Here is a 56,821-nt window from a genome sequence, read left to right on the forward strand (position 1 = left end):
CCGGACTCGTCGGGGTGCTCGTCTCGGTCGCGATCGGCGGCCTGTTCGGCTACAGCGGCCAGCGCACCCTGATCGAGGGCGAGACCTTCGTCAACACCCTCGTCGGGTACGACACGTTCAACCCCGGCACCGACTTCCAGTCCAGCTGGCTCGCGCCGTACTCCGTCCACCTGGACAAGTTCGACGTCCGCTACGACCGCGAGTCGGTCAAGCAGTTCGGACAGCCGCTCGACTTCACCGCGCACGTGACCACGAGGGATTCCCCCTCGGATCCCGAGCGGCAGCAGGACCTCAAGGTCAACGACCCGATCTCGATCGGGGCCACCGACGTGTACCTGGTCGGCAACGGCTACGCGCCGGTGGTGACGGTCCGCGGCGGCGACGGGAAGGTCGCGTTCCAGGGTCCCGTCCCGGCCATCCCGACCGACTCCGTCTACACCTCGACGATCGTCATCAAGGTCCCCGACGCCAAGCCCACCCAGCTCGGGTTCGTGGGATTCTTCCTCCCCACGGCTGAGAAGGGCGCCAACAACGTCGCCTTCAGCGCAGACCCCGATCCGCTCAACGTCCAGCTCAACCTCAACTCCTATGCGGGAGACCTCGGGCTGGACAAGGGGAAGCCCCAGAACGTCTACGCGCTCGACGTCGCCAAGCTGACCCAGGTCAATGGGCGCGACAAGCCTGCCGGGGGCATCGTGCTCGGCGCCGGGCAGTCCTACACCATGCCGAACGGCCAGGGGTCGATCACCTTCGACGGCCTCAAGCGCTACGTGGCCCTCGACATCCACCACAACCCGGGACAGGAATGGGCCCTCGGCTTCGCCCTGTTCTCCCTCGCCGGCCTCATCTGCTCCCTCTTCCTGACCCGGCGCCGCCTGTGGGTGCGCGTGGGCCAGCACGAGGACGGGCGCACCATGGTCGAGTACGGCCTCCTCACCCGTGGTGAAGACCACGGCGGCCTCGCGGCCGAGGGGCGGGCCGTGCGCGCCGCACTCGCCAAGGCCTGGGACGTTCCCGGCGACGGCCCCGGGGCGCAGACTAAGAACGCGAAATCCACATCGGCCACCACAGACACATCGGCCAGTACAACAACCACCTCGGCCAGTACTCAGAAGGACGCCTGATGCCGCAGATCAATTTCACTCTCGGTGCGTACAGCGAGCTGTTCATGCTGCTTGCCGCCGGAACGTACGTCGTCGCGTTCCTCGCCTTCGCGTGGGACATGGCCACGAGCGGCAAGGTCGGCCAGCGTGACGCCGCCCTGCTGGCCGGGCAGAAGGCGGAGGCTGCCGCGCAGGCCGAGGCCAAGCAGTCGGTGCTGGCCGGCGCCGGGGGCGGCAGCGGCAGCGCGGCCACCCCGGCGTCGCCGAAGAATGCGGGCGCCGGGACGGTTGAGGTGGCTGACTCCGACCTCAAGTACCGCTCCCGCCGCAAGGGCGCCCGCGTCGGCGTCGCGCTGAGCATCCTCGGCCTCGTCATCCACGCCGCGGGCGTGCTGAGTCGAGGCATCGCGGCCGGCCGCGTGCCGTGGGGCAACATGTACGAGTTCTGCACCACCGGCGCCTTCCTCGTCGTCGCGGTCTTCCTCGTGGTGCTCATCCGCCGGGACCTGCGCTTCCTCGGCACGTTCGTGCTCGGCCTCGCCGTGGTCATGATGGTGGCCGCGGCGGTCGCGTTCTACATCCCGGTGGGGCACCTCGTCCCCGCCCTGCAGAGCTACTGGCTCGTCATCCACGTCTCGATCGCCGTGCTCTCCTCGGCGCTGTTCACGCTGACGTTCTCGATGGCCGTCCTGCAGCTCCTGCAGAGCCGGCGCGAGGCGAAGATCGCCGCCGGCGGCCTCGACACCGGGTCGTTCATGCGCCTGGTGCCCAGCTCGCTGACCCTCGAGGCGCTGTCCTACCGGATCAACACCATCGCCTTCGTGGGCTGGACGCTGACCGTGATGTTCGGCTCGATCTGGGCCGAGAAGGCCTGGGGCCGCTTCTGGGGCTGGGACACCAAGGAGGTCTGGAGCTTCGTCATCTGGGTCGTGTACGCGGCCTATCTCCACGCCCGCGCGACCCGCGGCTGGACGGGTGCCCGCGCGGCCTGGCTGTCGATCGTCGGCTACCTGTGCGTGATCTTCAACTTCACCGTGGTCAACATCTACTTCTCGGGCCTGCACTCCTACGGCGGCGTCAGCGCCGGCTGAGCGGCGCGGAAGAGCTCCGCTCCAAGGCCGCGGGCTCAGAGCCCGCGGAGGAAGTCAGGGTCGTCGTCCGGTGCCATCGGGCGGCGGCCCTTTCCGTTGCTGCCGCGCGGCGGCGTGGTGCCCCGCGGGCGCCCGAACACGAACCACAGGACGGTGCCCACGGCGGGCAGGACCGAGATGAGGAACCAGAGCGTCTTCGAGATGCCGCCCCGGACGGCGCGGCGGTCACTCAACGCGCAGTCCACCATGCCGTAGAGCCATGCGACCAGGACGATGAGCCAGGGCAGGACGCGGATCATAGGACCATTTTAGTAAACTCGTCCAGTGGCATCCCTCAAGTACTTCCTCCTCCGCGCCGTCCTCTTCGTTGTGCCGTTCGCCGTCTTCATGGTGCTGCGCATCGGGGTAGTCCTCTCGGCCATCTATGCCGTGCTCATCGCCTTCGCCATCAACTTCCTGTTCCTGACTCGGCAGCGCAATGCGGCCGCGAGCGAAGTCCGCGACGTCTTCGGCGGCCGCAAGCAGGTGCGTTCCAAGCGCGAGCTTGCCGACGCCGAGGTGGAGGACGCGCTCGACGAGGCGCAGCGGGCCGACGAGGAAGCCGAGTACGAGGGCGACGAGAACCCAAGCGCCGAGGGTGAGGAGAACCCAAGCGCCGAAGGCTGGAAGGCCGAAGGCGACAGGGCCGAGGGCGACACGGACGTCCAGGGCCACGGGGCCCTGCGCGAGCCTGCGTCCCAGGGCCGCAGGACTGAGGACCGCAAGACCGAGGGCCGCAAGGCCGAGGACCTGAAAACCGAGGACCTGAAGGCCCAGGACTCCGGCGAGCAGGGGACTGCCTCCTAATCCCACGCTAGAACGGTGGCGGTGGGTCGCTCTCGGGGTAGGTGATGTAGCGCCGGCCGGCTGGGGAGGTCCATTCGATCGTCCCTGGAGGTGCCGCGGAGCGCTGCGCGGGCGATGTCGGTGAGCCGTGCGAGGGGGCCGCTGGGCCAGCCTGCGGGCGCCCGATCTGCCGAGCCCTCCAGTGGCCCTCGCTCTTGAGCCGATGGTGCTCCCGACACAGGAGGGCGAGGTTCCCTGTGCTGGTCTCGCCGCCGCTCGCCCAAGCCGTGGTGTGGTCGGCTTCCGTCGCTGTCGACGGCCTGTCGCATCCGGGGAACCGGCACACCACGTTCCGGGCGCTGAGCTGCCGGCGCATCGCAGCGCTCGGTCTGTAGCGTGTGCGGCCGAGCGCAAGGGGCGCGCCGGTCCCGGGGTCGACCCACAGTCGGGTCCACGTGGCCGCCTGCGAGGCCAGGAGGCGGGCTGCGTCCGGATCGAGGGGCCCGTAGCCGAGGATCTCTCCGGGAGCGCTCCCGGAGCCCTCAAGGGTGCCCAGCGGGACCGTGGCGATGATCTGGGCGCGGGGCCCCGCCGCGGGCCGCCCGTCAGCGGTGAGGGCAGCGGTGAGGAGGTCCGCGAACACGTCGGCCCGGAGCTGGGGGAGCGTGCGGCCCTCCGAGGCGCTCTGCAGGGAACGCGCCATGCTCTCCAGGCGGGTGTCGATCGCAGCGGCGTCCTCGAGCGGCAGATAGGCCGTGAGCCAGCACATCGCGTCGCCGGCGGGCTCGATGTCCACGCGGCGGTGCTCACGGGCCTTGGCCCTGCGGAGGGCAAGCGGCTCGACGGCGTGCCGCTCGGCCACCCGCCGGAGCTGCCGCCCAAGAGCTCCCGGGCTCAGCAGTCGATCGGCGTCGAGGCTGCCGTCGGGGCCGGTGGGGACTGCGACGGCGACAGCCTCCGCGACGAAGGCCGCCAGGCGTTCCGGCGGAATCGGCGTTGCGGCGTCAAGGACCGTCCGGACGCGGCGCTGCGGGAGGAGCCCTGCGTGCATGGCATCGACCAGGGGGCGCCAGGCGGGCCGGGAGAGTTCGAGAGCCTCGGTGACCATGCCCTTTGCCGTGCGTGCTGAGAGGTTCAGGGCGGCCGCGACCTCGGACGCGGCAAGAGAGGCGGCGCCGAGGCGGCGGAAGGGATCGTCCGACGAGCCGCCGACCGCCCGCGCGAGCGAGGCGAGCGTCAGGAGGCGTTCGGCGGCTCGTGAGGCGTTCTCGCGGTCGAGTCGCTCCAGACGGGCGATCAGGACCTGCGCGGCCTCTGCCCCGATATCCGCCACGATCGCGGCGGGGGAGGGGAGGCCGACGTCGGGGAGGGCGTGCTGGGCCGTGGGCCCGCGGTGCCCGGCCTCCGGCTGCTCGCCCGCCGCCGCGCCGGCTTCGGCCTCGGCTTCGGCATCGGCGGCAATGATGTCCAGCAGTTCGGGATCGGGCCCGGGTCGCCGAAGTGGCCGCGTCGAAGGATCGTCGCGACGTTCCCAGGCGCTGAGCAGCCACGGCGAGGGCTTTACCGGGCCTCCCGCGGCGGCGTCGGCCTCGTCAGCCTCGCGAATCGCCTGGAGCTCGAGGGCTGCCCACCACGCGCCGCCCCCTTCGGCGGAGCCGGCGGACTCCTCGAACTCACGTCCGATGCTCATGGAACGATGCTAGGACGCACCTACGACACTTCTCGCTGGCCGTCGGTGCCCCCCCACAGGGCGCCTAGAACAGGGTCCTCAGCACCACGGCCACCGTGAACAGCCCGGCGTAGCCGAGGTTGATGAAGCCCGTCTGCTGGAGGACCGGGATGAGCCGGGGCCCCTTCTTCCCGCCGAGCATGAGCCACGACGGAGTGAGGCACGCCGGAACCAGCAGCAGCATGACCAGCATCCACGGGTTCCACGGCACCAGCAGGAGAGGCCCGAGGACCGCGATGCCGAGCATCCACACGTAGGCCCTGCGGGCCCTGTAGTCGCCCAGCCGCACGGCCAGGGTCCGCTTGCCCGCCAGCTCGTCCGTCGGGATGTCGCGCACGTTGTTGGCCATCAGGAGCCCGTCGGCGATCAGCCCTGTGCCGACGGCCCCGATCCACGAGGCCGCGCTGAGGGTGCCCGCCTGGGTGTACGTGGTGCCGAGCGTGGCCACGAGGCCGAAGAACACGAACACGAACACGTCGCCCAGCCCGAGGTAGCCGTACGGGTTCTTGCCCCCGGTGTAGCCCCAGGCCGCCGCGACGCATCCGACGCCGACGAGCAGCAGCCACCACGTCTGCGAGACCACCACGAGGGCGAGCCCGCACAGCATGGCCGCCCCGAACGCGATGAAGGCGGCGCGCTTGACCTGGGCGGGCGCGGCGGCCTTGGAGCCCGTGAGCCGGAAAGGTCCCACGCGGTCGTCGTCGGTGCCGCGGATCCCGTCGGAGTAGTCGTTGGCGTAGTTCACGCCGACCTGGAGCAGCACCGCGACGAGCGCGGCCAGCACGGCATTGACCGGCTTGAACGCTCCGAGCCCGTAGGCGGCCGCGGTGCCGATCACCACGGGCGCGACGGCCATGGGCAGGGTGCGCGGCCGGGAGCCGGAGATCCATTGGGCGGGTGTTGCCACGTGCTGATTCCTCTGAAGCTGGTCGGTGGGTGGAGGCTGATGGATGACGCCGGCTGCCGGCGCCCCGGGCTAGCGCCTGCGGTGCCTGGCGGCCAGGAGCTCGGTGAGGGCCCTGCGGTCGGGCTTGCCGTTGGGCAGGAGCGGGAGCGCCTCAAGCGCCAGCCAGGACTTGGGCGCGAGCCTGCCGAGCCGCTCTGCGGCCGCGGCCCGGACGTCCTCCGGCACCGTGCCTTCGCCCGGCTCTTCCCGATCCTCCGGACCGTTCCGATCCTCCGGCACCGCGAGCACGACGGCCGCCACCAGCGCCTGCCCCCACTCCGGGTCGTCGACGCCGGCCACGAACGCCTCGCGCACTCCCGGCAGGCCCTCGACTGCTGCCGCCACCCGAGCGGCGGAGGCCTTGACGCCGCCGGTGATGACGACGTCGTCCGCCCGCCCCAGGATCCTCAGGCGGCCGTCGGGCCCGAACTCGCCCACGTCGGAGCTCAGGTACCACCGGCGGCCGTCACCGTCGGTGCGGAAATGCTCGGCCGTGCGCTCCGGATCGCCCACGTACCCGGCGGCCACGACCTCGCCGCCGAGCCACACCCGGCCGTCCACGAGTTCCACCTCGACGCCGTCCAGCGGCACGCCGTCGTACACGCAACCGCCGCAGGTCTCGGCCGAGCCGTAGGTCGTCACGACGTGCACCCCGGCCCCGCGGGCCCGTTCCAGGAGGTCGGGGGGCATGGCGGCGCCGCCCAGGAGCACGGCGTTGAAGCGGTTCAGGGCAGCGAGCACGCGGGGAGAGCCGTCGTCGAGCAGGCGGCGCAGCTGGGTCGGCACGAGGGAGGTGAGGCGGATCGGATCGGTGAGGGCCTCCGCCGCGTCGGCGAAGGCCTCCGGCGTGAACCCGGCCGTGAGGTCCATGGCCCACGGTCGCGTCCCCGCGAACAGGGACCGGACGAGGACCTGCACGCCTGCGACGTAGTCGAGGGGCAGCGCGAGCAGCCATTGCCCCTCGCCCCTGAGCCTCATCGCCGTGGCAGCCGAGGACGCCGCGAGGGCGTCGACGGTGAGGGCGGTGGCCTTCGGCTGCCCGGTCGAGCCCGACGTGCGCACCACCACCGCCGTGCCCTCGGGCAGCGCCGACCCGTCGGCGCGCGCGGCCTGGCCCGAGCCGCCGGGCCCGAACTCGACTGCTGGGCCCTCGCCCGCGAGCGCGGCGGCGAGGGCTGAGAGCACGGGGTCCAGGTTCACGGTGTGGGTGCGCCTCTCGTTGAAGGGTCAGGTCCGCCGGGTCGAGGAGTCACCTCCGCCGGGCTGAGGAGTCAGAAGTAGTACGGGAAGCTCGACCAGTCGGGGTCGCGCTTCTGCAGGAACGCGTCCCGCCCCTCCACGGCCTCGTCCGTCATGTACGCAAGCCGCGTGGCCTCGCCCGCGAACACCTGCTGGCCCGCGAGGCCGTCGTCGGCGAGGTTGAACGCGAACTTGAGCATCCGGACGGCCTGGGGCGACTGGCGCGCGATGTCCGCCGCGTACTCGAGCGCGACCTCCTCGAGGCGGGCGTGCTCCACCGCCTCGTTCACCGCGCCCATCGCGACCATGTCCTCCGCCGAGTACTCGCGGGCGAGGAAGAAGATCTCCCGGGCCCGCTTCTGCCCGATCTGGCGCGCCAGCAGCGCCGAGCCGTACCCGGCGTCGAACGAGCCGACGGTCGCGTCAGTCTGCTTGAACTTCCCGTGCTCGCGCGAGGCGATCGTGAGGTCGGAGACGACGTGGAGCGAGTGGCCGCCGCCGGCAGCCCAGCCGTTGACCACCGCGATGACCACCTTGGGCATGGTCCGCATGAGCCGCTGCACCTCGAGGATGTGGAGGCGTCCCGCGCGGGCCGGGTCGATCGTCTCGGCCGTCTCGCCGGAGGCGTACTGGTAGCCGGCGCGCCCGCGGATGCGCTGGTCGCCACCCGAGCAGAACGCATGGCCGCCGTCCTTGGGGGAGGGGCCGTTGCCGGTGAGGAGCACGGTGGCGACGTCGGGGGTCATGCGGGCGTGGTCCATGGCGCGGTAGAGCTCGTCCACCGTGCCGGGCCGGAACGCGTTGCGGACCTCGGGCCGGTTGAACGCGATCCGCACCGTGGGCAGGTCGCGGACGACGGCGCCCCTCGAGTCCCGCTCGACCTGCCGGTGGTAGGTCAGATCCTCGAAATCGAAACCCTCGACCGCGCGCCAGCGCGTGGGGTCGAAGACGTCAGAGACCTTCTCGGGCAGGGCGGGCTGCTCATTCGCGGAACTGGTGGTCACGTGAAGGGAGTCTAGTCGGCGCCGCGAGAAGGGGAGCCCCGAGGGGCGGGCAGGGGCTGCGCCGAGACGCCTCGGGGCCCCCGAGGTCTAGGCCGCGGGCGATCCCGCGGCCGGCCCCACCGAAGCCCGCTCGACGAGGTGGGCCCTCAGCGGCAGCTGTTCCGCAGGAACGCGGTGGCCGAGCCGACGCAGCAACGCCCGGGCTGCTTCCCGTCCCATGTCGTAGACCGGCTGTGACACGACGGTCAGAGGCGGCTCCACCAGCTCGGTCCACGGAAAGTCGTCGTAGGCGACCACCGAGATGTCCTGGGGCACCCGAAGCCCCCGGCGCTTGATCTGGCCGAGCACGCCCAGGGCAATCCGGCTGTCCGAGCAGACGACGGCGGTCGCCGGCCCAGGGCGGTCGAGCAGGTCCGCGCAGGCGGCGGCGAGCGCGTCATCGGATGCGGCATTGAGCTTCACCAGGCTCCGGTCCCACTCCGCCCCGGCCTCTCTGAACGCCCGCTCGATTCCGCCCACGCGGTCGGCGACAGGGGAGAGGCCGAGATCCGTACCCTGTTCGTACGGTTCCTCCACGCGGAGGCTCGAGACGTAGCCGATCCGACGGTGCCCAGCGTCCAGCAGCAGCCGCCCCACCTGGAGGGCCGCTTCCGCGAAGTCGACGCGGACGGTGTCGAGGGCCCATCCGCGGACGCCGCGGTCGAACAGGACGACAGTGCGGTTGTGGTCGTGCGCAGACTCCAGGTGGGCGGCCTCGGTGCTTGAGCAGGGTGCGACGATGAGGCCGGCCACCCGCTGCTGCAGCAGTTCTTGGACGGCGCCGACCTCGGCAGTCAGGTCTTCGTCCGTGTTCACGAGGACCACCGTGTACCCAGCCTCCCGCACCTCGTCGGAAATTCCGCGAAGCGCCAGCCCGAAGTGGGCGTTCTCGATGTCCCCGACCACGACCCCAATCGAGTTGGACCGCCCCGTGGTCATGCTCCGGGCGAGCTGGTTGGGCCTGTACCCGAGCTCCTCGGCCGCCGAGACCACGACGGAGAGCACCTGCTCGCTGACTGCCCCGTAGCCGCCGAGCGCCCTCGCAGCCTGCGCCTTGGACACTCCCGCGGCCCGCGCCACATCGGCGACCGTTGCCTCGCGGACCCCTTGCTCTCGTTTCGTCACATGCCCATCCCATCGGGAAAAAGAGATTGACGCCACACGGTGGCGTAAGTACAGTCACATCATCCCCGAAGTTGAGACCGGTCTCAACCTCCTTGACTGAGACCGGTCTCACTACCAGAACGGAAGTCCCCTCATGCGGAGCATCAAAGCAGCGGCACTGGCGGCAGCGGCCGCACTCGCCCTCTCCCTGTCGGCCTGCGGCGGCTCGAGCAGCGCGTCATCCACGGCTGCGGCGTCAAACCCCTACGGCCTCATCACCCCCGGGCAGTTCCGTGTCGCGAGCGTCGGCGACTCCAAGCCCTACACGTTCACTGACTCGTCCGGGAAGTTCACCGGCTTCGACGTCGAGCTCTTCACTGACGTCGCGCACCGGGCCGGCATCGACAATGTCGTCTTCACCGGCCAGGACTTCTCCGCGATCCTTCCCGCCGTCGCGAACGGGCAATTCGACGTCGGCGTCGCCGCCATCGGCATCACGGACAAGCGCAAGCAGACTGTCGACTTCTCTGACGGCTACCTCGCCGGATACCTCACCGTGCTCACGACGAAGGCGTCGGGAGTCACGAGTGCCGATGCCATCAAGGGCAAGCGTCTCGGTGTCGTGCAGGGCACCCTGCAGGAGACCTACGCCATGAAGAACTTCCCCGACTCGAACCTCGTCCGCTTCCCGGACAACAACGCCGCGGTCTCGGCCCTCAACTCGGGCACGATCGACGCCCACTTCCTCGACTACGAGGCTGCCAAGGACTACGTCTCGAAGTTCGGTCTCGTCGACGCGGCCGACATTCCGTCCTTCGACGCCCCTGCAGGCTTCGCCATTGCCAAGAACAAGCCTGCCCTCAAGGACGCGCTGAACAAGGCGCTCAAGGCTGCGATGGCCGACGGCACATGGAAGCGCCTCTACCAGAAGTGGTTCCCGGGTTCGCCCATGCCGAAGCAGTACCTGCCCGCTTCCGACCAGTAACCGAGCAGAAAGCACCACGATGGATCTGTTCGACACCCTCGCCAAGACCTTCTTCGACTTCCAGGCGATGGCCGATGTCCTGCCCCAGCTGCTGCAGGTCGGCCTCGTGAACACCCTCGTCATATCGATCGCGGCCACCGTTATTGGCTGCATCGCCGGGATGCTCGTCGCCCTCATGGGCATCTCGCCCTCGGCCTGGCTGCGATGGCCCGCCCGTGTCTACACCGACCTGTTCCGCGGACTCCCGGCCATCCTGACCATCCTCCTCATCGGCCAGGGCTTCGCGCGTCTGAGCCAGCAGATCTTCGGGCCCAGCCCCTACCCGCTCGGCATCATCGCGCTGAGCCTCATCTCGGGCGCGTATATCGGGGAGATCTTCCGGGCCGGCATCCAAGCTGTCGACAAGGGCCAGCTTGAGGCCTGCCGCGCCCTCGGGATGGGCTACGGGCCGGCCATGCGCCTGGTGGTCGTGCCCCAAGGTGTTCGACGCGTGCTCCCCGCGCTCGTCAACCAGTTCATCTCGATCGTCAAGGACTCCAGCCTCGTCTACTTCCTGGGGCTGCTTGTCTCCGAACGCGAGCTCTTCCGCGTCGGCCAGGACGCCGCGGTCCTGAGCGGGAACCTCTCCCCGCTGGTCCTCGCAGGGCTCTTCTACCTCATCGTCACCGTCCCGCTCACCCACCTGGTGAACTTCATCGACCAGCGTTTCCGCACCGGGCGGCGCAAAGCTGTCGCGCCCATCTCCGGACTCCGAGAAGTCGCCGAGCTCGAGACGGTCGGCGCTCCAGCAGAGGATGCACGCCCATGACCATCCCCGCGGCAGCCCGCCCATGGACCAGGGACACCACCATGAACACCGAAGCATCGCCATCGCCTGCCACACCATCGGCTCCCGTGGCCCCCGCCTACAGGGGCGCCGGGCTCGACCTCCGGGACCTCACCCTCGCCTATGGGGAGGTGGACGTGGTCCGCAGCATCAGCCTCCGAGTCGAGCCCGGAACGACGACCTGCGTGATCGGGCCATCGGGCTCGGGCAAGTCGACGCTCCTGCGCGGCATCAACCGGTTGCATGAGCCGAAGTCGGGGGATGTGCTCCTCGATGGAGCCTCGACCCTCGGCCAGCACCCGGACCAGTTGCGCCGGAAGATCGGCATGGTCTTCCAGCACTTCAACCTCTTTCCGGACCACAGCGCTCTCGAGAACGTGGCGCTCTCGCCGTGGAAGGTCAAGCGTCTTTCGAAGAAGGAGGCCATCGATCTGGCGAGGGCACGTCTGGACGAAGTGGGGCTGCGGGACCGGGCGGACCACAGGCCCAAAGACCTTTCCGGCGGACAGCAGCAGCGGGTCGCGATCGCCCGTGCGCTCGCGATGGAACCCCAGGTCATGCTCTTCGACGAGGCGACGTCCGCGCTTGACCCCGAACTCGTCAACGGGGTGCTCAATCTCATGGCAAGCCTTAGCAGGCGCGGCATGACGATGGTCGTCGTGACGCACGAGATGGGGTTCGCGCGGAGGGCCGCGAATCAGGTGGTCTTCATGGATGAGGGGCAGGTCGTCGAGACCGGCACTCCGGAGGACATCTTCGACCGCCCCCGCTCGGCCCGTCTGCAGCGTTTCCTCTCGGAGGTGCTGTGATGGGACAGGTCGGCCCGAGGAGCCCGATCAGAACGGCGATCGTCGGCTTCGGCGTCTCCGGCGGGGTGTTCCACGGCCCCCTCCTCGCGGCCAATCCGGACTTCAGCGTGGACGCCGTCGTGACCGGAAACCCGGCCAGGACGGTGTCCGCCCGCCGGCGCTTCCCGAGGGCCCTCATCGTGCCGGATTACGCCGGGCTCCTCAGGAGCATCGACGACGGCAGTCTGGAGCTCGATCTCGTGGTCCTCGGTACTCCGCCTGCGCTCCACCGGGACCAGGTGATCGCCGCCGTCGGCCGCGGCTTCCACGTCGTGGTCGACAAGCCCTTCGCACCGTCGGTCGAGGACGCCCAAGCGATGATCGACGCCGCGGCCGCCGCCGGCGTCGTCCTGACGGTGTTCCAGAACCGGCGCTGGGACGGGGATTTCCTGACGGTCGCCGACCTCGTCGGTTCGGGCAGGCTCGGCGAGGTCCATACGTTCGAGTCCCGCTTCGAATGGTGGCGTCCCGAAGGCTTCGGCAACTGGCGCGACGCCGCCGGGATCGATGAGGGCGGCGGTCTGCTCACTGACCTCGGCAGCCACCTCATCGACCAGGCGCTCCGGCTCTTCGGCCCCGTCGACACGGCGAGGGCGGACCTCAGAAGGCATTCCTCGGGGGCAGGGGGCGACGAGGACAGCTTCACAGAACTGCGGCACGCCTCCGGCGTCGTGAGCCGCCTCTGGATGAACGGCGTCGCCCCGGCGCAGGGCCCGCGGTTCCACGTCCTCGGTAGCCGGGCCGGGTTCACATCATGGGGCCTGGACGGTCAGGAAGCCGCGCTCGCAGCCGGAGGGGACCCCGCCCGGCACGGCTACGGCGCTGTCCCATCAAGGGAACCCGCCCGGCTCTCGGACGGCACCACGACCGTCGACGTAGGCCTCGCCCCCGGCGACTACCCCGCCTTCTACCGCCTGCTCGCCGACGCCCTGCATCGCGGCGCACCCCCACCCGTCGAACCGACCGAAGCCCTCCAGACCCTGCGGATCATCCGGGGCCTGCATGCAGGCACTCCCGTCCGCTCGCTCGCACACATCTGAGACACCAGAGGAAGAACGACATGCCCGAGAACCAGAACTCCCGCCACATCGCAGTCATCGGCGGCGGCGTCATCGGCGTCTCCGCCGCGGTCCACCTGCTCCGCTCCGGTGCGGCCGTCACCCTGGTCACCGAGGGGGCGCTCGCCTCCGGCGCCTCGGGCCGCTCGCTCTCCTGGCTCAACTCGGCCGGGACCAGGAGCGTCGAGTACCACGCGCTGCGCATGGCGGGCATCGACCGCTACCGCACCCTCTTCGCCCAGGATCCCTCCCGTGAATGGCTCCAGTTCGGCGGCGGGGTCTTCTGGGACAGCGACGGCGACGGGGCCTCAGCCGCCGCGCGGCACCAGTACGAGCGTTCCCACGCCTACGACTCGCACCTCGTGGGGCCGGACACCATCGGCGACGTCACCCCGGGTCTCAATGCCGAGGCGCTCGCCGAGACCTCCGTCTACAACCCCGGGGAGGGCTGGGTGAGCCTTCCGCACCTCATCGATCACCTCATGGCCGAGTTCACGCGCCGCGGCGGCGTCCTCCAGGCCCAGGCAGGTCCGGCCGAGGTGATCATCGAGGACGGCCGCGCCGCCGGCGTGGCGGCGCCGGCCCTCGGCACCGTCCGAGCGGACGCCGTAGTCGTCGCCTGCGGTGCGCACACCCCGGACGTCGTGGCTCCACTCGGGGTGCAGATCGACAACGGCTCGCCCGTCTCGATGCTCGTCGTCACTGAACCCTTCGACCACGGCGTCCGGGCCGTCCTCAACACGCCCCGGGCCGCAATCCGTCCCAACCCGGGCAGCACCATCGCGATCGACCACGATTGGTACGAGGAGCACATTGTCCGCGACGCCGCCGGGGAGTATTCCATTCCCGAGCCCGTGGTCGACGAACTGCTCGAGGAGGCCTCGCGGCTGCTCGTGGGGACTCCGAAGCTGAAGGCAGGATCGTGGAAGCTGGGACTCAAGCCGATCCCCGGCGACGGCGAGCCCGTCTTCGGGGAGCTTCGGAAGATCCCGGGGTGCTACACGGCATTCACCCACTCCGGGGCCACACTGGCCCTCATCGCCGGCGAACTGATTGCCAGCGAGCTCATCACCGGCCGGCCACATCCGATGCTGGCAACGTTCAGGCCCGAGCGGTTCGACGCCTGACGCCGCCCGCAGGCCTTTCCGCCCGGTCCAGATGAGTGGAGAGGCTTGCACTCGCGGGCCGGGGTGGCATAGGAAGACTCCATGGCGGCTCAGGCAGGCAAGCTCGTGGTGGTCGGCGCCGGCGCGGTGGGGAGCTCGGTGGCCTATGCGGCCCTCATCCGCGGCTCGGCGCGCGAGGTGGTCCTCTACGACATCGACCAGGCGAAGGTCGAGGCCGAGGTCCTCGACCTCGCCCACGGGACCCAGTTCACCGGAGCCTCGAGCATCACCGGCGGGACGGACCTGGCGCTCGCGGCGGGAGCGGACATCGTGGTGATCACCGCGGGAGCGAAGCAGCGGCCCGGCCAGACCCGGCTCGAGCTCGCCGGGACGAACGCCCGCATCCTCGAGAACCTCATGCCGCGGCTCACCGAGCAGGCGCCCGAGGCCGTCTACGTCCTCGTCACGAACCCGTGCGACGTGCTCACGGTCATCGCGCAGCGGATCTCCGGCCTCCCTGCCGGCCGCGTGTTCGCCTCCGGTACGGTGCTGGACACCTCCCGCCTGCGCTGGCTCCTCGGCGAGCGCATCGGGGTCTCCCGCTCGTCCGTGCACGCCTACATCGTCGGCGAGCACGGCGACACGGAATTCCCCCTCTGGGCCTGCGCGACCATCGGCGGCGTCCCCCTGCGGGATTGGAGGGCCGACGACGGCTCCCTGGCCTTCACTCCCGAATCCCTCGAGGCGCTCGCACACAACGTCCGCACGGCCGCGTACCGGGTGATTGAGGGCAAGGGCGCCACGAACTACGCCATCGGGCTCTCCGCGGCCCGCATCGTCGAAGCGGTCCTGGGCCGCGAGGACGCCGTGCTGCCGGTCTCCTCGGTGCTGTACGGCCAGTACGGCCTCCACGGGGTGGCGCTGAGCCTGCCCTCGGTGGTGGGCGCGGGCGGTGTGCGGCGCGTCCTCGAGGTCCCGATGGACGACGGCGAGCTGGCGCGGCTCGGGCGCTCGGCCGAGGCGCTGCGGGCCTCGGCACAGTCGCTCGGGTACTAGCCACCAGGGAGCCGGGACGGGAAGACCCCGCCCGGGCCGCTCACGTGATGCAGAACTCGTTCCCCTCCGGATCGGCCATGGTGTACCACCCATGGGGGCCCTCGTGGCCCTCCCACAGGAACCTGGCCCCCCGGGCCTCGAGCCGGGCCCGGACCTCGTCCTTGTCGTCGCCGCGGAGGCGCACGTCCCAGTGCACCCGGTTCTTGACGGTCTTGTCCTCGGGGACGGCCTGGAACAGGAACCGCTGCCGGCCCCGGTCCCCGACCTGGTCGGGCGGGCAGATGGCCTGCGCGGACGCCCACACGAGGACGCCGTGGTGCGTCGTCGTCTCGGCCTCGGTCGCGTAGCCCTCGGCGATCATGCGCCGGATGAAGTCCTCGTCGCTGGGCTCGACCGTCCAGCCGAGGGTCTCGGCCCACCAGTCCGCCTGGGCATGCGGGTCTCGGCTGTCGATGACCACTTGGAAGGAGTAAGCCATGGCCCCACGCTAGGCAGCGCCGTCCTGGCGCGGAAGGGCCAGCGAGGCTCGAAGAGGACAGAACGTGTCCGCTGCTGCCCGGCGCCCCTCGGGGCGAATTCCTCTAGGCCGCGCTGTGGGTGGCCGTCACGCTGGAAGCCCAGCGGTGAGGAGGGCACCATGTCAGGAACGCGAGGCGCGAGGCGGGTCCTCTCCCACGGGCGGCGTGGAGCACGCCGCCTGAGCCGTCTGGCCGTGGCCGCGGCGATGGTGGTCCTTGCTGCCGCCGGATGCTCCTCCGGCGCGTCCGCACCGCCGGCCGCGCCGACGGCCAGCCAGTCGCCGGCAGCGGGGGCGCCCGCGGGCCAGCCGACCAAAGTCTTCACCGATGACGAGCTCATGGCGATCGTCAACGCGGTGACGGTGCGCCCCTACGGCGCCTCCGACTCGCGCAGCTTCCGGATCGGTGCCACGGCCAACGCCTGGCCGTCGATCACGTCCACGGCGACTCCCGCCGAGTGCCAGCCCTTCGCGACCAAGAACCCGTTCGATATCGCCCGCGACGCGAACGTGGCCTTCGCCCAGGGCGCGATGCCGGCGTTCGGCGGCTCCGACGCCACGGCGTCGGCCGGTTCCGGAGGGCCGACGACGACCGCGATCGTGATCGTCAGGAGTGCGCCCGGGGACGCGCTCGCCTCCTCCGACTTCCACTACACGGACAGCATCGCCTCCCACTGCAGCCAGTTCAGTCTGAAGATCGACCAGGGGAGCACTGCCTCCTCCTACAGCCTCCGGATGCTCCCCGCCCCGAAGGTGGGGGAGCGGGCCTTCGCGGTGCTCCAGAAGACCTCGCCCGGCGGACCGGGCGACCTGGGCGGGACGGCCCTCCACGTGCTGGCGGGCACCCTGTCGATCTCCCTCTCGCTCAGCGTCGCGCAGGACGCCGACGCCCAGCCCGCGCTGGACGCCCTGGCCGGGATCGCCCGGAAGATCATCGACCAGGCCGCCAACCACCCGCCCACCGTGCGCACCCCGGCGCCGAACTCCCGGACGCCGGAGCAGCTGGCCGCCCTGATCCGGGGCGTGCCCGGCCCTGACGGGAGCGCGCCGCTGGTCAACGCTCAGCTCGTCCCGGCGCCGGCCACCTCCTCCGCGCGCCCCACCGAGCCGGCGTGCACCTACGATGACGCCGCGTACCTCGGCGCCCTCGCAGGTTCCTCGATGGTCCAGGCGCAGTACTCGGGCAGCCCGGCCCAGAAGTCGTTCATCACCCTGCTCGCCGTCAGCATGGCCGGGTCCGTCGCGCAGCCCTATCCCTTCGACGCGCGGGCCCAGGCGCTGCGGACCTGCCGGTCGGTCACGGAGAACGTCATGGGGGTCTCCCAGACCCGCTCCTGGTCCTCGCTCAGGCCGCTGGCCTCAGTGCCCCGGGGGGACGCCGGCTACGCGGTGGTCTACGAGCTCCCGGACGGCACCGGCGAGAGGCACATCGCGGTCGGCGCGCGGCGGGGGACGCTGTCCGTCGAGGCGAACGACATCCGCAGGACGGACGCCGAGGTGCAGCCGGCGGCCGAGGCTCTGGTGGCACTCGTCGACCAGGTCTTCAGCAAGGCCGGCCTGTAGGGACGGACGTCCCCGGGCCCGAGGGCGCCCTTGACACCCCGTCCGCCGCCCGGGAGGCTGGGGGCATGCTCCGCTGATTCCCGACCCAGCCCCCATCCGCCCGGGCACACCCGCGCCCGCGAGCCGCGAAGCGAGACAGCGATGCATGCACCCCTCAGCCGGTTCCAGAACAGCCGCCCCGAACTGCGTGCCGGCCCCGGGACAGTCCGGCGCTCGGCGGTCCACCTTTCGCTCAGCGGCGTGAGCCACGGATACGGAGACCGGCTCCTCCTCGACCGCGTGGACCTCACCGTCACGGACGGCGAGCGCATCGCCGTGGTGGGCGAGAACGGCGCGGGCAAGTCCACCCTCCTGCGGCTCATGGCAGGCCAGGAGCAGCCCGAGGCCGGAACGGTCGCGATCCACGGCCGGGCCTCCCGCCTCGCCCAGACGCAGGATTCCGCCGCGCGGGTGGGCGCCCTCCTGGCCGAGGCGGCGGCGGGGGCTGCGCAGGCGGAGCCGGGCGCCGACCCCAGCGCCGAGGAGGCCGACCTCGATGAGGCGGCGAACGCCGTCGTGCGCGCCGAGGTGTCCCTCGCGATCGCCCTCGAGCGCCTCGGGGTGGGCCACCTCGCGCGGACGGGGGAGGACCGCACGCTGGGAAGCCTCTCCGGCGGGGAGGCTGAGCGGATCGCGCTGGCCCTCGCGCTCGCGGACCCGGCCCCGATCCTGCTCCTCGACGAGCCCACGAACCACCTCGACGCCGAGGCGCTCGCCTGGCTCGAGGCCGAGATCGCCGCGCGCCCCGGGATCGTGGTCGCCGTGTCCCACGACCGGGACTTCCTCGACCGCTTTGCCCGCGTGATCGTCGAGGTCGACGCCGACACCCGGTCGGTGCGCCGGTACGGCAACGGGTACGCGGGGTACCGCGCGGAGAAGGCCCGGGAGCGGCGCGAGTGGGAGCGCGCCTACGCCGCCTGGGTCGCGGCGAAGGAGCACGAGCGGGGCAAGGCCGCCGCGGTGGCGGACAGGGTCGCCTACGGCCGCAGGACCGACAACGACAAGTCCGGCTACAACTACTTCGGCCAGCGGGTCTCCGCCGCGATCGAGAGCCAGGTGCGCTCCGCCCGCGAGCGGCTGCGCCGGCTCGAGGCGGCGGCGGTCCTCCCTCCGCCGCGGCCCCTGCACCTCGCCTCGGCCTTCACGGCCGACGCCGGGGCCTCCATCACGCTGTCCGGCGCCGCAGTGCCGGGCCGGCTCGCGCCGCTCGACCTGGCCCTCGCCCCGGGCGAGCGGCTCCTGGTCACCGGCCCGAACGGCGCCGGGAAGTCGACCCTGCTCGGGGTGCTCGCCGGACTCGTGCCCTGCACGGGCGAGGCCTCGGTCGCCCGGGCCCCGGGCGGCGCCGGGGGGCCGGCCGCGGTGTCCCTCCTGCCCCAGGAGATCCCGCCCCCGCCGGACCCGCAGACGCGGCTCCTCGCGGCCTACGCCGCGGGGCTGCACGGCGACCTCGACGACCACGCCGAGGCCCTCATGCACACCGGACTGTTCCGGGTGGGGGACTTCTTCGTGCCCGTGGGCTCGCTCTCGGCCGGGCAGTACCGCCGGCTCGCCCTCGCGAGGATCCTCGCGGGACGCCCGGAACTGCTGCTGCTCGACGAGCCGACCAACCACCTCGCGCCGCTGCTCGTCGACGAGCTCGAGGAGGCCCTGGCCGGGTACCGCGGCACCCTCGTGATCGCGAGCCACGACCGCGCCCTGTCCCGGTGGTTCGGCGGTCTCGGCGGCCCGGCGGGGCCCGGCCGGCGGCTGGCGATCAGCCGTTCTGGGCCAGGTTCACCCGGAACTCGACCTTCGCGTGGTCCTCGACCTTGACGAAGCCGAGGTTCGGCGGGTCGATCCCGAAGTCCCTCACCGCGATCGGGATGGAGCCGGCGGCGGCGATGCGGTCGCCGTCGCGCACCACCTTCACATCCGCGCTCACGCTACGGGTCTCGCCCGCGAGGGAGAGCGTGCCGGGCACGATCACGTCCACGGGCTGGCCGCCCAGGTCCGGAAGGGCCACGGGCGCCCCCAGCGTGAACGTGGCCTGCGGGTACTTGCCCGCGGAGATCACGGTGAAGCGGAAGTAGTTGTCACGGCCGGTGTTGTCGGTGGCGATGCTGCCGGCATCCACGGTGATGGTCCCTGCGGTGAGCTTTCCGCCGGCCACCGACGCCGACCCGGTCACCTTGTCCGTGCGGCCCACGACCGCGAGCGCCTTGCCGTTGAGCACCTCGTTGACCGTGTACCCGGCCTGCGAGCCCGGGGCCACGCTCCAGGTGCCGTTGTCCGCCGAGGCGGGGCGCGGCGTCGTGCTGGCCGCGGGTCCGGTCGCCGCCGCGATGCTGAACGGGTCCTGCGTCGCCGGCCTGACCGCTGCGTACACGAGCGGGCCGCCGACCACCACGGCGGCGATCAGCGCCACGACGATGACGAGGGGGATCAGGAGTCTGCGTCTGTCCATAGTCCTAGCGAGTGAGCGAACTGATGTCCACGGTGTACATGAGCACCACGGACAGGAGGTTCTTGAGGGCGTGCAGTGAGTAGCTGAACATGAGGTTGTTGGCCGTCCACGCGTACGCGAAGACGAGCACGAGGCCCAGCCCCAGGTACGGCGCGAGGGCCTGGAGGGTGATCGCCTCGCGGCCCGCGATGTGCAGCGCTGCGAACAGTACCACCGATGCCGCGTAGCAGATCCATCGGTTGATGTACTGGCTCAGCTTCCCGATCAGCAGGTGCCGGAAGATGTACTCCTCGACGAAGGGGCCGATCAGCACGAGCAGGGGCGCCGTGAGGTACCAGGGGACATGGGCCGTCATGTCCTCGAGCCCGGTCTGGTTGACCGACACCTCGACCCCGCCCGCGAGCGAGACCACGATCACCGTCACGATGAGCATGGCCACGAGCAGCAGGGGAAGGATCCCCAGCGTGAACCATGGCCTGGTCGCGAGGATGCGGGCGTCCCGGACCACGTAGTGCCGCGCGGCCACCATGGCGGCGACGAAGACGGCCGCGTAGAGCGCGAGGTTGAGCAGGTAGGTGCCCACCAGCGGGTCCCGGGTCAGCCAGGCCAGCCGATCGAACGGCAGGAACACCAGGGCGAACGGCAGGCCGAGGTAGAGCACGATCGCGAGGGCGTCCGTGGGCGTGTACCGGGTGAAACGCCGCGGCCTGGCGGGCGACGTGGAGGGCGAGTGGAGCATCAACTCTCAGAACGATCTGGGCCCCTGCGGGGTTCCACCCCTCTGCAGGGGCGCTGCAGCGGCGCTGATTCGGCGCCGGCGGGCGGGGCGGCGGGGGCCGCGGGGGTGTGGTGGGCGGAGCGGCGGTAGGTTGACCCGAGGGTGGCCGGGTGAGAACCTTTATAGAACGAACGGTCGGTAACTATTTCGTGGACGGAAGGCTCCCGGCCGGATCCTGCGCGTAACGATGCATGAGGGAGTGCACATGGCTGAGGCTTTTCTGGTCGGCGGGGCGCGGACCCCGGTGGGGCGGTACGGGGGCGCGCTGTCCTCGGTGCGTCCGGACGATCTGGCGGCGCTGACGGTGCGGGCCGCGGTGGAGCGGGCGGGCATCGATCCCGCGCTCGTGGACGAGGTGATCCTGGGCAATGCCAACGGCGCGGGCGAGGAGAACCGGAACGTGGCCCGCATGGCGTGGCTGCTGGCCGGGTTCCCGGACAGCGTGCCGGGGATCACGGTGAACCGTCTGTGCGCCTCGGGCCTGTCCGCGATCATCATGGCCTCGCACATGGTCAAGGCCGGGGCGGCGGACCTCGTCGTGGCCGGCGGGGTCGAGTCGATGTCCCGTGCCCCCTGGGTGATGGAGAAGCCCGCGACGGCGTTCGCCAAGCCGGGGGCCGTGTTCGACACCTCGATCGGGTGGCGCTTCCCGAACCCGAATTTCCTGTCCGGGGAGCTCTCCCGGGACGGGAAGGCAACGTTCTCGATGCCGGAGACGGCCGAGGAGGTCGCCCGCGTCTTCGACACCTCGCGCGAGGACTGCGACGCGTTCGCGGTCCGCTCCCACGAGCGGGCCCTCGCCGCGATCGAGGCCGGGCGGTTCGCCGACGAGATCGTGCCCGTGACGGTCACGGGCCGCAAGGGCGCGACGACCGTGGTGGACACCGACGAGGGCCCGCGCCCGGGCACCTCGATGGACGTCCTCGCGAAGCTGCGCCCGGTCGTGAAGGGCGGCTCCGTGGTGACGGCGGGCAATGCGTCCTCGCTCAACGACGGCGCCTCGGCCATCGTGGTGGCCTCGGAGGCCGCCATCGAGCGGTTCGGCCTGGCCCCGCGGGCCCGCATCCTCGACGGCGCCTCCGCCGGGGTGGCGCCGGAGATCATGGGCATCGGCCCGGTCCCGGCCACCCGCAAGGTCCTCGAGCGCCAGGGCGTCTCCGTGGCGGACCTGGGCGCGGTGGAGCTGAACGAGGCCTTCGCCTCCCAGTCGCTGGCCGTGATGCGCGAGCTGAAGCTGGATGAGGACATCGTCAACGCCGACGGCGGCGCGATCGCCCTCGGCCACCCGCTCGGCTCCTCCGGGTCCCGCCTGGTCGTGACGCTCCTGGGCCGCATGGACCGCGAACTCGGCGCGGGCGCTGGCCGGAAGCTCGGCCTGGCCACGATGTGCGTGGGCGTGGGCCAGGGCACTGCCCTGCTGATCGAGGGGGTCTAGGTGGCGGACGGCATCGAGGCTGCGGCGAGCGCGGACGGCGGCGCGCCCACCGCGGCGGGGGAGGGGCCGGCGTCGTCCGCGCGGTCCGCTGAGGCGACGCACGACGGCGGGGCGCGCCTGGACGCGTCAGGCTTCGCCACGCTCGTGGTCGAGGAGGCCGCGGACCGGCTGCACGCGCGGCTGCACCGTCCGGCGGTGCGCAACGCGATCGATGCGGCGATGGTCGAGGAGCTGCACGCCGTCTGCGCGCACCTCGAGGCCCACCCGAAGGTCCTGATCCTCTCGGGCACCCCGGCGGACCCCGCCACGGGTGCGAAGGGGGTCTTCGCCTCCGGCGCGGACATCGCCCAGCTGCGCCAGCGGCGGCGGGACGATGCGCTGGCGGGGATCAACTCGGGCGTCTTCGACCGCATCGCCAAGCTCCCCATGCCCGTCATCGCCGCGCTGGAGGGGTATGCCCTCGGCGGCGGGGCGGAGCTGGCGTACGCGGCGGACTTCCGGATCGGCACCGAGTCGCTGCGGGTGGGCAACCCGGAGACCGGGCTGGGGATCATGGCCGCGGCCGGGGCGACCTGGCGGCTGCGGGAGCTCGTCGGCGAGCCGCTGGCCAAGGAGATCCTCCTGGCCGGGCGAGTCCTCAAGGGCGCCGAATGCCTCGCGGCCGGGCTCGTCACCGAACTCGTGGAGCCGGCGGACCTGATCCTGGCCGCGCACCGGCTCGCGGACCGGATCGGCGCCCAGGACCCGCTGGCCGTGCGGATCTCCAAGGCCGTGTTCCACAGCCCGCGGGAGGTCCACCCCCTCATCGACACCCTGGCCCAGGGGATGCTGTTCGAGTCCCAGGCCAAGTTCGACCGCATGCAGGCATTCCTCGACCGAAAGAAGAAGTAGACACATGGGAAAGATCACTCTGGCCGAGGGGCTGCCCGCACGCGTGGGCGTGCTCGGCGGCGGCCGCATGGGCGCCGGGATCGCGCACGCGTTCCTCATGGGCGGGGCGGACGTGGTCGTCGTCGAGCGCGACGAGCAGTCCGCACAGGGGGCCCGGGAACGGGTCGAGGCGTCGGTGGCGAAGTCGATCGAGCGCGGCGCGGCCGAGGGCAATCTCGATGAGATCCTCGAGTCCTTCACTGCCTCGGTGGACTACGCCGACTTCGGCGGCCGGGCCCTCGTGGTCGAGGCCGTGCCCGAGGACCCGGCCCTGAAGACCCAGGCCCTCACCGCGGTCGAGGCCGAGCTCGCCCCCGGCGCGTTCCTGGCCACCAACACCTCCTCGCTGTCCGTGTCCAAGCTGGCCGAGTCCCTCGCCCGGCCCGAGCGGTTCCTGGGCCTGCACTTCTTCAACCCGGTCCCCGCCTCGACCCTGATCGAGGTCGTCATCGCCGAGAAGACGTCCGCGGAGACCGAGGCCGCGGCCCGGGCCTGGGTCGCCGGGCTCGCCAAGACGGCCGTGGTGGTCAAGGACGCCCCCGGGTTCGCGTCCTCGCGCCTCGGCGTGGCGATCGCGCTCGAGGCGATGCGCATGGTCGAGGAGGGCGTCGCGTCCGCGGAGGACATCGACAACGCCATGGTCCTGGGCTACAAGCACCCCACGGGCCCGCTGAAGACCACCGACATCGTGGGCCTGGACGTCCGGCTCGGCATCGCCGAATACCTCCACCAGACCCTCGGCGACCGCTTCGCCCCGCCCCAGATCCTGCGCGACAAGGTCGCCGCCGGCGAGCTCGGCCGCAAGACCGGCAAAGGCTTCTACGACTGGACCTGACCGCCCCGCGACCCCCCCGCCTCCGTTGAGGAGCCAGGTCCGCAATGGTGAGGAGTCACCCCCGCGGTGTTGGGGAGTCACGTCCGTCGGGTTGAGGAGTCGCGTTCTCGCAAGCGACTCCTCATGGGTGCGGAGGTGACTCCTCGACGCAGCGCATGCGACTCCTCGTGGGTGCGGAGGTGACTCCTCGACGCAGCGCATGCGACTCCTCGTGGGTGCGGAGGTGACTCCTCGACGCAGCGCATGTGACTCCTCATGGGTGCGGAGGTGACTCCACAAAGGAGGGAGGGCTGTGCGGGAAGATGGTGCCATGAGCTTGCCCCGTTCCGCCGGCCCCGCCGCTGTCCCGCGCGCGGCGGCCCGGCGCCCCGGCCTGTCCGCATGAGCGACGCCGTGGCCTGGGAGGGCGCCGTCAACGCCCGGCGGGTCCTCGGCTCGGTGTACCGGATGGGCCGGCGCGAATGGCTCACCGAACGCGGGTGGCGGCAGATGCGCACCGACGGCGTCCGCACCGTGATCGACCTGCGGAACCCGGACGAGCAGCGCCGCCGCCCCACCGATCCCGACGTGCGGCCGGAGGCCATGGACGGCATCACGATCGTGAACACGCCCACCGAGGACCCCGCCCATCCCGAGCACGCGGCCCAGTTCGCGGCCGAGCTCATCCCGTACCTCAGCCACCCCAAGGGCTACCCGGGCACGGTGCGCCTCTTCCCGGACCTCATCGCCGCCGTGTTCCGCGCGATCGCGGAGGCGCCGGCCGGCGTCGTCCTGCACTGCTCGGCGGGCCGCGACCGCACAGGCATCATCGTCACCATGCTGCTGCAGCTCGCGGACCCGGCCGCAGCTCCGGAGGCCGTCGCCGCCCAGTACGAGGCGAGCGTCCGCGGCATCAACGAGTGGCACCGGGTCAGCCCGGTCAAGCACCCCTACGAGCGGTGGCACGACGACGCCGAGCTGGCCCCGATGATCGCCGAGCGGCAGGAGGCCCTCGCGGCGTTCGCGGCCGGGCTCGACGTCGAGCGCTTCCTCCTCGACCACGGCCTCACCGCCGCGGACATCGCGGCCATCCGGGCCAAGCTCGCCCCGACCGCCACCTGAGGCGGCCACCACGACGCCCTGCGCGGGCCCGGTATCCTCGGCGCATGCCCTTCCTCGACCCCGTGACGCTGCGCGGCCGCCTCGTGACACTCGAGCCGCTCTCCCAGGACCACCGCGAGGAGCTCGAGGACGCGGTTCGGGACGGGGAGCTGTGGCGCCTCTGGTACACGTCCGTGCCGCGGCCAGAGGGAATGGCCGCGGAGATCGAGCGGCGGCTGGCACTGCGCGACGCCGGGTCGATGCTCCCGTTCGCCGCCCGCCGTACCTCCGATGGCCGGGTCATCGGGATGACCACGTACATGAATGCCGACGCCGCGAACCGCCGCGTGGAGATCGGCTCGACCTGGAACGCGGCGAGCGCGCACGGCTCGGGCACCAACGCGGAGTCCAAGCTCCTGCTCCTGGGCCATGCGTTCGAGGCCCTCGGCTGCATCGCGGTCGAGTTCCGCACGCATTGGATGAACCGGCAGTCCCGGGCGGCGATCGAGCGGCTCGGGGCCAAGCAGGACGGTGTGCTCCGCAGCCATCAGCTCATGCCGGACGGGTCGCTGCGGGACACCGTGGTCTACTCGGTGATCGCTTCGGAGTGGCCCATGGTCCGCAACGGGCTCGAGCTTCGGCTCGGCCGGAGGGGTTGAGCCGCAGCCCGGCCGCGAGCTGCCCGCGAGGAGTGGTCAGACGGCGGGCCTGGCGATACTGATCTGGCTCGCCATCGCGGGATAGTAGCCCTCCAGGTATCCCTCGGCCGTCGGGTGGAAGTTGAAGGGTTCGAGCTGGGGGTCCGTGAAGCTGAGGTTGAACCAGGAGTCTGCCGACCCGATCTCGTGGCCGCTGAAGTTCGGCGTCACGTTGACGTACTGGGTCCTGACGCCCTCGGTGCGGCCCGCCTCCCCGACAAGGCCGGCGAGTTCGGCGTTGAGCGCGTCGGTGCCCTGGTTGAAGACCGACGCCGCCGCAGGAGACATGACCCCACCGCCATTGGCCGCGAACAGATGGGGGTAGCCGACCCACGCGACCACTGCATGCTTCGCCGCGGCATGGATCGCCGCGACGGTTCCCGCGACGTCGATCTGCCGTGCCTTGAGGAGTGCGGCAGCGGCAGCCTGCTGGCAGTCCCCGAGGGTGCCGCGGGCGCAGACCCCGATGATCGTGCCGAAGTCGATGTCGTTGCCGCCGGCGCTGACCGTGACGAGGTTGGTGGTGGTGGTGAGCTTCCGCGCCGCGCTGGCGGCGGCGATCTCCTCCCCAATCGTCGGCCGGCCCGTGGTGTTCGTCCCCACCGTGGCTCCTGTGCACGCGAAGTCGCCGGCCAGGGAGACGTTCTTGAGCTCGGAGAGCAGGGTGACCTCGTCCGGGCGGCCGCCGACGAGGCAGTTGCCCCATCCGACGTCGGGGTTCACGGAGGCCGCGGGGGCATCCGCGCCCCAGCCCGCCGCATAGGAGTCGCCCAGATTGACGTAGCTGACGTGAGGGGTCGAGGAGGCAGCGGGGACGGAAGGCGGGGGCGCGGCCGTCGCGGGGGCGGCAGACACAGCGCCGGCGCCCGCCACGAGGAGCGCTGCGCCGGCGGCGAGGGTACGGCGGGGAAGCTTCAGTGAAAGGGGCATCTGGGCTCCGATGGTCCGGGGGCATGACCGCCGCGGAGTCGCGGCCCAACGCTCCGGGCCGTGCGCCCCCCGACAGCTGCGCTCCAAGCGGTCGATGTGGCCCCGGGGGACCACCTGATGCCCGCCATCCTAGAAGCGGTGCTGCTGTGGCAGAAGGGACCAAGGGCGCTGATGGTGCGGCCCTCGTGCCGCCCCGCGCTTCCGTGTATTCTGGTCTCATTACCGAACGGCCGGTCAGTAATTTCTGCCAGCCGTGCAGGCCCCCATCGGAAGGAACTGTCGACGATGACCACTGCCACCGAGACCACCGCCCCAGACTCCACTCGCGTCGCCGTCGTCCCCAGCTACATCCGCGACGGCTGGTGGACTCCGGACGAGGCCAGCAAGGCCGCCGAGGTGCGCGACGCCAGCACGGGCGAGCTGCTCGCCGTCGTGAGCGCGGACGGACTCGACCTCGGCGCGATGGTCGAGCACGGCCGTACCGTGGGCCAGGCCGAGCTCGGCCGGCTCACCATCCACGAGCGCGCGCTCAAGCTCAAGGAGCTCGCCCAGTTCCTCAACGGCCACCGCGACGAGCTCTACGAGCTCTCCTACAAGACCGGCGCCACGAAGATCGACTCGATGGTGGACGTCGACGGCGGCATCGGCGTCCTCTTCACGTTCGGCTCGAAGGGCCGGCGCGAGCTGCCCAACAGCAACGTGATCGTGGACGGCCCCATGGAGGTGCTCTCGAAGGACGGCTCGTTCGCCGGTGAGCACATCTACACCCGCATCCCGGGCGTGGCCGTGCAGATCAACGCGTTCAACTTCCCCGTGTGGGGCATGCTCGAGAAGTTCGCGCCCGCGTTCGTGGCCGGCGTGCCCACGATCGTCAAGCCCGCCACCCCGACCGGGTACGTGACCGAGGCGATGGTCCGCCTCATGGTCGACTCCGGGATCCTCCCGGCGGGCTCGATCCAGCTCATCTCCGGCTCGGCCCGCACGCTCCTGGACGAGCTCGACTACCGCGACATGGTCTCCTTCACCGGCTCCGCGGCCACGGCGAACCTGCTGAAGTCCCACCCGAACGTGGTCCACGGCGGCGTCCGCTTCACTTCCGAGACGGACTCGCTCAATGCCGCGATCCTCGGTCCCGACGCCGTCCCGGGCACCCCGGAGTTCGACGCCTTCGTCAAGTCCGTGGTCACCGAGATGACCGTCAAGGCCGGCCAGAAGTGCACCGCGGTGCGCCGCAGCATCGTCCCGGCCGAGCTCGTGGACGACGTCGTCGCCGCCATCGGCGCGCGGGTGACGGAGCGCGTCGTGGTCGGCGATCCGCGCGCCGAGGGGGTCACGATGGGCGCCCTCGCCTCGGTGGAACAGCTCAAGGACGTCCGCGGAGCGGTCGAGTCCCTCGTGGCCGCCGGCGGCAAGATCGCGTTCGGCTCCCTCGAGGCGCCCGAGGTCGTCACCGCGAGCGGCGAGAAGGCCGTCGTGGCCGACGGAGCGTTCATGTCCCCGGTGGTCCTGACCTGGGAGGACGTCCAGGCGCCGGCCCTGCACGGCACCGAGGCGTTCGGCCCGGTCTCCTCGGTGGTCGGCTACTCCTCGCTCGAGGAGGCGATCCGGCTCGCCGCGCTGGGCTCCGGCTCGCTCGTCGCCTCGGTCTGCACCAACGACCCGGAGACGGCCCGCACGCTCGTGACCGGGATCGCCGCGCACCACGGCCGCGTGCTCATGCTCAACCGCGAGGACGCCAGGACCTCGACCGGCCACGGCTCCCCGGTCCCGCACCTCGTCCACGGCGGCCCGGGCCGCGCCGGCGGCGGCGAGGAGCTCGGCGGCATCCGCTCGGTCAAGCACCACATGCAGCGCACCGCGATCCAGGGCTCGCCGAACATGCTCACTGCCGTCACGGGCGTGTGGCACACCGGCGCCGACTGCAACCTCGCCGACCCGGCGGACCCCTCGACGCACCCGTTCCGCAAGTCGCTGGCCGAGCTGCGCGTGGGCGACGCCATGCGGTCCGAGCTGCGGCAGATCACCCGCGAGGACATCGCGAAGTTCGCTGCCGAGACGGGCGACACGTTCTACGCCCACATGGATGACGAGGCCGCCCGCGCGGCCGGCGTCTTCCCCGGCATCGTGGCGCACGGCTACCTCCTCGTGAGCTGGGCCGCGGGGCTGTTCGTCTCGCCCGAGCCCGGCCCGGTGCTGCTGAACTACGGCCTGGACAACCTGCGCTTCCTCCGGCCGGTCCCGGCCGGCGACTCGATCCGGGTGACCCTCACGGCCAAGCAGATCACCCCGCGCGTCACGGACGAGTACGGCGAGGTCCGCTGGGACGCCGTCCTGACCAACCAGGACAACGAGCTGATCGCGAACTACGACGTGCTCACCCTGGTCGAGAAGGAGTGGCCGAGGAAGGCCTGATCCGTCGCGGAGGGCGGGGTGCGCACCCCGCCCTCCGGGCTTAAACTGGGCGCGTCAGTTCCCCTCGTGGAGGTGTGCCATGACGCTGGCGACACGACCGGCAACCACTATCCTGACCGTGGCCGACGAGGCTCGCGCGAAGGACTTCTACGAGGGAGCGCTGGGGCTCCCTGTCCGCGGCAAGGACCCGACCGGGATGATGATCCTCGGTCTGGACGGATCCGCATCGCTGGGCCTGATGGTGGACGCCAACGCCGTCCACACGGGCCACACCGCCCTGACGTTCGAGGTCGACGACCTCGAAGGCTCCATGGCGGAACTCGAGGGGCACGGCGTGCACTTCGAGGACTACGACCTCCCCAACCTCACAACGGACGAGCACCACATCTACTCCGTGGCCGGCGAGCGCGCCTGCTGGTTCGCGGATCCCGATGGGAACATCCTCTGCCTGCACGAGGGCGGGACGGTCGAGTACAACATGTAGCGCGCTGCTGCAGCGCACGACGGCGGTGGGCCGGGTTCCGTACCCGGCCCACCGTTGCGTCCGGGGCGGGGCGCGGTACCGTGTGCACTGAGGATGGGCGTCCCCGATGGAGGAAGCGTGTGCCGGCTGTTCGGACTGCATGCGGGCCGCAGCCCGGTCGCGGCGACCTTCTGGCTGCTGGACGCCCCGGACAGCCTCAAGGTCCAGAGCCTGCGCGAGCCGGACGGCACCGGGATCGGCACCTTCACCCGCCACGGCCGGCCCAGGGTGGACAAGCAGCCGATCGCCGCCTGGGAGGACCGGGCGTTCGCCCGGGAGGCCCGGCGGCTCGAGAGCACCACGTTCCTCGCCCACGTGCGCTACGCGAGCCTCGGAGCCCACACCTACGTGAATACGCATCCGTTCGAGCAGGACGGCAGGCTCTTCGCGCACAACGGCGCCTTCGCCGACGTCGCCGCCCTCGACCGCAGGCTTGAGGACGTGGGCACCCGGGCGCTCGTGCAGGGGCAGACGGACAGCGAACGCCTGTTCGCCCTCATCACGGCCGAGACCCGCGGCGCGGCCGGGGACGTCGGCGCCGGCATCGCGGCCGCCGTGACGTGGCTGGCGGAGAACGTGCCCGTCCTGAGCCTCAACTGCATCATCACCACGGCCACGGACCTCTGGGCGGTGCGCTACCCGGACACCCACGAGCTGCACGTCCTCGAGGACCGCACCCGGGCCCCGGGCCGCGTCCGCCCGCTCCATGCCCGCAGTGCCCGCATCTCCGCCCACGCGGAGGACCTCGGCGACCACGTGCTCGTGGCCACCGAGCCGATGACGGACGATCCCCGGTGGCGCATGATCGACCCCGGCACGCTCCTGCACGTCGGCAGCGACCTCACAGTATCCTGCAGCTCCCCCTTCCCGGACCAGCCCACGAGGAGGCTCTCGGTGGACGATCTCAGCCCCGCCGCCGCCGCGTCGCAGCGCGAGGGGAGGCCCCGGTGAGCGAGGCCGGGACCGCCCACGAGACGGCGACCGCCCCCGAGGGCGGCGGCCTGCTGGCCCTGCGCCGCCACCTCGCCCCCGCGACGGCCGCCGTCCCGGACACCGGCGGATGGTGGTCCGGCCCGCGCTGGTGGTGGGCCGGGGCGCTGGACGTCGAAGGCCTCGCGCTCGGATCGCTCGGCGCGCTCATCGCGGCCCTCGATGCGTTGGCCGCTGCAGACGCCGAGGCCCGAGGCGCCGCCGCGAGCGGACGGCGCGTGACGACGTCGTCCGCGCTCGCCGCGGCCTCCTTCGACTCGATCCGGCACCTGCGCGTGGACGGCATGCCGCCCGACATCTGGGCGCCGATGTCCGGGTTCCGCCGCGCCCGCGACGGGTGGGTGCGGCTGCACGCGAACTATCCGCACCACGCCCGGCGGCTGCTGGAGGCGCTCGGGCTCGAGGGGCCCGAGCAGCTCGACGGAGCGGTGCTCGAGCGCACGGCGCACGAGGTCGAGGAGGCGGTGCGGGGCGCCGGGGGAGTGGCCGCGGCGGTGCGGACGCGGCAGGAATGGCAGGAATCCCCGCCGGGGCGTGCTGCCGCAGCCGAGCCGTGGATCAGGTGGTCGCTCGAGGACGCCCCCGGCCGCCGTCCGCCCGCGGCCGAGCCAGGCGCCCTGCCACTCGCGGGCGTCCGGGTCCTGGACCTCACCCGCGTCATCGCCGGCCCGAGCGCCACCCGGCTCCTCGGCGCGCTCGGCGCCGACGTGCTGCGCATCGACCCGCCGCAGCACCCCGAGCTCCTCGACGCCCACCTCGACACGGGCTTCGCCAAGCGCAGCGCGGTCGTCGACCTGCGCGATCCCTTCCAGCTCGGCCGCATCCGGGACCTCGCCGCCGCGGCGGACGTGGTCTTCCTCGGCTACCGGCAGGACGCCCTCGCACGGTTCGGACTCGACGCCGCGGCCCTCCGGGAGTCATTCGCGCACCTGGCCGTGGTGACCCTCAACGCGTGGGGTTGGGACAGCCCCCGGGCCGACGCGCGCGGCTTCGACAGCATCGTCCAGGCCGCGTGCGGGATCGCGCACCTGTGCGGCGGCCCGGGCACCCGGCCGGACGACGGCGCGTGGCGGCCGGGCGCGCTGCCGGTCCAGGCGCTCGACCACGCGACCGGGATGGGCATGGCCGCCGCTGCCGTGGCCCTGCTCGCGGCGCGCGGCCGGGGGATCGCCGGCACCGCGCGCCTGAGCCTGGCCGCGACGGCGGAGGAGCTGCTCCGGGCCGACCGGCCGGCCGCGGCCGCACAGGCCGTGGGCCTGCCGGTGGAGACGCGGCAGGCCCACGGCGCCTACGGTGTGCTGGAGTTCGTTCCGCCGCCGCTGGTCCTGGACGGCACCCAGCTCGAGTACCCGAACGGCCCCCTGCCCTATGGGGGATCCGCGCTCGGCTGGACCCAGGGGGCCGGGGGCGTCGGGGCGGTGTCCAGCTAGACCGGGTTGATCTCGGCGAGGCTGCGCCGCGTGGTGAGCGGCCCGAACACGGCGACCGCCGTGGCGATGATCACGAGCGCGACGGCGACGACGCCGAACATCGCGAGCGCGCCGAAGCTGTCGAGCACCGGGAGCAGGACGAAGGGGAGGGCACCGCTCGAGAGCCTGGAGAGCGAGTAGGTCCACCCCACAGCCGTAGCGCGGAGGGCGGTGGGGAAGATCTCCGCCTGGTAGATGTGGAAGACGTTCGAGAAGACGTTGCTGATCATGGTGGTCAGGAAGCCGAAGGCCACGATGAGGACGTCGTTGCCGGACACGGCGAACCCGACGCCGCTCACCCCGAGCGCCAGGATCGAGGCGATGAGCAGGTGCTTGCGCTCGAACTTCGCCACGAGCGGGGTGGAGATGAGCGAGCCGATCGGGTACCCGAGGAACGAGAGCGCGGTGAAGAGCAGCGAACTCGTGACGCTGTGCCCGCTTGCCACGAGGACGAGGGCGGCGAGGGTCCCGAAGCCGTAGTAGCCGAAGGTCTGGAACAGGTGGAAGATCACGAGCATGGTCAGGCGGTTCCGGTAGGGGGCCTTCATGAGGCGGGTGAGGCTCCGGCGCTCGTCCTGGTCGGTGCCGCGGCGGGGGCCGGCCTCAGCCTGGGGCGGGGCGGCCTTTTCGAGCTCGCTGATGCTGGTGCCGGCCCCGCGGGCGAACACCTCGAGGGCCTGGGCAGCCTCCTGGGTGCGGCCCACGCTGTTGAGCCACCGCGGGGATTCGGGCAGGGACCGGCGCAGGAAGAGCACGACGACGGCGCCGACGCCGCCGAGGCCGAGCAGCCAGCGCCAGCCGGAGATCCCGGCCAGGGGAGCCGTGTTGAGCCACAGGGCGAGGAAGCCGACCACGGGGACGGCGACGAAGGAGCTCGTGTACGCCCAGGTCGCCATCCGGCCGCGCTTGTCCTTGGGCAGGACGTCGGAGAGGTAGGCGTCCGCGACCGGGTACTCCGCGCCCACGCCGATGCCCGCCATGAAGCGCGCGAACACGAGGAAGACTGCATTCGGGGAGAAGGCCCCGATGAGGGACCAGACGGAGTACCAGACGAGGTTGAACAGGAAGGCGCGCCGGCGCCCCAGGCGGTCGGCGAGGCGGCCGAGGAAGGCAGCGCCGAGGAACATGCCGAGGAACGCCGAGGCCAGCAGCAGCTTGAGCTCGACCCCCGAGAGCCGGAAGTCCTTGCCGAGGGCCACGCTCATCGACCCGGAGAGGAACACCTCGTACATGTCGAAGAAGAGCCCGAGGCCGACGGCCACGACGACCTTCCAGTGGACCCGGCCGATGGGCAGGCGGTCCAGGTGGTCGCTGATCCTGCTGCTCGTCATCGCGCTCGTCGAAGGCAGTGAAGCCATGGTTCTCTCCTTGGGAAGGCCGTCGGGGCGGGCCGTCGGGGCGATGTCCTCGGGCCTACTAAGTGGTTCGCAAACCACTATGTGATTCGCAACACCCCTGAATATAGCCCACGTCACATCTGATGGGTAGGGTCGGCGCGTCCGCCGAATCGCTGCTCCGTCCGCGGCGGCCTAGACTCGCGCTTCAGGAGCCGCATCGACCCACGGGAGGGGCCGCAGTGAACGCGCAGAGGCCAGCAGCGAGTGCATCGGGCCCGGAGGGCTGGGACGACGAGGAGCTGGCCGCCCCGGTGGCGCGCCGGGACGGCGCCCGCGAACTCTCCAGCGGGGTCAAGCCTCTGCTCGTCCTGGGGAAGATCCGGGGCATCCTGGACTCCTTCACCCTCTCGCGCCCGGCGCTGACCCTCTCGGAAATCCGGGCCGCCACCGGGTACCCGACCTCGACCGTCCAGCGGCTCGTGGCGAACCTCGTCGCGGAGGAGTTCCTGGACCGCGAGGGCGACCGGGTGCGCATCGGGGTGAAGTTCGCCTACTGGGCCGCGCCCGCGACGCGGGGACTCGACGAGCTCGAGATCATCAAGCCCGTCCTCGAGGGGCTCAGGGACCTCACGGGGGAGACCGTCACGCTGTTCCGGCTCGAGGAGAACGTGCGAGTCTGCGTGGCCATGGCCGAGACCCGGCACGCCCTGCGCCGCGAGATGCACGTGGGCAAGCTCCTGCCCCTGCATGCCGGCTCGGCCGGACGCGTCCTGCTGGCCTGGAATCCCGACGCGGAGGCGGCCGTGCTCTCCTCGACCCTCGAGCGGCTCACCGAGCACACGATCACCGACCCGGACCGGCTGCGCTCCGATGTCGACCAGACGCGGCGGGACGGCTACGCGATCACCTCCGACGAACGCGATGAGGGCGCCACCGGCCTGGCTGCCCCCGTCTTCACGTCGATGGGCGACCTCGCCGGGGCCTTGAGTGTGAGCGGCCCCTCGCTGAGGGTCACGGCCGAGAAGTGCCAGGCCTGGATCGAGCCCCTCGTGGCGGCGGCCGAGCAGGCCACGCGCCTCATCGGCGGCCGCCTTCCCCGATAGCCTCGGGCGCGCCGGCTCTTGCCCACTTTGTGGGTAAGAGCCCATAATGTAGGTGAAAGGCATCGACCCTCATCGATGACGGAAGCCTGCCCAGAGGGAGCAACCATGCGCGAACACTCCATCGCCCCGCTGGCCGGGGTCCGGGTCCTCGAGCTCGGCAACTACATCGCTGCGCCGACGGCGGGGCGGCTGCTGGCCGACTTCGGTGCCGAGGTCATCAAGGTCGAGCGGCCCCGGACGGGGGACGAGCTGCGCAGCTGGCGGCTCCATGCCGGGACGACGTCCATGCTGTACCGCACGATCAACCGGAACAAGAAGTCGGTCGTGCTGGACCTGAAGACCGAGGAGGGCCGCCGGCTCGTGCTCGAGCTGGCCAAGCACTGCGACGTGCTGCTGGAGAACTTCCGGCCCGGGACGCTGGAGAAGTGGGGGATCGGCCCGGAGGCGCTCAACGCGGCCAACCCGGACCTGGTCATCACGCGCATCTCGGCGTTCGGGCAGACGGGCCCGCTGTCGCCGCGGCCCGGGTTCGCCGCGGTCGCCGAGGCGGTCGGGGGCTTCCGGGAGCTGGTCGGGGACCCCGACCGGCCGCCGGTGCGGGTGGGCGTCTCGATCGGGGACTCGATCGCCGGCCTGTACGCGGCCTTCGGCTCGGTGATGGCCCTGTTCCAGCGCGAGGTGCGCCGGGGCGCGGCCCAGCCCGGTGTGCCGCTGGGGGAACGGGTGATCGATGTGGCCCTGAACGAGGCGATGCTGTCGATGATGGAGTCCCTCGTGCCGGACTACGAGGCCTTCGGCGTCCGGCGCGAGCGCACCGGCGGCCGGATGGACGGGATCGCGCCCTCGAACGCGTACGTGTGCCAGGACGGGGCAAGCATCGTCGTCGCGGGCAACGGCGACTCGATCTTCCAGCGCTACATGCGCGTGATCGGGCGGCCGGACCTCGCCGAGGACCCGGCGCTGGCCAGCAACGAGGTCCGCTGGGCCCGCCGCGAGGAGCTGGACGCCGCGATCGGGGACTGGGCCGCGCAGCACCCCCAGGCGGAGGCCCTGGCCATCCTCGAGGAGGCCGGGGTCCCGAGCGGGCCGATCTACACCGCCGCGGACATCTGCCGCGACGAGCAGTACAAGGCGCGGAACATGGTCCAGCGCCTGCCCGTCTCCACCGGCGAGGACGTGATCGAGAACGTCGGCTTCCCCGGCATCGTCCCCGTCATCGGCGGGACCTCGCTGCCCATCCGCAGCCTCGGCCCCGACCTAGGCCAGCACACCCGCGAAGTCCTCACCGACATCCTCGGCATGACCCCCGAGCAGATCCAGGCCGTCACGGCCGGGGAAGGAGCCCTCCTGTGACCAGCCCCCACACCCGAACCACACTGCGTGACGTGACGCTGCGGGACGGCCTCCAGCTGACCGGCAAGCTGCTCCCGACCGAGTTCAAGGTCCGCCTCGCGCGGGACCTGCTCCGCCTCGGGGTGCCCGAGCTCGAGATCGGCTCGATGGCCCGGCCGGACCTCGTGCCGCCCATGGCCAATACCCTCGAGGTCATCGCCGGCCTCACGGCCGAGGAACTCGAGAGGTGCTGGATCTGGGCCGCCACTCCGCGGCACGTCGAGAAGGCCCTGGCCGCGGGCGCCCGCAACATCCAGTACTGCTTCTCCGCCTCGGACGCGCACAACGAGGCGAACATCGGACGGACCACCGAGCAGAGCCTGGCCACGATGCCGGACGCGATTGCCCGCACCCTGGACGCTGGGGGACGCATCCAGCTGTGCATCGCCACCTCCTTCACCTGCCCCTTCGAGGGGCCGGTGGCCCCCGAGCGGGTGCTCCGCATCGCCGAGGACGCCCGCACGGCCGGCGCCGAGGACATCGTGGTCTGCGACACCCTCGGCCAGGCCTTCCCCGGCGAGGTCGCGGATCTGGTCTCGCGGGTGGCTGCCGAGACCCCCCAGCGGCGGATCGTCTTCCACGGGCACGACACCTGGGGACAGGGCGTGGCGAACTCCCTCGCCGCGGCTGCGGCGGGAGCCGCGGTCGTCGACGGGGCGCTCGGCGGCCTCGGCGGCTGCCCGTTCGCCCCCGGCGCCAGCGGGAACACTTCGAGCGAGGACCTCCTCTTCGCCACCCGCCCGGGCTGGCTGGACCCCGAGGCCTTCGCGGGCGTCGTCGGACTCTCGGAGACGCTCCTGGGCGAGCTCGGCGAGCCGAACCGTTCCAAGGCAGCCCAGGGCGCCCGGTCCAAGGCCAAGGCCTTCGAGTGGGTCATCCCGGGCGACGGGGTGCCCTCGTGCCGGGAGGCCCTGTGACCCGGTCCAGGATCCTCGTCACCACCCCGATCCCCGAACCCGGCCCCTCCCTCCTGGACGGTGCCGCCGAGGTGACCGTGCTCGAGGAGCCGCCGACTTACGAGGACCTCGCGGCGCGGTGCGCGAGCGGGGAGTTCGACGTTGTCCTGACCCAGCTGCGGGACCGCATCGATGCACCGCTGCTGGCACGGGCGAAGGTCAAGGGGATCTCCAACTTCGCGGTCGGCTACAACAACATCGACATCGCGGCCGCGACCGGGCGCGGAATCATGGTCGGCAACACGCCCGGGGTCCTGACGGACGCCACCGCGGACATCGCCATGCTGCTGATCCTGGGCACCGGGCGCCGGGTCATCGAGGCGGACCGGATGGTGCGCGAGGGGCGGTTCCGCGGGTGGGAGCCCGAGCTCATGCTCGGCGCCGACGTCTCCGGACGCACGCTAGGACTCGCCGGATTCGGCCGCATAGCCCGGGCCACGGCGCGGCGCGCGCTCGCCTTCGGCATGGAGGTGCTGTTCGCCCCCCGGCCGCCCGCCGACCGTCCGGTGGACGAGAGCGAGCTGGGCGAGTTCGCCGGTAGGGTCCGCAAGGTCTCCTGGGACGGGCTCGTCGCCGAGAGCGACTACCTCTCCCTCCACGTCCCCCTCACCGAGGGCACCCGCCACCTCGTGGACGCGGACGTCCTGGGGCGCATGAAGCCCTCGGCGATCCTCATCAACACGGCCCGCGGGCCCGTGGTCGACGAGGCCGCGCTCGTGCGGGCCCTGCGCAGCGGGACGATCGCCGGCGCCGGCCTGGACGTCTTCGAGGACGAGCCCCGGCTCGCGCCCGGACTCGCGGACCTGCCCAACACCGTCCTGCTGCCGCACATCGGAAGCGCCACGGTCTCCGTCCGTGCTGAGATGTCCCGGCTCAGCGCCCTGAACGCCATCGCGATGGCCGAGGGCCGGACCCCGGACCACCCCGTCAACCCCGAGGCGTGGTCCTGACCCTCCCGCGCCCGCTGCCCAGGACCGCTACGCGCGCGTGGTCCGTACCCTCCGCAGCCAGCCGTCCACCCACCACGCGAGCTCGACCAGCACGATTCCGGCGCCCGCGCAGGCCAGCGCCGTCCACGTGTGCCCGGCATTGCCCGGGTCGAGCTCGAACAGCTCTCGGGTGAGCGGCATGGCGAACATCGCGTAGGAGGCGGCCATCATGGCTGCCACGAGCAGCACCTTCCACCACGCGTAGGGCCGGGCGACGATCGCCAGCACCCAGAGCGCGATCGCGATGAGCGTTATGAGCGCGGAGGTGCTCGCCTGCACCTGGGTGGTCCCGCCGTCGGCCACCGCGGGGCGGACCAGCAGGTAGGACGTGAACGAGGCCGCCGCGATGACCATCCCGGCCGGGATCGCCATCCGCAGGACCCTCCCGACGAAGCCGGGGCGCGCGCGGTCGTGGTTCGGCGCGAGCGAGAGGACGAACGCCGGCAGGCCGATCGTGAACCAGCCGGTGATGGTGACGTGGCGGGGCAGGAACGGGTACGGCAGCGCCTCGAGGCCGATCAGCCCGGGCACGCCGACCAGGAGCGCGAGGAGCACCGAGTACACCGTCTTGGTCAGGAACAGGTTCGCGACCCGCTCGATGTTCCCGATCACGCGCCGCCCCTCGCCGACCACGTGCGGGAGCGTCGCGAACCGGTTGTCGAGCAGCACGATCTGCGCGACGGCCCGTGCCGCCGGGCTGCCGGCGCCCATCGCGACCCCGATGTCCGCGTCCTTGAGCGCGAGGACGTCGTTGACGCCGTCGCCCGTCATGGCCACGGTGTGCCCGCGGTCCTGCAGGGCCCGGACCATGGCGCGCTTCTGCGCCGGGCCCACCCGGCCGAATACGGTCCGCTCCTCGACTGCATCCGCGAGGGCCTCGCCGTCCTCGGGCAGCGTCCGCGCGTCCACCGGCGCCTCCGCGCCCGGCAGCGAGAGCTGGCCCGCGACCGCCCCGACCGAGGCCGCGTTGTCGCCGGAGATGACCTTGACCGTGACGTGCTGCGCCCCGAAGTAGTCGAGCGTGGGGCGCACGTCCTCGCGCACCTTCTGCTCGAGCACCACGAGCGCCTCGGGCTCGACCCCGCGCACGACGCCGCCCGGCCGGGTTCCGCCTGCGGCGTCGCCTCCCGGCTGGGGGGACGCCTCGGGGAGCCGCGCCGCGCGGGCCAGCAGGAGCACCCGCAGCCCCCGCGCCCCGATCTCCTCGGCCTCGGCCCGCGCGGGCGAGCCGGCAGGGAGCAGCACGTCCGGAGCCCCGAGCAGCCACGCCCCGTGGCCCTCGAACACGACGCCGCCGTACTTGCGCGCCGAGGAGAACGGCAGGGTCTGGGCCGTCGCCCAGCCGGGGGAGTCCGGGAAGGCGTCCCGGATGGCCTGCATGCTCGCGTTCGGGCGCTGGTCCGCGGCGGCGAGGGCCGCGAGGGCGAGCCGATGCTCGGGGAGGTGCGGGCCGGCGTCGTGCCTCGGTGCCGCACCACCCGGCGCGAGGCCGCGCACCTCGGCGAGCTCCATCGCGTTCTCCGTCAGGGTGCCGGTCTTGTCCGCACAGACCACGTCCACGCGGGCCAGCCCCTCGATCGCCGGCAGCTCGTTGACGAGGCAGTTGCGCCGCCCGAGCCGCACCACTCCCACGGCGAACGCGATCGTGGTCATGAGGATGAGACCCTCGGGGACCATGGGCACGAGGGCCGCGACCATGCCGCGGAGGGCGTCCGGCAGCGCCTGCCGGCCGGTGAGCTGGTTGTAGACCGAGAGGAGGCCCGCCGGCACGAGCAGCCACGTGATGACCTTGAGGATTGTATTGATGCCGCTGCGCAGCTCGGAGTCGACCAGGGTGAACTTGCTCGCCTCGGCCTCGAGCTGGGCGGCGTACGCCTCACGGCCCACCTTGGTGGCCCGGTACAGCCCCGTGCCGGCGGAGACGTAGGAGCCGGAGAGGACAGGGCTGCCCGGAGTCTTCGGGATCGGGTCGGCCTCGCCGGTGAGCAGGGACTCGTCGAGCTCGAGGCCCTGCGCCCAGAGCACCTCGCCGTCTACGACGGCCTGGTCGCCGGGCCCGAGCTCGATCACGTCGTCGAGCACAATGCCGTGCGGCGGCAGCTGCACGGTGGTGCCGTCCCGGCGCACGTGGGGGTGCGCCTGTCCCACGATCGCGAGCCGGTCCAGGGTGCGCTTGGCGCGCAGCTCCTGGACGATGCCCACGATCGAGTTGGCCACGATGAGGCCGGCGAACAGCCCGTCCAGCAGGTGGCCGGTGGCGAAGATGATCGCCGCGAGCACCGCGAAGATCGCGTTGATGCGGGTGAAGACGTTCGCGCGGACGATCTCCCACGTGCTGCGGCCCGGGCGCGTCGGGACATCGTTCGTGGCGCCGGACGCGACCCGCTCGGCGACCTCCTCGGCGGTCAGCCCGCCGGTCGCAGCGGGGGCGCGTTCCCCAGGTGGCCCGACAGTGGTCCCCTCACCCATGGTCCAACACTAGTCGGCCCGTGCGGGCCTCCAGCATTCGATCCACAGCGGGCCCGCCGCTGTCTCGGCCCGCCCCACGGGGTCCAGCCGGCCGTCCTGGCCGATGGCGTAGGAGGTGACGTGGCCGGACCTCTCCCCGCACGCCAGGAGCCAGCCGCCCGAGGGGTCGATCCCGATCCCGCGCGGCTGCGCCTCGGTCTCGGTCCGCCGCAGGAAGGACAGGCGGCCGTCGTGGGCCACGGAGAACGCGGCGATCGTGCTCGTGGAGCGCTCCGTGACGTACACGAACCGCTCGTCCGGCGTCAGGCGGAGGTCTGCGCACCACACCACGCCGGGGCCCGGGTCAGGGGTCCGGGGCGAGCGGATCGGCCCGGGCTCCAGGTCCAGGCCCTCCACGGCCGAGGTCCGCTGCATCAGCTCGAGGGCGCCCGTCCCGGCGTCGCGCGCGTACACGTCCACGGTCCCGGTGCGCTCGTGGCTCACGTACACGCGCCGGCCGTCCGCGCTGTGGCGCAGGAAGCGGGGCCCCGAGCCCGGGGCGGCGTCCACGTGGCCGGCAGGCCGGACCACCCCGCCGCCGGCGGTCCCGGTTTCGATCGGGAACCACGAGATGCGGTCCGCCCCGAGGGATGCCGCGTAGACGAAGCGGCCGTCCGGGCTCGGGACGGCCGAATGGGTGTTGGGCCCCGAGCGGTACTCGGTGACCGGGCCGGCGGAACCGTCCGGGCCCGGGACCGCGTAGGCCGCCATGAGCCCCTCGTGGTACGACGCGCTGAAGAGCACCTCGCGGTCGGGGCGCAGCGACAGGAAGCACGTCGTGGCAGGGACCTCGCGCACGCCGGCGGGCGAGGCCGCGCCGCTCGCGGGGTCGAGCGCGAGGGCCACCGTGCGCCGCGGCTCCCCGTTCACGCCGGCGTACAGCGTGCCGGCGGGGTCGAGGGTGAGCGCGGTGACCTTCGGCAGGCCCTTGGCGCGCGAGACGAGCTCGAGCCGGCCGGAGATCGGGTCGAGGGAGAGCGTGTCGACGGCGCCGCCGCCGGCGCAGGCGATGTAGACGAAAGTGGGGGCCATGGCGTGTGCTCCTCAGCGTGACGATGTGGCCTGCGGGTCATCAATCCACCCCGCGGCGCGGAACATACGGTGCCGCTCCGCCTCAGGACAGCCGGGGGCGAACACGTGCAGGTTCACCTGCGGCACCTCCGCGGGGTCGGCGCGGATCCCGGCGGCGACCTCGTGGAACTGCGCCGGCCACGCGGCGTCGTACGCCACCACGCGGATCGGGACGGCGGGCGGCGGCGGCCCGACCCCCGGATCCTCGCCGTCCACCGGCTCGTGGTGACGCATGACGGCGGCCCTGCGCGCCGCCTCCTCGGGGCTGGGGGAGTCCATGCGCCCACGGTAGCAAGGGCGGCATGGCGGGGATCACAGCCGCCCCTTGTATAGCGCTGCTATATCGACTACCGTAGCGGCCATGCGCAAAGGGGCGGTCGAGGTGGCCGGAGATGCCGCAGCGGAGAAGCTGCAGCAGCGCGCCGCCGCACCCTCGCCCCGGGAGCGCATCCTCCAGGCAGCCATGGAACTCGTGGCGGCCTCCGACGGGAACACCGTCTCCACCCGCCAGATCACCGAGAGGGCGGGGGTCACCGCGCCCACCCTGTACCACCACTTCGGGGACAAGGACGGCCTCATGGAGGCCGTCGTCGCGCGCGGCTTCGAGGAGTTCATCCGGAGCGAGGGCAGCATCGAGCGCACGGACGCGCCCATCGAGGACGTCAAGCGGCTCTGGGACGTGCACGTGCAGTTCGGCGTCACCCATGCCCAGCTGTACCTGCTCATGTTCGGCAACGCCGGGCCGAGCCGCCGCCCAGGGGTGGTCGTGGAGGCCGAACGCCTCCTCGAAGCCGAGCTCACGAGGCTCGCCGTCGCCGGGCAGCTCGCCGTCCGTCCCGTGGAGGCCGCGCGCGCCGTCCTCGCCTCCAATATCGGTGTGACCCTCATGCTCATCGCGGACACCACCGCGGGCAGCGGGGACACGTCGTCGGACGGACCCGGCCGGCCGGTGTCTGCCTCCGCCCTCTCGGTCCAGACCCGGGACGCCGTCCTGCGCTCGGTGCTCACGGACCCCACCCTCGTAGACATCCCCCGCGCGGGAGCGCCGGCCGGCCAGGACGGGCAGCCCAGCTACGTGGCTGCGGCCATCGCCCTCAACGCCACGCTCCAGTCCTCGCACCCGGACCAGCTGTCCGGCACCGAGATGAAGCTCTTCCTCGAATGGCTCCACCGGCTCTCGAGCGCGCCCGACGCGCCGCCCGGACGCCGGACTGACCGGACGAGCTGACCCCGATCCCAGCAGCCGCGTGCTGCGTCCTGAACAGAAAGCAGGATCACCATGTCGACCACAGCAGCGCCGTCGCGACTGCACACGGCCCGGGCCGGGGTGCAGAAGTTCGGCACGTTCCTCTCGGGCATGATCATGCCCAATATCGGCGCCTTCATCGCCTGGGGGCTCATCACGGCCCTCTTCATCGAGAAGGGCTGGCTCCCCGTCGGGGCCCTCGGCGGCTTTGGCAACGGCCCCGACGGCAAGCCTTACGTGGGCCTCGTCGGACCGATGATCACCTACCTCCTCCCTCTTCTCATCGCCTACACCGGCGGCAAGGCCGTCTACGATGTCCGCGGCGGTGTGGTCGGGGCCATCGGCACCATGGGCGTGATTATCGGCGCCGGCATCCCGATGTTCATCGGCGCCATGATCATGGGCCCCCTGGGCGGCTGGACGATGAAGAAGATCGACGCCATCTGGGACGGCAAGATCAAGCCGGGCTTCGAGATGCTTGTCAACAACTTCGCCGCCGGCATCTGGGGCGCCATTCTTGCCCTGTTCGGGTTCTACGCGATCAGCCCCGTCGTGACGTGGTTCACTGAGCAGGCGGGCCGGGTCGTCGAGTTCCTCGTCAGCAACGGTCTGCTCCCGCTCACCTCGATCTTCATCGAGCCGGCCAAGGTTCTGTTCCTCAACAACGCCATCAACCACGGCGTCCTCACCCCGCTCGGCACCCAGCAGTCCCTCGAGCAGGGCAAGTCGATCCTGTTCCTGCTCGAAGCCAACCCCGGCCCCGGCCTCGGGATCCTGCTGGCCTACATGTTCTTCGGCCGCGGCGCGGCCAAGGCCTCGGCCCCCGGTGCCGCGCTCATCCACTTCATCGGCGGCATCCACGAGATCTACTTCCCGTACGTTCTGATGAAGCCGATCCTCATCCTCGCCACGATGGCTGGCGGCATGACCGGCATCGCGACCCTCGCGGTCACCCATTCCGGGCTCGTCGCCCCGGCCGCCCCGGGGTCGATCATCGCCGTGCTGGCGCAGACGTCGAAGGACAGCTACTTCGGCGTGATCCTGTCGGTGCTGCTCGCCAGCGCCGTCTCCTTCGTCATCGCCTCGGTGATCCTGCGGACGTCCAAGGACAAGGGCGAGGGTGATCTGGCCGCGGCCACCTCCCAGATGGAGGGCATGAAGGGCAAGAAGTCCATGGCCTCGAGCATGCTCCGGGGCGGTGCTGCCGGCGGAGTCGCCACCGTGACCGAGATCAAGAAGATCGTCTTCGCGTGCGACGCCGGCATGGGCTCCTCCGCGATGGGTGCCTCGGTGCTGCGCAACAAGATCCGCGCCGCGGGCCACAAGGACGTCACAGTGGTCAACCAGGCCATCGCGAACCTCACGGACACCTACGACATGGTGGTGGTCCACCAGGACCTGGCCCTGAGGGCGGAGCAGAAGACCCCGAGCGCCCAGATCGTCACGGTCGACAACTTCATGGGCAGCCCCAAGTACGACGAGATCGTCGCGCTCCTCGACGAGCAGGAGGCCACCGAGGACGTGCCGTTCGAGGGCGTCGCCGCCAAGGCCGAGCCCGCCTCCGAGTCCGAGGCCGCGGCCTCCCACGTCCCGGTGCCGCACCGCCACGCGGAGACGCCGAACGTGCTGCGCCGCGAATCAATCGTCCTCACGGGCTCCGTCGCGGACATGGCCGGGGCGATCGACGAGGCCGGCCGGCTGCTCAAGGAGGCGGGCGCCGTCGACGACGCCTACGTGGCCTCGATGCACGAGCGCGAGAGCTCGGTCTCCACATACATGGGCAACTTCCTGGCCATCCCGCACGGCACCAACGAGGCCAAGGACCACATCCAGGCCTCGGCCGTGACGTTCGTCCGCTACGACGAGCCCGTCGACTGGAAGGGCAAGCCGGTGAAGTTCGTCGTCGGCATCGCCGGCAAGGGCAAGGAACACCTCGGCATTCTCGCCAAGATCGCCAAGGTCTTCGGCGACAAGGAGCAGGTGGCCCGACTCGAGGCCGCGACGACTGCCGACGAGGTCCTGGACATCTTCGGAAAGGTGAACGCGTGAGCGAGGCATCGGCAGGGTCCCGGGGCGCGGCGGTCCACTTCGGCGCGGGGAACATCGGCCGCGGCTTCGTGGGGCTTCTGCTCCACAACGCCGGCTACCGGCTCGTGTTCGCCGACGTGGCGGCGCCGCTCATCGACGCGATCAACGCCACCACCTCGTACACCGTGCACGAGGTGGGCCAGGGCGGCGTCGACCACGTGGTGGACGGCTACGCGGCGGTGAACTCGGCCACGAACGAGGCCGAGCTTGTCGACCGCATCGCGGAGGCCGAGATCGTCACCACGGCGGTCGGCCCGACCATCCTCAAGTTCGTCGCACCGGCGATTGCGCGCGGCATCGCCGCGCGTCCCGCCGGCGCGGGCCCGCTCGCCGTCATGGCCTGCGAGAACGCGATCAATGCCACGGACATCCTCGAGGCGGAGGTCCGCGCCGCGGCGGCGGGGGAGGGGCTCGACGACGCGGCCGTGGACGCGCGCGCCGTGTTCGCCAACACCGCGGTGGACCGCATCGTGCCGACCCAGGACCCCTCCGGCGGCCTCGACGTGCGCGTGGAGCCGTACTTCGAATGGGCGATCGAGCAGGGGCCCTTCGGCGACGACGTGCCGGACATCCCTGGCGTGACCTGGGTCGACTCGCTCGGCCCGTACATCGAGCGCAAGCTCTTCACGGTCAACACCGGGCACGCCTCCGCGGCGTACTTCGGGCGGCGCGCGGGGGCCGAGAAGATCTCGGATGCGCTCGCGATGCCAGAAGTCCGGGCGAAGGTCGAGGCGGTCCTCGCCGAGACCAAGTCCCTGCTCGTGGCGAAGTACGGCTTCGCGCCAGAGCAGCAGCAGGCGTACGTCGAGAAGATCCTCGGCCGGTTCGCCAACCCCGAGCTGCCGGACCCGGTGGAGCGCGTGGGCCGGGCGCCGCTGCGCAAGCTGTCCCGACACGAGCGGTTCGTCGGCCCAGCCGCCGAGCTCGCCGAGCGCGGCATGCCTGCCGACGCGCTCCTGGAGGCGATGGGCGCTGCCCTCGCCTTCGACGCGCCCGACGACGAGGAGGCCCAGCGCCTCCAGGCCATGCTCGCGGGCGGGTCCACCGACGAGGCCCTCGTGGAGGAGATCACGGGCCTGTCCGCTGCGCACCCGCTCCATGGTGCGGTCGCGGCCCGGGTCAAGGAGGCCAGGGCCGCCCAGCCCGACTGAGCGCCCTGCCTTCGCCACATCGCGGGGTCACCTCTGCCGCATCGCGGGGTCAGGTCTTTCCCATCATGGGGTCACCTCTCGAAGAAGCTTGAGTGCTTCCTCGGGAGGTGACCCCGCGTTCGTGAAGAGGTGACCTCGCGTCGGATGGGAGGTTACCCCGCGTCGGGGTAGGAGGGGGGGTGCTAGACCGCGACGGCGAGAATCCGCGAGCCCTTGCCCTCGTTCGTCGCGATCCACAGCTCCCGGCGCCCGGGGACCCGGACCACGTCCCGGAGCCGGCCGTACTGGCCCCGGAAGTACTCGGCCGCCCCCGGCAGCGTCCCGCCGCCCGGCACCGGTGCGCCCGGCGCGGGGAGCGGGAGCCACCACAGGCGCTCGCCTCGAAGGCAGGCCACATAGGCGATGTCGTCCACGATGGCGAGAGCGCTCGGTGACGCGTCCGCCGTGTTCGGCCACACGTGCACGGCCGGGATGCTGCCGTTGACGCTGCGGGCGCCCGTCACGCTGGGCCACCCGTACTGCGCGCCCGGCGTGAGCAGGTTGAGCTCGTCGTCGCGGTCGGGCCCGAGCTCGCTGGCCCAGAGCCGCCCGCCGGAATCCCAGGCGAGGCCCTGGACGTTGCGGTGGCCGTAGGTGTAGATCCGGGTCCCGAACGGGTTCCCCGGCGCCGGCGAACCGTCGAGCGCCACGCGCAGGACCTTCCCGCCCAGGCTGCCGAGGTCCTGGGAGTTGGGCTGCCGGGTCGCGTCCCCGGTGCCGATGTACAGCAGCCCGTCCGGGCCCACCTTGATCCGGCCGCCGTTGTGGAACGTCCCGGCGGGGATCCCGTCGACGAGCACCCGCTCGCCGCCCGCCGAGCGCCCGTCCCAGCGCAGCGCCACGACCCGGTTGCCGCCCGCGGCCGTGTAGTACGCGAAGACCGTGGAATCGTCTGCGAACCGCGGCGAGAGCTCGAGGCCGAGAAGGCCGCCCTCGCTGGTGTCGGTGCGCACGGCGATCCGGCCAGCCTCGCGGGGCTCCCCGCCGCCCGCGGGCACTTCGAGGATGCGGCCGGTGCCGCGTTCGGACACCAGCGCCGAGCCTCCGGGCAGGAAGGCGATGGACCACGGGGTGTCCAGTCCGCCGGTGACGGTGCCAGCCACCGTCGGGGCCGATGCGGCGCCCGGGGTCGGCGCGGCCGCGCTCCCGGCCGCGGACGGCCGTGGGGTGGACGACGGCGTGCACGCGCCCAGCGCTGCGGCCGCACCGGACGCCGCGCCGGCCAGGGCGAGCGCCAGGAACGCCCGGCGCGGGGTCAGTCCCCGATCAGCGGATCTCATGGGTCAGCGGCGGCCCGAGGAGGGGCTCCCGAACGAGGGCAGAGAAAAACCTGCATCGCGCCATTGAGATGCAGGTCACGCTCTCGAGTGTAGGCAGGCCCGGAGGGCGCAGACAAGTTCATCCGGGAAAAAATTGCATCCAGGCTGCGGATTATCACGACCACGGGCTCCGCGGCCGGGCGGTCCGTTCGCCGTCCACCTCGACGTCCACGCGCTCGTCGAAGAAGGCGACCAGGCCGCGGATCTGGGCCATCTCCGGGAAACTCGGCGTCGTGGCCCCGTAGCTCCAGGCCACGGGCCGCGTCTCGCCCAGGCCGGGCGCCGTCCAGTACTCCGCGACCCCCTTGTAGGGGCAGACCGTCCGCAGCGGATCCTCGGCGAGCCGGTCCCAGTGGACGTCCTCGCGGCGGAAGTAGGTCCGGGGCGGCAGCTGCCCCTCGAAGAGGCGCACGGTCTCGCTCGACTCGGCGAGGACCACGCCGTCGAGCAGGACGCGGGCGTGCGCACGGCTGGCCCGCATGTCGATCCGGCTGAACGGGTCCCGCGCGTGGCCGATCACCGGCTCGTCCTCCTCGAACCACGCGAACGCATCCGTGTCGAAGGCCACGTAGCCGGCGAGGTCGGGGTCGGCGAGCCGGAACGCCGCGCCCGGCAGCCTGATCCCGCCGACGACGACGGCGAGCGCCTCGCCGTCGGCCGTGTGGGCTGAGAACGGGTCGGGCGAGCTCGGCGGCCCCGAGGCCTCCGGCGCCTCCGGCACCGGCGCGGGAGCCGCGTGGAGCGGCTCGAGGCGCGCCGCGACATCGTCCGCCGGCACCGCGTGGAGCGGCAGGTGCCGCCCCGGCTCCCAGAGCACGACGGCGCGCCGCGAGTCGAGCACGAGGACGTCGCCGAGGCGCGCCCGCAGCCGCTTGGGCGTGGGCTCGTAGCGGAGCTGGGGGAGGAGCCGCTTGAGCTCGCGGGAAATCCTGATGGCCATAGGGCAAGCGTGGCCGGTGGGGCCCGGGATGGCAACGGGGCCCCCGGCGCGTTGCGCGCCGTGGGGCCCCGTCCAGGTGGGGCAGCGTCGGGGGTCAGCGGCAGGAGCCGCCCTGGCCGAGGTGCTGGCCCTCGTTGCCGGCGCAGTACGCGCCCGGGACCACCGATCCGCTGGCCGGATCGAGGATCAGGCCGTCCCGGCGCGGCGGGGCGTTGAAGTTGAACATGCCGCCCAGCGACCCCGCGGTGGCGTCGAAGGACCCGTCACCGAGCTGGCCGAGGCCCCAGTTGTCCTCGATGAAGCGCAGGATCGAGGACTGCTGGGTCTGGGTGTGGTCCACGAAGTTGCTCTTCGCGTAGGGGGAGACCACGAGCAGGGGCAGGCGCTGGCCGGGGCCGCAGCGGTCCTGGTAGCCGCCGAGGACAGGGGTCCCCGCGGCCGCAGCGTTCTGGCACCACGCGGCGTCGTTCGCCGGGTCGTTGGAGGCGTTCTTCACCTGGGCCGCGACGTGGTCGTACCAGCCGTCGGAGTCGTCGTAGGCGAGGACCACGGCGGTCGAGTCCCAGTTCTTCGACTTCTGGATCGCGTTGATCTGGTTCACCACGAACTGCTGCTCGTCGATCGGGTCCGAGTAGCCGGCGTGCCCGTCCTGATACATCGGGGCCTTGAGGAAGGAGACCGCGGGCATGCTGTCCGTATTCACGACCTTGTCGAAGTCGGTCATGTCGTACTGGTGGTTCGCCGGGCCGCTGTGGCCGATCTCGGCCTCGCTCGCGGGGGCGACGTGGTGCGGATTCGCGGTGGAGGCGTAGTACTGGAACGGCTCGTGGTGCGGGCTGTAGTCGATCGAGGAGACCCCGGCCACGGACGAGTGCTTCGTGGTGCACTGCGCGTAGTCGGTGCCCTTGATCGTCGCGGTGCCCTGGGGGCGGAAGCCGCCCTGGAACCAGCCCCAGGAGACGCCCTTGGCGCTGAGGAGGTCGCCCACGTTGGTGCCCTGCATGGCGGCGAGGGCATTGGACTTGGAGTGGCTGTTGTCCGAGCAGTCGTCGAAGGCCGGGTCGGGGTCGCCCGTCACGGTGCCCACACCCTGGGTGTTCGGCGACTTGACCGTGTAGGCGTCCGGCGCCGCGGTCTGCTGCCCGGTGAACGGATCAACGCTCACCACGCCGTGCGTCTGGCCCGAGACCAGGTTCAGGGCGCCGGGGGTCGACGGGCCGAACTCGTCGTCGTAGCTGTTGTCGCTCATCGCGAAGTGCTGGGCGTAGTTCCACATGCCGGTGACGGTGTTGCCGTCGTAGTAGCCCATGGTCAGGCCGTTGCGGCCGTAGAGCGGCGCGCCGCAGGTGTCCGTGCTCGTGTACTGGACGAACTTGTCCATGAGGCCGCCGTTGTAGGCCTGCTGCTCGGGCTTGTAGGCGTGGTCCTGGTCGCAAGTGCCGGCCTGGGCCGGGCTGAGGCGGAACGGCTGGACCGAGTTCGGGTTGTTCGGCGCGAGCAGGCCCGCGCTGGCGAGGGTGTCGACCTTCTTCGGCGTGCTGGGCGCGGCGGTGAAGGACGACGCCGGGGCGCCGGTTCCCTGGACCTTCTCGCCGGGGGCGTTGGCGGCCTTCGGGTAGGTCGCGAAGTAGTGGTCGAACGAGACGTTCTCCCCGAAGATGACGACGACGTGCTTGATGGGCGTGGTGGTCGTGGACGCGGCCTGGGCGGGCAGGGCGGCGGCGACGCCTCCCGCCGCTGCGGCGGCGAGCGCCACTGCGCTCGTCGCTGCCGCGGCGCGGATGCTGAACTTGGGCATGGGCTGTGACTTTCTCACGGTGGATGGTGGTCCCCTGGCGGTGCGGGTGGTTCCCGCACCGACCTTAGGGCCGGCCTCCGTCGGAAGTTCCCGGTTTCGCCCGGGCTTCCCCATCAGTTCAGCAAGTGTTCACCCCTGCCGGGCGAGGGGCCGCGTCAGCTGCGGGTGTGCAGCCCGTCGAAGAGCACGGCCACGACGTCGTCGGCCAGCTTCGCGGGGGTGAGCGCCCCGCCGGGGCGGTACCACTCGACGATCGAGTTGATCGTGCCGAACAGCAGGCGGGACGCCGTGCGCGGATCGATGTCCGTGCGGATGCTCCCCTCCGCCCGGGCCTCGGCGATGAGCTCGGCGACCTTGCGGTCGAAGCTGCGGCGCCGCTCGAGGGCGGCCCGCTCGGTCTCCGTGTTCCCGCGCAGGCGCAGCAGGAGCGTCACGAACGGCAGCCGCTCCGTGAGCACGCGCACGGTCGAGCGGACCACGAACTCGAGGCGTTCCTCGGCCCGGCCCGACTGCGACTCCGGGGCCTCCCACACGGACTCCAGCCCGCCGAGGGCCTGCTCGAGCGCGAGGGAGAGGAGGTCCTCCTTCGAGGGGACGTGGTGGTAGATCGCGGACTTGGAGATGCCCAGGTTCTCCGCGAGGATGCCCATGCTCGTCGCGTCGTAGCCGTGCCGGTTGAAGACCTCCACGGCGACGTTGAGCACCGTCTGCTGGTCGTAGCCGGGGCGGCCCCGGCGGCCCGTGGAGGAGGCGCCGGAGGCGGCGGCAGGTGCTGAAGGCATGGGATCCAGTCTAGGGAAGGGAACGGGGCCGCCGGCTGAACCGGCGGCCCCGTCGGGCGGTGTGGCTCAGGCCTGCTTCTCGCGCAGGTCGTAGATGCGGCGGAGCTTGCCGTTGGAGCGCTCGAGCGAGCCGGGCTCCACGACGTCGATCCGGCACGAGGAGCCGATGTGGATCTTGATCTGCTGGCGCAGCGTTGCGCCGGCCGCGTCGCGCTGCTCGGGCGTGGTGCCGTCGCGCGGCTCGATCCTGACGGTGAGCTCGTCCATGCGGCGGCCCTCGGGGCGGGTCAGGACGAGCTGGAAGTGCGGGCTCAGCTCCGGGATGCGCAGGGCGATCTCCTCGATCTGCGAGGGGAACAGGTTCACCCCGCGCAGGATGATCATGTCGTCCGTGCGGCCCGAGATGCGCCCCATGCGGCGGTGCCCCGGCCGGGCGGTGCCCGGCAGCAGGGTGGAGAGGTCCTTGGTGCGGTACCGGATGATCGGCAGGGCCTGCTTGGTCAGGGACGTGAAGACGAGCTCGCCCGTCTCGCCGTCGGCCTTGGTCTTCGTCAGGTCGAACGGGTCCACGATCTCCGGGCGGAAGTGGTCCTCCCAGATGTGCGAGCCGTCCTGGGTCTCGACGGACTCGCCCGCCACGCCGGGGCCCATGACCTCGGAGAGGCCGTAGATGTCCGAGGCCTTGAGGCCGAACATCTCCTCGAGCTCGGCGCGCATCTCGTTGGTCCACGGCTCGGCGCCGAGCACGGCGTACTTGAGCGAGGTCTTGCGGGGGTCGAGGCCCTTGTGCAGCATCGCGTCGCCGATGGTGAGCAGGTAGGTCGGCGTGCAGCAGATGGCGTCCGGGGCGAAGTCCTCGATGAGCTGGATCTGCTTCTCCGTCTGGCCGCCGGACATCGGGATGACCGTGGCGCCGAGCTTCTCGATGCCCGAGTGCGCGCCGAGGCCGCCGGTGAAGAGGCCGTAGCCGTAGGCGTTGTGGACCTTCATCCCGGGGCGCACGCCGGCCGCGCGGAAGCAGCGCGCCACGATCGTGGCCCAGGTGTCGAGGTCCTGCTTCGTGTACCCGACCACGGTGGGGCGGCCCGTGGTGCCGGAGGAGGCGTGGATGCGGGTGACCTGGTTCATCGGCACGGCGAACATGCCGAACGGGTACTCCTCGCGGAGGTCCTCCTTCGTGGTGTACGGGAACTTGGCGAGGTCGTCGAGCTCCTTGAGGTCCTCGGGGCGGACCCCGGCCTCGTCGAACTTGCGCGTGTAGTGGGGCACGCGCTCGTAGGCGTACTTGACCGTCTCCTTGAGGCGGGTCAGCTGCAGGGCCTCGATCTCGTCGCGGCTCATCGTCTCCTCGGCGTCGAGGACGGCGGGGCCGAAGGCTGAGGCGGTGGGTGTCTCGGGGGCGGATGCGGTCTGGGTCACTGCGGTGCTCACTTCGTTGTCGGCTGGGGAGGGGCGGGGTCGGTGCGGGGGGAGCGGCGGTCCGCGGCGCACGACGGCGGCCACGCGCCGTCGTGCTCTGCCGCCGGGCCGAGCGGCCCGGCTAGCGCTGGGGGATGGTCCGGGACCGGCCGCGGAACTCGACCACGAGGCGGCCGGGGGCCTCCGCCGTGTGGGGGGTGTCCGGGGGGGAGGCGAAGACCTGGATGTCGTAGAGGCCGCTGCGGCCGGCGTTGGCCCGGCGGGCGGCGACGGCCGTGATGAGCTCGCCCTCGTGGGCGGGGGCGAGGAAGTTCACGTCGACGCCGGCGGCGACCGTGATGGTGTTGTGGCCCTCCTCGGGCGTGTGCGGGTTGCACGCGAGGGCGAAGGCAGAGTCGGCGATGGCGAAGAGCATCCCGCCGTGGGCGATGCCGAAGCCGTTGAGCATCTCCCGCCGCAGTGTCGTGGACACGGTGGCCGTGCCGTCCCCGAGGTCGAGGACCGACAGGCCCATCCATTCCGTCGCGTAGTCGTCCGTGAGGATCGGGTGGGCCAGCGTGTGGGCGGGAGCAGCTTCGCTCATGGGGCACCTTCTCGCAATTCTTTACCGAATGTTCATTAGGTAATCCCATGACCCCCGGACGTGTCAAGGAGCACACCGCCCGAGACCCGCCGCCGAGGGGCAGGGCGCGGGTGCCGACGACCTGCAAGACTGGTCCTGACCAGGCCGGCGGCACCCGAACAGGAGCCCACATGTCACGAGGCATCTACGTCAGCGCCACCACCCCGGGCTCGGGGAAGTCGCTCATCGCCCTCGGGGTGGCCGAGGCCCTCCACGCGCGCACGGGGAGCATCGGATTCTTCAAGCCGGTGGCGATGGCCGAGCAGCCGGACGACGACCCCATGGTGGCCCTCATGCGCTCGCGGTTCGGCCTCGACCCGGCGGTGTGCCGCGGCGGGCTCTCCGCCCGCGAGGTCCGTCGGCTCCTCGCCGAGGGCCAGCGCGAGGAGATCGACGCGCGCTGCGTCGAGGTCTTCGCGGAGATCGCCGCCCGTGTGGACATCGTGATCGTCGAGGGCACCGACCTGACCGGGCAGGACTCGGCTGTCGAGTTCGCCCTCAACGCCCGCCTCTCCAATGACCTCGGCTGCCCCATGCTCGCCGTCGTGAGCGGCCGGGACCGCACCCCGGAGGAGATCGCCGACGCCGTCGACGTGGCACGCAAGGAGCTGTATGCCGCCCGCTGCAGCCTCCTCGTGATGATGGTCAACCGCGCCGACCCCGAGGCGATGGACGCGATCAGGGCCGCCATCCGGCCCGGGGTCTCCCACCGGCCGGTATACGTGCTGCCCGAGCTCGCTGAGATCTCCCGGCCCACCACCGGGGAAGTCTCGGGGGCGCTCGCGCTGCGGCAGATCGCCGGGAGCGCCGACATGGAGCGTGAGGTCAGCGGCGTGAAGGTTGCGGCCATGAGCGTGGCGAACTTCATCGGCGCGCTCGAGAACGGCGACCTGGTGATCGTCCCCGGCGACCGCGCCGACGTCATGGTCGGTGCCCTCGCCTCGACGTTCTCCCCCGAGTTCCCCGTGCCGGCGGCGATGATCCTCACCGGCGGCCTCGCACCGGATGCGCACATCCTGCCGCTGCTCGCGCAGGCCCCCTTCCCGGTCTTCGCCTACGAGGGCGACACCTACCACGCCGCCCGCGCCGTCTCCGAGGTCCGCAGCGAGATCTGGACAGGCCACCGCCGCAAGGTCGCCTCCGCCCTGGGGGCGTGGGCCCGGCACGTGGACGACGACGAGCTCGTCGAACGGCTCAACCTGCCCCGCCCCGACACGATGACGCCCCTGCGCTTCCTGCACGAGCTCATCGGACGGGCACGCGCGCAGCGCACGCGGATCGTGCTGCCCGAGGGCACGGACGTGCGCATCCTGCGGGCGGCGGACATCCTCCACCGCCGCGACGTGTGCGACCTGACGCTCCTGGGCAACGAGAGCCAGGTCCGGGAGATCGCGGCCGCCAACGGCGTCCCGCTCGAGGGCATCGACGTGGTGGACCCGGCCTCGTCGCCGCTGCGCGAGCGGTTCGCCGAGGAGTACGCACGGCTGCGCGCCCACCGCGGCGTCGACCTCGCCAAGGCCCTCGAGGTCATGCTCGATGTGAGCTACTTCGGCACCATGATGGTCCAGCTCGGGATCATGGACGGCATGGTCTCCGGCGCCGCGCACACGACAGCCCACACCATCCGGCCGGCGCTGGAATTCGTCAAGACCAAGCCCGGCGTCAAGATCGTCTCCTCGGTGTTCCTCATGCTCATGGCGGACCGCGTGCTCGTCTACGGGGACTGCGCCGTGAACCCGGAGCCGAACGAGGAGCAGCTCGCGGACATCGCGCTGGCGTCGGCGGAGACGGCCGCCGAGTTCGGCGTCGAGCCGAGGGTGGCGATGCTCTCCTACTCGACCGGGCTCTCGGGGTCGGGGGAGGCCGTGGACAAGGTCCGCCGCGCCACCGAGCTGGTCCGCGCCCACCGCCCGGACCTGGCCGTGGAGGGGCCCATCCAGTACGACGCCGCCGTGGACGCCTCCATCGCGGCCTCGAAGCTGCCCGGGTCCGACGTCGCCGGGCAGGCGACCGTGTTCATCTTCCCGGACCTGAACACGGGCAACAACACCTACAAGGCGGTCCAGCAGTCCTCCGGGGCCGTCGCCGTCGGCCCCGTCCTGCAGGGGCTGCGCAAGCCGGTCAACGACCTCTCCCGCGGCTGCACCGTCGAGGACATCGTCAACACCGTCGCCATCACCGCCATCCAGGCCCAGAGCGTCCGCGCCGCCGCCCAGCCCGCCGCCCAGGCCGTCTAGCCCCAGTCCCGGTCCGCCCGGTCCCGTCCCGCCCCAAGGAGTCCCGCGTGCTCGTCCTCGTCATCAACTCCGGCTCGTCCTCCCTGAAGTACCAGCTCCGCGACGTCGGGGAGGCCGACGGCGGCCGGGAGCCGGAGCCGGCGGTCCTCGCCGAGGGGCTGATCGAGCGGATCGGGTTCGACGGCGGTCCTGCGGACCATGCCGAGGCGCTCGGCCAGGTCGATGCCGAGCTGCACCGCGTGCTCGGCGACCGCACGGTCGACGCCGTGGGGCACCGCGTGGTCCACGGGGGCGAGCGGTTCTCGGAGCCGGTCCTCGTTAACAACGAGATCACCCGCGCCATCGAGCGGCTCAATCCGCTCGCACCGCTCCACAACCCCGCCAACGTGCTGGGCCTGCGCGCCATCGCCTCCAAGTGGCCCGAGATGCCGCAGGTGGCCGTCTTCGACACGGCCTACCACCGCACCATCCCCGAGCACGCATGGCGCTACGCCGTGCCCAACTGGCTGTACACGCACCATGGGATCCGCCGCTACGGCTTCCACGGCACCTCGCACCAGTACGTCGCCGGGCGTGCGGCCGAGCTCATGGGGATCGCCCCGGAGGAGTTCGACGGCGTGGTGCTCCACCTCGGCAACGGCGTGTCCGCCACAGCCGTGCAGGGCGGGGAGAGCATCGACACGTCCATGGGGTTCACCCCGCTCGAGGGCCTCGTCATGGGCACGCGCTCCGGCGACCTCGACCCCTCGATCCTCGTGTTCCTCGCCCGGCAGGGCCACGGTGCGGACGAGATCGACGACCTCCTCAACCGAGAGTCCGGACTCAAGGCGCTCGCGGGCTCGAACGACATGCGCACCGTCGTGGAGGCCGCCGAGAGCGGGGACCGGCGCGCGCAGGTGGCCCTCGACGTGGCGTCGTACCGGCTCGCGAAGTACATCGGCGGCTACCACGTCGCGGTCGGCGGGGCGAAGGCCATCGTGTTCACCGCCGGGATCGGGGAGAACTCCGCCGCGTTCCGGGCCCGCGTGGCCGCCCGCCTCGGCGCCCTCGGCGTGCTGCTCGACGAGGGCCTCAACGCCGTCCGCTCGAAGGAGCCCCGGACGGTCTCGTCCCCCGATTCCGCCATCCCGCTGCTGGTGGTTCCCACCGACGAGGAGAGGGCGATCGCGGAGGCGACGGCCGCCGTCGTCCGCGCCGCCGTGCCCCGCTAGCCCGATCCGCGAGCTCACGCGGGGGGAGCACCAGGTCGCGCCGTGGGAGCGCGAGGTCACCGCGGTGGGTGAGGCGCGCGCCACACGAGACCTGTGCCACAGCGCAGATCTGGGGCACGCCGCGGGTGCTTACACTGGACGGCGGCCCGGGCCGGCCGGCGCGGGCACGCCTCTCGAAGGACCGCTTTGCCAGTGCACGACCATTCCTCGCCCGCCGCCGTCTCCGCGGAGGGCTACCAGAAGTCCCTCACCCGCCGCCATGTGCAGATGATCGCGATGGGCGGCGCCATCGGCGTCGGCCTGTTCATGGGAGCCGGCGGCCGCCTCGCCTCGACCGGCCCCGCGCTCGTCTTCTCCTACGCGATCGCCGGCGCGATCGCGTACCTGCTCATGCGCGCGCTCGGCGAACTGGTCATGTACCGGCAGACCTCGGGCTCGTTCGTGAGCTACGCGGGGGAGATGTTCGGCCCCAAGGGCGCGTACCTCTCCGGCTGGATGTACTTCGTGAACTGGGCCATGACGGGCATCGCCGAACTCCTCGCGATCGGCCTGTACTTCCAGTACTTCTTCCCCAACGTCCCCGTCGAGGTCTCGGCGGTGTGCGCCCTGGTGCTGCTGGTGGCCGTGAATCTCCTGAGCGTCAGGGCGTTCGGCGAGTTCGAGTTCTGGGCGTCCGTGCTCAAGGTCGGAGCCATCAGCCTCTTCCTCATCGCCGGGACCGTCATGGTGGTCCTCAACACCCAGATCGGCGCCACCCGCGCCGCACCCGCGAACCTCCTGGCCGGCGACGGGGGGATGTTCCCGCACGGCGTCTTCGCCATGGTCCTGGTGCTCAACGCCGTGATCTTCGCCTACAACGCGATCGAGCTGGTGGGCATCACCGCCGGGGAGATGGAGGACCCCCAGCGCGAGGTGCCGCGCGCCATCCGCGCCGTGGTGCTGCGCATCGTGGTCTTCTACGTCGGGTCCGTGCTCCTGCTGGCCATGCTCCTCCCGTCGGGCCAGTACG

50 protein-coding genes (2 of these 50 cut by a window edge) are annotated in these 56,821 nt (G+C 71.7%); 30 read left to right on the forward strand and 20 right to left on the reverse strand.

The window, feature by feature from the left end; translation table 11 throughout:
- Together resB and ccsB are read left to right on the forward strand one after the other, a co-directional pair.
- Positions 1–1,124, forward strand: partial view of a cytochrome c biogenesis protein ResB gene (resB, locus tag ACVWWH_RS00800; protein WP_457315272.1) — the 3' portion only. 703 nt of this gene lie to the left of the window's left edge; the window shows 1,124 of its 1,827 coding nt (coding positions 704–1,827); its start codon lies off the left edge, out of view; it ends in the stop codon at positions 1,122–1,124.
- Entirely contained in the window at positions 1,124–2,194 is a 1,071-nt protein-coding gene (gene ccsB, locus ACVWWH_RS00805; RefSeq protein WP_457315273.1) for a c-type cytochrome biogenesis protein CcsB, read from the forward strand. Before resB ends, ccsB begins: the two co-directional genes overlap by 1 nt.
- Positions 2,195–2,229: 35 nt before the next feature.
- Here ccsB and ACVWWH_RS00810 read toward each other — a convergent pair whose 3' ends face one another.
- Positions 2,230–2,493: a PLD nuclease N-terminal domain-containing protein gene (locus ACVWWH_RS00810; protein ID WP_066499992.1), complete on the reverse strand. Its 264-nt coding sequence runs from the start codon at positions 2,491–2,493 to the stop codon at positions 2,230–2,232.
- A 25-nt stretch (positions 2,494–2,518) separates the two neighbouring features.
- Between ACVWWH_RS00810 and ACVWWH_RS00815 the strand changes: the two genes are divergently transcribed.
- On the forward strand, positions 2,519–3,040 hold the full coding sequence (locus tag ACVWWH_RS00815; RefSeq protein ID WP_457315274.1) for a DUF4229 domain-containing protein: 522 nt from the start codon (positions 2,519–2,521) through the stop codon (positions 3,038–3,040).
- Positions 3,041–3,047: 7 nt separating this feature from the next.
- On the opposite strand, the gene ACVWWH_RS00820 is transcribed toward ACVWWH_RS00815, so the two are convergent.
- The 5 genes from ACVWWH_RS00820 to ACVWWH_RS00840 form a co-directional block, all read right to left on the reverse strand.
- On the reverse strand, positions 3,048–4,709 hold the full coding sequence (locus ACVWWH_RS00820) for a DUF222 domain-containing protein (RefSeq protein WP_457315275.1): 1,662 nt from the start codon (positions 4,707–4,709) through the stop codon (positions 3,048–3,050).
- A 64-nt stretch (positions 4,710–4,773) separates the two neighbouring features.
- A complete protein-coding gene (locus ACVWWH_RS00825) occupies positions 4,774–5,655 on the reverse strand; it encodes a 1,4-dihydroxy-2-naphthoate polyprenyltransferase (RefSeq protein ID WP_066499986.1) in 882 nt (293 codons plus the stop codon).
- Between the two features lie 69 nt (positions 5,656–5,724).
- Positions 5,725–6,894 (reverse strand): AMP-binding protein, encoded by a 1,170-nt coding sequence (locus ACVWWH_RS00830; RefSeq protein ID WP_457315276.1) that lies wholly within the window; start codon positions 6,892–6,894, stop codon positions 5,725–5,727.
- Positions 6,895–6,965: 71 nt separating this feature from the next.
- Complete coding sequence (locus ACVWWH_RS00835) at positions 6,966–7,937, reverse strand: 1,4-dihydroxy-2-naphthoyl-CoA synthase (RefSeq protein WP_457315277.1); 972 nt, start codon at positions 7,935–7,937, stop codon at positions 6,966–6,968.
- A gap of 87 nt (positions 7,938–8,024) precedes the next feature.
- Complete coding sequence (locus tag ACVWWH_RS00840; RefSeq protein WP_457315278.1) at positions 8,025–9,101, reverse strand: LacI family DNA-binding transcriptional regulator; 1,077 nt, start codon at positions 9,099–9,101, stop codon at positions 8,025–8,027.
- A 133-nt stretch (positions 9,102–9,234) separates the two neighbouring features.
- Between ACVWWH_RS00840 and ACVWWH_RS00845 the strand changes: the two genes are divergently transcribed.
- From ACVWWH_RS00845 to ACVWWH_RS00870, 6 genes are all read left to right on the forward strand, one after another.
- Positions 9,235–10,065 (forward strand): ABC transporter substrate-binding protein, encoded by an 831-nt coding sequence (locus tag ACVWWH_RS00845; protein ID WP_066499973.1) that lies wholly within the window; start codon positions 9,235–9,237, stop codon positions 10,063–10,065.
- A gap of 19 nt (positions 10,066–10,084) precedes the next feature.
- Positions 10,085–10,873, forward strand: coding sequence for an amino acid ABC transporter permease (locus ACVWWH_RS00850; protein WP_457315279.1), 789 nt, complete (start codon positions 10,085–10,087; stop codon positions 10,871–10,873).
- A 41-nt stretch (positions 10,874–10,914) separates the two neighbouring features.
- Positions 10,915–11,700 carry an amino acid ABC transporter ATP-binding protein gene (locus ACVWWH_RS00855; protein WP_066502708.1) on the forward strand — a complete coding sequence of 262 codons (786 nt, stop codon included), beginning with the start codon at positions 10,915–10,917 and terminating at the stop codon, positions 11,698–11,700.
- The gene (locus ACVWWH_RS00860; RefSeq protein ID WP_066499970.1) at positions 11,700–12,779 is read left to right on the forward strand and encodes a Gfo/Idh/MocA family protein; all 1,080 of its coding nucleotides are present in this window, start codon (positions 11,700–11,702) and stop codon (positions 12,777–12,779) included. Before ACVWWH_RS00855 ends, ACVWWH_RS00860 begins: the two co-directional genes overlap by 1 nt.
- Positions 12,780–12,799: 20 nt before the next feature.
- Positions 12,800–13,924: an NAD(P)/FAD-dependent oxidoreductase gene (locus tag ACVWWH_RS00865; protein ID WP_066499969.1), complete on the forward strand. Its 1,125-nt coding sequence runs from the start codon at positions 12,800–12,802 to the stop codon at positions 13,922–13,924.
- 81 nt (positions 13,925–14,005) lie between these two features.
- A complete protein-coding gene (locus ACVWWH_RS00870) occupies positions 14,006–14,959 on the forward strand; it encodes an L-lactate dehydrogenase (RefSeq protein ID WP_457315280.1) in 954 nt (317 codons plus the stop codon).
- 40 nt (positions 14,960–14,999) lie between these two features.
- Here the strand turns inward: ACVWWH_RS00870 and ACVWWH_RS00875 are convergent, their stop codons facing one another.
- Positions 15,000–15,437 (reverse strand): VOC family protein, encoded by a 438-nt coding sequence (locus ACVWWH_RS00875; RefSeq protein ID WP_457315281.1) that lies wholly within the window; start codon positions 15,435–15,437, stop codon positions 15,000–15,002.
- A 159-nt stretch (positions 15,438–15,596) separates the two neighbouring features.
- On the opposite strand from ACVWWH_RS00875, the gene ACVWWH_RS00880 reads away from it, so the two are divergent.
- A complete protein-coding gene (locus tag ACVWWH_RS00880) occupies positions 15,597–17,039 on the forward strand; it encodes a hypothetical protein (protein WP_457315282.1) in 1,443 nt (480 codons plus the stop codon).
- A 240-nt stretch (positions 17,040–17,279) separates the two neighbouring features.
- A complete protein-coding gene (locus ACVWWH_RS00885; RefSeq protein WP_457315283.1) occupies positions 17,280–18,893 on the forward strand; it encodes an ATP-binding cassette domain-containing protein in 1,614 nt (537 codons plus the stop codon).
- On the opposite strand, the gene ACVWWH_RS00890 is transcribed toward ACVWWH_RS00885, so the two are convergent.
- Both ACVWWH_RS00890 and ACVWWH_RS00895 read right to left on the reverse strand, forming a co-directional pair.
- Entirely contained in the window at positions 18,835–19,524 is a 690-nt protein-coding gene (locus tag ACVWWH_RS00890) for a YceI family protein (protein ID WP_457315284.1), read from the reverse strand. The genes ACVWWH_RS00885 and ACVWWH_RS00890 overlap by 59 nt on opposite strands.
- Positions 19,525–19,528: 4 nt before the next feature.
- Positions 19,529–20,263 (reverse strand): CPBP family intramembrane glutamic endopeptidase, encoded by a 735-nt coding sequence (locus tag ACVWWH_RS00895; RefSeq protein ID WP_066499962.1) that lies wholly within the window; start codon positions 20,261–20,263, stop codon positions 19,529–19,531.
- Positions 20,264–20,507: 244 nt separating this feature from the next.
- Between ACVWWH_RS00895 and ACVWWH_RS00900 the strand changes: the two genes are divergently transcribed.
- The 5 genes from ACVWWH_RS00900 (at position 20,508) to ACVWWH_RS00920 (ending at position 25,241) form a co-directional block, all read left to right on the forward strand.
- Positions 20,508–21,737 carry a thiolase family protein gene (locus ACVWWH_RS00900; RefSeq protein ID WP_457315285.1) on the forward strand — a complete coding sequence of 410 codons (1,230 nt, stop codon included), beginning with the start codon at positions 20,508–20,510 and terminating at the stop codon, positions 21,735–21,737.
- A gap of 117 nt (positions 21,738–21,854) precedes the next feature.
- Complete coding sequence (locus ACVWWH_RS00905; protein ID WP_457315515.1) at positions 21,855–22,628, forward strand: enoyl-CoA hydratase/isomerase family protein; 774 nt, start codon at positions 21,855–21,857, stop codon at positions 22,626–22,628.
- A gap of 4 nt (positions 22,629–22,632) precedes the next feature.
- Complete coding sequence (locus ACVWWH_RS00910) at positions 22,633–23,502, forward strand: 3-hydroxyacyl-CoA dehydrogenase family protein (protein WP_457315286.1); 870 nt, start codon at positions 22,633–22,635, stop codon at positions 23,500–23,502.
- Positions 23,503–23,883: 381 nt separating this feature from the next.
- Positions 23,884–24,603, forward strand: a complete 720-nt coding sequence (locus ACVWWH_RS00915) for a tyrosine-protein phosphatase (protein ID WP_457315287.1) — start codon at positions 23,884–23,886, stop codon at positions 24,601–24,603.
- 44 nt (positions 24,604–24,647) lie between these two features.
- Positions 24,648–25,241 (forward strand): GNAT family N-acetyltransferase, encoded by a 594-nt coding sequence (locus tag ACVWWH_RS00920; RefSeq protein ID WP_066499956.1) that lies wholly within the window; start codon positions 24,648–24,650, stop codon positions 25,239–25,241.
- Between the two features lie 36 nt (positions 25,242–25,277).
- Here ACVWWH_RS00920 and ACVWWH_RS00925 read toward each other — a convergent pair whose 3' ends face one another.
- On the reverse strand, positions 25,278–26,210 hold the full coding sequence (locus ACVWWH_RS00925) for a GDSL-type esterase/lipase family protein (protein ID WP_457315288.1): 933 nt from the start codon (positions 26,208–26,210) through the stop codon (positions 25,278–25,280).
- A 285-nt stretch (positions 26,211–26,495) separates the two neighbouring features.
- Here ACVWWH_RS00925 and paaZ point away from each other — a divergent pair, with 285 nt between their 5' ends.
- The 4 genes from paaZ to ACVWWH_RS00945 all read left to right on the forward strand — a co-directional run bounded on the left by paaZ (position 26,496) and on the right by ACVWWH_RS00945 (position 31,565).
- Positions 26,496–28,622 carry a phenylacetic acid degradation bifunctional protein PaaZ gene (gene paaZ / locus ACVWWH_RS00930; protein ID WP_457315289.1) on the forward strand — a complete coding sequence of 709 codons (2,127 nt, stop codon included), beginning with the start codon at positions 26,496–26,498 and terminating at the stop codon, positions 28,620–28,622.
- Positions 28,623–28,740: 118 nt separating this feature from the next.
- On the forward strand, positions 28,741–29,106 hold the full coding sequence (locus ACVWWH_RS00935; protein WP_457315290.1) for a VOC family protein: 366 nt from the start codon (positions 28,741–28,743) through the stop codon (positions 29,104–29,106).
- Positions 29,107–29,223: 117 nt separating this feature from the next.
- Positions 29,224–30,096 (forward strand): class II glutamine amidotransferase, encoded by an 873-nt coding sequence (locus ACVWWH_RS00940; protein WP_457315291.1) that lies wholly within the window; start codon positions 29,224–29,226, stop codon positions 30,094–30,096.
- On the forward strand, positions 30,093–31,565 hold the full coding sequence (locus ACVWWH_RS00945) for a CoA transferase (RefSeq protein ID WP_457315292.1): 1,473 nt from the start codon (positions 30,093–30,095) through the stop codon (positions 31,563–31,565). The genes ACVWWH_RS00940 and ACVWWH_RS00945 overlap by 4 nt, the downstream gene beginning before the upstream one ends.
- Here the strand turns inward: ACVWWH_RS00945 and ACVWWH_RS00950 are convergent.
- On the reverse strand, positions 31,562–32,962 hold the full coding sequence (locus tag ACVWWH_RS00950; RefSeq protein ID WP_457315293.1) for an MFS transporter: 1,401 nt from the start codon (positions 32,960–32,962) through the stop codon (positions 31,562–31,564). The genes ACVWWH_RS00945 and ACVWWH_RS00950 overlap by 4 nt on opposite strands.
- Positions 32,963–33,180: 218 nt before the next feature.
- Here ACVWWH_RS00950 and ACVWWH_RS00955 point away from each other — a divergent pair, with 218 nt between their 5' ends.
- The 4 genes from ACVWWH_RS00955 to ACVWWH_RS00970 all read left to right on the forward strand — a co-directional run bounded on the left by ACVWWH_RS00955 (position 33,181) and on the right by ACVWWH_RS00970 (position 37,342).
- Positions 33,181–34,044, forward strand: coding sequence for an IclR family transcriptional regulator (locus ACVWWH_RS00955; protein WP_229710742.1), 864 nt, complete (start codon positions 33,181–33,183; stop codon positions 34,042–34,044).
- A gap of 105 nt (positions 34,045–34,149) precedes the next feature.
- Positions 34,150–35,397 (forward strand): CaiB/BaiF CoA transferase family protein, encoded by a 1,248-nt coding sequence (locus tag ACVWWH_RS00960; RefSeq protein ID WP_457315294.1) that lies wholly within the window; start codon positions 34,150–34,152, stop codon positions 35,395–35,397.
- Positions 35,394–36,353, forward strand: a complete 960-nt coding sequence (locus tag ACVWWH_RS00965) for a beta/alpha barrel domain-containing protein (RefSeq protein WP_066499937.1) — start codon at positions 35,394–35,396, stop codon at positions 36,351–36,353. Before ACVWWH_RS00960 ends, ACVWWH_RS00965 begins: the two co-directional genes overlap by 4 nt.
- Positions 36,350–37,342, forward strand: a complete 993-nt coding sequence (locus tag ACVWWH_RS00970) for a 2-hydroxyacid dehydrogenase (RefSeq protein ID WP_457315295.1) — start codon at positions 36,350–36,352, stop codon at positions 37,340–37,342. The genes ACVWWH_RS00965 and ACVWWH_RS00970 overlap by 4 nt, the downstream gene beginning before the upstream one ends.
- A 27-nt stretch (positions 37,343–37,369) precedes the next feature.
- On the opposite strand, the gene ACVWWH_RS00975 is transcribed toward ACVWWH_RS00970, so the two are convergent.
- Genes ACVWWH_RS00975 through ACVWWH_RS00985 form a run of 3 tightly spaced genes read right to left on the reverse strand, consistent with a single transcriptional unit; the run spans position 37,370 to position 41,239 of the window.
- Positions 37,370–39,850: an HAD-IC family P-type ATPase gene (locus ACVWWH_RS00975; RefSeq protein WP_457315296.1), complete on the reverse strand. Its 2,481-nt coding sequence runs from the start codon at positions 39,848–39,850 to the stop codon at positions 37,370–37,372.
- A 9-nt stretch (positions 39,851–39,859) separates the two neighbouring features.
- Positions 39,860–40,921: a lactonase family protein gene (locus ACVWWH_RS00980; RefSeq protein WP_457315297.1), complete on the reverse strand. Its 1,062-nt coding sequence runs from the start codon at positions 40,919–40,921 to the stop codon at positions 39,860–39,862.
- A gap of 12 nt (positions 40,922–40,933) precedes the next feature.
- Positions 40,934–41,239 carry a hypothetical protein gene (locus tag ACVWWH_RS00985; RefSeq protein ID WP_457315298.1) on the reverse strand — a complete coding sequence of 102 codons (306 nt, stop codon included), beginning with the start codon at positions 41,237–41,239 and terminating at the stop codon, positions 40,934–40,936.
- Between the two features lie 82 nt (positions 41,240–41,321).
- Between ACVWWH_RS00985 and ACVWWH_RS00990 the strand changes: the two genes are divergently transcribed.
- From ACVWWH_RS00990 to ACVWWH_RS01000, 3 genes are read left to right on the forward strand one after another with little or no spacing between them, the layout of a single operon-like run.
- Positions 41,322–42,188: a TetR/AcrR family transcriptional regulator gene (locus ACVWWH_RS00990; protein ID WP_084249586.1), complete on the forward strand. Its 867-nt coding sequence runs from the start codon at positions 41,322–41,324 to the stop codon at positions 42,186–42,188.
- A 51-nt stretch (positions 42,189–42,239) separates the two neighbouring features.
- Entirely contained in the window at positions 42,240–44,255 is a 2,016-nt protein-coding gene (locus tag ACVWWH_RS00995) for a PTS mannitol transporter subunit IICBA (protein ID WP_066499918.1), read from the forward strand.
- Complete coding sequence (locus ACVWWH_RS01000) at positions 44,252–45,445, forward strand: mannitol-1-phosphate 5-dehydrogenase (RefSeq protein ID WP_457315299.1); 1,194 nt, start codon at positions 44,252–44,254, stop codon at positions 45,443–45,445. The genes ACVWWH_RS00995 and ACVWWH_RS01000 overlap by 4 nt, the downstream gene beginning before the upstream one ends.
- 182 nt (positions 45,446–45,627) lie before the next feature.
- Here the strand turns inward: ACVWWH_RS01000 and ACVWWH_RS01005 are convergent, their stop codons facing one another.
- From ACVWWH_RS01005 to ACVWWH_RS01030, 6 genes are all read right to left on the reverse strand, one after another.
- Positions 45,628–46,764: a PQQ-dependent sugar dehydrogenase gene (locus tag ACVWWH_RS01005; protein ID WP_457315300.1), complete on the reverse strand. Its 1,137-nt coding sequence runs from the start codon at positions 46,762–46,764 to the stop codon at positions 45,628–45,630.
- A gap of 154 nt (positions 46,765–46,918) precedes the next feature.
- Positions 46,919–47,743, reverse strand: coding sequence for a DUF427 domain-containing protein (locus ACVWWH_RS01010; protein ID WP_066499911.1), 825 nt, complete (start codon positions 47,741–47,743; stop codon positions 46,919–46,921).
- Positions 47,744–47,837: 94 nt separating this feature from the next.
- A complete protein-coding gene (locus ACVWWH_RS01015; protein WP_457315301.1) occupies positions 47,838–49,541 on the reverse strand; it encodes a phospholipase C in 1,704 nt (567 codons plus the stop codon).
- 155 nt (positions 49,542–49,696) lie between these two features.
- Positions 49,697–50,323 carry a TetR/AcrR family transcriptional regulator gene (locus ACVWWH_RS01020; RefSeq protein WP_457315302.1) on the reverse strand — a complete coding sequence of 209 codons (627 nt, stop codon included), beginning with the start codon at positions 50,321–50,323 and terminating at the stop codon, positions 49,697–49,699.
- Between the two features lie 66 nt (positions 50,324–50,389).
- Positions 50,390–51,664, reverse strand: a complete 1,275-nt coding sequence (paaK, locus tag ACVWWH_RS01025; protein WP_084249797.1) for a phenylacetate--CoA ligase PaaK — start codon at positions 51,662–51,664, stop codon at positions 50,390–50,392.
- Positions 51,665–51,863: 199 nt separating this feature from the next.
- Entirely contained in the window at positions 51,864–52,325 is a 462-nt protein-coding gene (locus ACVWWH_RS01030) for a hotdog fold thioesterase (protein WP_457315303.1), read from the reverse strand.
- Positions 52,326–52,495: 170 nt separating this feature from the next.
- Between ACVWWH_RS01030 and pta the strand changes: the two genes are divergently transcribed.
- From pta to ACVWWH_RS01045, 3 genes are all read left to right on the forward strand, one after another.
- Positions 52,496–54,601, forward strand: coding sequence for a phosphate acetyltransferase (gene pta / locus ACVWWH_RS01035; RefSeq protein WP_457315304.1), 2,106 nt, complete (start codon positions 52,496–52,498; stop codon positions 54,599–54,601).
- Positions 54,602–54,648: 47 nt separating this feature from the next.
- Positions 54,649–55,812 carry an acetate/propionate family kinase gene (locus ACVWWH_RS01040; RefSeq protein WP_447419738.1) on the forward strand — a complete coding sequence of 388 codons (1,164 nt, stop codon included), beginning with the start codon at positions 54,649–54,651 and terminating at the stop codon, positions 55,810–55,812.
- A 192-nt stretch (positions 55,813–56,004) separates the two neighbouring features.
- On the forward strand, positions 56,005–56,821 hold the 5' portion of the coding sequence (locus tag ACVWWH_RS01045; RefSeq protein WP_457315305.1) for an amino acid permease. It continues 647 nt past the right edge of the window; only the first 817 of its 1,464 coding nucleotides appear in the window; it begins with the start codon at positions 56,005–56,007; its stop codon lies off the right edge, out of view.

It is taken from the genome of Sinomonas sp. RB5, from assembly GCF_054063535.1.

Bases quoted from the DNA above. Each gene is read 5' to 3' on its own strand.
- ACVWWH_RS01030 (WP_457315303.1), bottom strand. From the start codon at position 52,325: ATGAGCGAAGCTGCTCCCGCCCACACGCTGGCCCACCCGATCCTCACG.
- ccsB (WP_457315273.1), top strand. From the start codon at position 1,124: ATGCCGCAGATCAATTTCACTCTCGGTGCGTACAGCGAGCTGTTCATG.
- ACVWWH_RS00860 (WP_066499970.1), top strand. From the start codon at position 11,700: ATGGGACAGGTCGGCCCGAGGAGCCCGATCAGAACGGCGATCGTCGGC.
- ACVWWH_RS00870 (WP_457315280.1), top strand. From the start codon at position 14,006: ATGGCGGCTCAGGCAGGCAAGCTCGTGGTGGTCGGCGCCGGCGCGGTG.
- ACVWWH_RS00985 (WP_457315298.1), bottom strand. From the start codon at position 41,239: ATGGACTCCCCCAGCCCCGAGGAGGCGGCGCGCAGGGCCGCCGTCATG.
- ACVWWH_RS01010 (WP_066499911.1), bottom strand. From the start codon at position 47,743: ATGGCCATCAGGATTTCCCGCGAGCTCAAGCGGCTCCTCCCCCAGCTC.
- ACVWWH_RS00950 (WP_457315293.1), bottom strand. From the start codon at position 32,962: ATGGCTTCACTGCCTTCGACGAGCGCGATGACGAGCAGCAGGATCAGC.
- ACVWWH_RS00925 (WP_457315288.1), bottom strand. From the start codon at position 26,210: ATGCCCCTTTCACTGAAGCTTCCCCGCCGTACCCTCGCCGCCGGCGCA.
- paaK (WP_084249797.1), bottom strand. From the start codon at position 51,664: ATGAGCCGCGACGAGATCGAGGCCCTGCAGCTGACCCGCCTCAAGGAG.
- ACVWWH_RS01020 (WP_457315302.1), bottom strand. From the start codon at position 50,323: ATGCCTTCAGCACCTGCCGCCGCCTCCGGCGCCTCCTCCACGGGCCGC.
- ACVWWH_RS00910 (WP_457315286.1), top strand. From the start codon at position 22,633: ATGGGAAAGATCACTCTGGCCGAGGGGCTGCCCGCACGCGTGGGCGTG.
- ACVWWH_RS00820 (WP_457315275.1), bottom strand. From the start codon at position 4,709: ATGAGCATCGGACGTGAGTTCGAGGAGTCCGCCGGCTCCGCCGAAGGG.
- ACVWWH_RS00980 (WP_457315297.1), bottom strand. From the start codon at position 40,921: ATGGCCCCCACTTTCGTCTACATCGCCTGCGCCGGCGGCGGCGCCGTC.
- ACVWWH_RS01015 (WP_457315301.1), bottom strand. From the start codon at position 49,541: ATGCCCAAGTTCAGCATCCGCGCCGCGGCAGCGACGAGCGCAGTGGCG.
- ACVWWH_RS00875 (WP_457315281.1), bottom strand. From the start codon at position 15,437: ATGGCTTACTCCTTCCAAGTGGTCATCGACAGCCGAGACCCGCATGCC.
- ACVWWH_RS00890 (WP_457315284.1), bottom strand. From the start codon at position 19,524: ATGGACAGACGCAGACTCCTGATCCCCCTCGTCATCGTCGTGGCGCTG.
- ACVWWH_RS00895 (WP_066499962.1), bottom strand. From the start codon at position 20,263: ATGCTCCACTCGCCCTCCACGTCGCCCGCCAGGCCGCGGCGTTTCACC.
- ACVWWH_RS00880 (WP_457315282.1), top strand. From the start codon at position 15,597: ATGTCAGGAACGCGAGGCGCGAGGCGGGTCCTCTCCCACGGGCGGCGT.
- ACVWWH_RS00900 (WP_457315285.1), top strand. From the start codon at position 20,508: ATGGCTGAGGCTTTTCTGGTCGGCGGGGCGCGGACCCCGGTGGGGCGG.
- ACVWWH_RS00850 (WP_457315279.1), top strand. From the start codon at position 10,085: ATGGATCTGTTCGACACCCTCGCCAAGACCTTCTTCGACTTCCAGGCG.
- ACVWWH_RS00995 (WP_066499918.1), top strand. From the start codon at position 42,240: ATGTCGACCACAGCAGCGCCGTCGCGACTGCACACGGCCCGGGCCGGG.
- ACVWWH_RS00865 (WP_066499969.1), top strand. From the start codon at position 12,800: ATGCCCGAGAACCAGAACTCCCGCCACATCGCAGTCATCGGCGGCGGC.
- ACVWWH_RS01005 (WP_457315300.1), bottom strand. From the start codon at position 46,764: ATGAGATCCGCTGATCGGGGACTGACCCCGCGCCGGGCGTTCCTGGCG.
- ACVWWH_RS00990 (WP_084249586.1), top strand. From the start codon at position 41,322: ATGCGCAAAGGGGCGGTCGAGGTGGCCGGAGATGCCGCAGCGGAGAAG.
- ACVWWH_RS00960 (WP_457315294.1), top strand. From the start codon at position 34,150: ATGCGCGAACACTCCATCGCCCCGCTGGCCGGGGTCCGGGTCCTCGAG.
- ACVWWH_RS00855 (WP_066502708.1), top strand. From the start codon at position 10,915: ATGAACACCGAAGCATCGCCATCGCCTGCCACACCATCGGCTCCCGTG.
- paaZ (WP_457315289.1), top strand. From the start codon at position 26,496: ATGACCACTGCCACCGAGACCACCGCCCCAGACTCCACTCGCGTCGCC.
- ACVWWH_RS00810 (WP_066499992.1), bottom strand. From the start codon at position 2,493: ATGATCCGCGTCCTGCCCTGGCTCATCGTCCTGGTCGCATGGCTCTAC.
- ACVWWH_RS00915 (WP_457315287.1), top strand. From the start codon at position 23,884: ATGAGCGACGCCGTGGCCTGGGAGGGCGCCGTCAACGCCCGGCGGGTC.
- ACVWWH_RS00920 (WP_066499956.1), top strand. From the start codon at position 24,648: ATGCCCTTCCTCGACCCCGTGACGCTGCGCGGCCGCCTCGTGACACTC.
- ACVWWH_RS00975 (WP_457315296.1), bottom strand. From the start codon at position 39,850: ATGGGTGAGGGGACCACTGTCGGGCCACCTGGGGAACGCGCCCCCGCT.
- pta (WP_457315304.1), top strand. From the start codon at position 52,496: ATGTCACGAGGCATCTACGTCAGCGCCACCACCCCGGGCTCGGGGAAG.
- ACVWWH_RS00845 (WP_066499973.1), top strand. From the start codon at position 9,235: ATGCGGAGCATCAAAGCAGCGGCACTGGCGGCAGCGGCCGCACTCGCC.